Source organism: Curtobacterium sp. L3-7, assembly GCF_048756585.1.
Classification (GTDB): Bacteria; Actinomycetota; Actinomycetes; order Actinomycetales; family Microbacteriaceae; genus Curtobacterium.
Genome location: NZ_CP151474.1, coordinates 3,855,907 through 3,902,894, shown reverse-complemented (window position 1 = coordinate 3,902,894; position 46,988 = coordinate 3,855,907). Strand labels below are relative to the sequence as shown.

The window sequence follows — 46,988 nt, the reverse complement described above, 5'->3', positions numbered from 1 at the left end:
CTCAACGTAAGAAGATGTGGCCATCGGCCCTCCATCGAGAACTCGCAGGGGAGACCCTCGTTCTCGTGGAGGCCGGTGGCCATTTCTGTTTGTGCCGTGCACACGACGGCTCGACGCAGGGCCCGGTTCGTGATGGACTGGGGTCGCTCGACGCCACGGACGGCGCACCAACACAACGACACAGCGGACGACAGCCGGCGCGAGAGCTCCGGCACGCAACGAGGAGCACAACGGTGGCGAACGACGACGAACGGCGGAACGACCGCGACGACGAGCGTGGCGGACGCCCGCCCCGAGACGGCGACCGATTCCCGCGTCGCGACGGCACTCCTCGCCGTCACGACCGTGGTGGCAGCCGCGGCGGATGGTCGTCCGGGCCCCGTGAGTTCGAGCGCCGTGAAGGCGACCGGCGTGATCGTCCGCAGCGCGATGGTGACCGCCCCTTCCGCGGTGATCGGGGACCGCGCGACAGCACGAGCGGCCGTGGCTTCCGCGAGGGTGGTCAGCGTTCCGATCGTTCGGCGTGGCGGGGTGACCGCGACTCCTCGGAGCGACCGCCGCGGACCGGTGGGCCCCGTGGGGATCGTCCGTTCAACTCCGACCGTCCGCGTCGCGACGGGGATCGTCCGTTCAACTCCGACCGTCCGCGTCGTGACGGCGATCGTCCGTACAACTCGGATCGTCCGCGTCGCGATGGGGATCGTCCGTTCAACTCCGACCGTCCCCGCCGTGACGGTGACCGTCCGTTCCGTGGTGGCAGCGATCGTCCGCGGCGTGACGGGGATCGTCCCTACAACTCGGATCGTCCCCGCCGTGACGGGGATCGTCCCTACAACTCCGATCGTCCTCGTCGTGACGGCGATCGTCCGTACAACTCCGACCGTCCTCGTCGTGATGGAGATCGTCCGTTCAACTCCGACCGTCCCCGCCGTGACGGTGACCGTCCGTTCCGTGGTGGCAGCGATCGTCCGCGGCGTGACGGGGATCGTCCCTACAACTCCGACCGTCCCCGCCGTGACGGCGATCGGCCGTTCCGCGGCGGCAGCGATCGTCCGCGTCGCGACGGAGACCGTCCGTTCAACTCGGATCGTCCGCGGCGTGACGGGGATCGTCCCGAGCGCGGACAGTTCGGCGCCCGCGGGGGCGACGAGCGTCGGCGCTTCGGCGACGGCACCCGTGGTCCGGGCGCCCGTTTCGGCGAGGCAGCGCGCGACGACTTCGAGGATCGCGACCCGTACGGCACGAAGTCGATCCGCCCGCGTCACGAGGACCCGGAGATCCCCGAGGACGTGCAGGCGCGTGATCTCCACCCGCAGGCCCGCGCGGAGCTGAAGACGCTCAGCAAGGACAACGCCGACTGGGTTGCGCGGCACCTCGTGACGGCGGCGCTGCTCGTGGACGAGGATCCAGAGCTCGCGAACCAGCACGCGCTGAGTGCTGCGCGCCGTGCCGGTCGCGTTGCGGTGGTCCGTGAGACCGCTGCGATCACGGCCTACCGACTCGGTGACTTCGGCACGGCGTTGCGCGAGCTGCGGACGTACCGTCGGATCTCCGGGCGCAACGACCAGTTGCCGATGATGGTCGACTGTGAGCGCGGCCTCGGCCGTCCAGAGCGTGCGCTGGAGCTGGGCCGTTCGACGGACCGCGCGTCGCTCGAGCCGGGCGTCCAGGTCGAGCTCGCGATCGCCATGTCCGGCGCGCGGATCGACCTCGGGAATCCCACAGCTGCCCTCGGCGAGCTGGAGATTCCACAGCTCGACCCGTCGACGGCGTACAGCTGGTCGCCCGCGCTCTACAGTGCTTACGCGGCCACGCTCGAGGAGCTCGGTCGCCAGGACGAGGCCGACGAGTGGTGGGCCCGTGTCGACCGCGCGGCGGAGGCCCTCGCGGAAGCCGCCGATGAAGACTCTTGGGAGACAGTTGATGTGGTCGAGGAAGCGTTCGAAGTCGAAGAACTCGGAGACGAGCCCGAGCGACTCGATGAACCCGTCGACGACGAACCCGTCGACGACGAACCCGTCGACGACGAACCCGGAGAGCCCGACCAGCTCGAGCCGCTCGACGAGCCCGCAGCGGACGAGCCCGACGACGACCTCGGGGAGATCGACGACGACAACCCCCGCGACGTCGACGGCTCCGCAGCCGACTGACACCCCGCGTCCACCGACGGACGGCGTCGACCTGGTCCTCACCGACCTCGACGGCGTCGTCTACCGCGGGCGGAACGCGATCCCGCACGCGGTCGAGTCGCTGACGCGGGCGTCGCTCACGGCTCGGGTCGGGTACATCACGAACAACGCTTCCCGTCGGCCGTCCGACGTCGCCGAGCACCTCGAGCGCTACGGGCTCGAAGTCACGCCCGACGACGTCGTCACGAGCTCACAGGCCGGTGTCCGGCTCCTGTCGACGCTCGTCCCCGAGGGCTCCACGGTCCTCGTGATCGGCGGCATCGGACTGACGAGCATCGTCGAGCAGGCCGGGTTCACCGTGACGTCGAGCGCCGAGGACTCCCCGGCGGCCGTCATCCAGGGCTTCTCGCCCGACCTCGGGTGGCAGCAGCTGGCAGAGGCCTCGTTCGCGCTCGCGGACCCGGAGATCCCATGGGTCGCGACGAACATGGACTGGTCGATCCCGGTCGAACGCGGCATCGCTCCCGGCAACGGCACACTCGTGGCAGCGGTCCACCAGGCCGTCGGACGGATGCCGGTCGTCGCCGGCAAGCCCGAGCGTCCGATCTTCGACGCAGCCCTCGCGCGGTTCGGTGGCGAGCGGCCACTGTTCATCGGGGATCGACTCGACACCGACATCAAGGGTGCGAACGACGCCGGCATCCCGAGCGTGCTCGTGCTCACCGGCATCGACCAGGCGAAGCAGGTGCTCGCGGCTGATCAGCGCTCGCGTCCGACGTTCGTCCTGCAGGACCTCCGTGGGCTCTCGGAGCCCTACCCGGTGACCCACCGGCACGAAGCCGAGGACGGCACCCGGTTCGTGAGCGTCGGTGACGCCACCGTCCGGATGCGCCAGCACGTAGTCCGGGTGGAGCGGGCAGGAGCGGACCCCATGGACCTGCTGCGCGCCGGGGCGACCGCGATCTGGGACTCCGGGTTGGCGATCTACGGGCTCGACGTCGACCCCCTGCTCTACGGCGGCGAGTAGCGTGGACGTCGTGTCGAACGACTCCGGGGAACCACAGTACGACGAGCAGGAGCAGCCGTCCGTGACCGACGTCGCGCGCCGTGCACGTGCGGCTGAGGACCTCCCGCTGCCGGATCGCGCCGATGCCTTCTCCGGCCTGCACGACGAGCTGCGCACGCGGCTCGAGAGCGGTGGCACCGCGAGTGCCTGACCCCGACGTGTCGACCCAGACCGTGTCCGTTCCCGCGCGCCTGGACGCGACCGTGGCCGCTCGTGGGCTCGCCAAGTCCCGGACCGCCGCCGCCAAGCTCATCCAGGGCGGCCGTGTCAGCGTGGACGGCACTGCGGTCGTCAAGCCGTCGACCCCGGTGCTCCCGGACGCGGCCATCGTGGTGGACGCCGGGGACGAGTGGGTCTCCCGCGCTGCACTGAAGCTCGTCGGAGCGCTCGACACGTTCGGCGTCGACCCGAGCGGTCGTGTGGCGCTCGACGTGGGTGCGAGCACGGGTGGGTTCACGCAGGTGCTCCTCGCCCGCGGTGCCCGCCGGGTGGTGGCGCTCGACGTCGGGCACGGGCAGCTGGACCCCGTCATCGCGATGGATGACCGCGTTGCCGTGGTCGAAGGGCTGAACGCGCGGAACCTCACCGCTGACGACTACCTGGCGCTCGACGCCTCAGCGTCGCAGACCAGCCTCGTGGTCGGGGACCTGTCGTTCATCAGCCTCCGGATCGTGCTCCCGGCGCTCGTCGCATCCGTGCCCGCCGACGAGTTCGTCCTGCTGGTGAAGCCGCAGTTCGAGGTCGGCCGTGGCGGTGTCCGTGAAGGCATCGTGCACGACGCCGACCTCCGGAACGACGCACTGATGAACGTCCTGTGGGCGGCGTGGGACCTCGGTCTCGGCACTGCGGGGCTCGCAGCGTCCCCGATCATCGGCACCCACGGCAACCACGAGTACCTCGCGCGTCTCCAGCGGGGCGCAGGGTCGAATCCGACAGAATGGATCGACCGGGCGACGGAACTGGCGGAAGGAACCCCATGAGCGACGAACGGCACATCCTGCTCGTGTCGCACACGGGTCGCCGCGACTCGATCGACGCCGCGGTCGAAGTCTGCGACCTCCTGCACGCGGCCGGTCTCGTCCCCGTGATGCCCTTCGACGAGTACGCCGACATCCGCCGCGCGGAAGCGTCCGTCGGCCAGGTCGACATCCTCGGTGTCGACGTGCAGGCCCAGGACCTCGAGATCGTCATCGTCCTCGGCGGCGACGGCACGATCCTCCGCGCGGCGGAGCTGGTGCGCGGGACCGGCACGCCCCTCGTCGGTGTGAACCTCGGCCACGTCGGGTTCCTCGCCGAGAGTGAGCGCGACGGCCTCTCCGAGACGGTCGAGCGTGCCCTGTCCGGTGAGTACCACGTCGAGGAACGCGTGGCCCTGCAGGTCGACGTCGTCGTCGGGCACGAGGTCGTCTACTCGTCGTGGGCCCTGAACGAGGCCACCATCGAGAAGGCCTCCCGCGAGCGCATGCTCGAGGTCGTCACCGAGGTGGACGGGCGTCCGCTGTCCTCGTTCGGGTGCGACGGCGTCGTCATCTCCACGCCGACCGGTTCGACGGCGTACTCCTTCTCCGGCGGCGGTCCGATCGTCTGGCCGGACGTCGACGCGCTCATCATGGTGCCGCTGAGCGCCCATGCGCTCTTCTCGAAGCCGATCGTCGTCGGACCCGACTGCGTGCTCGCCGTCGAGGTGCTCCGGCGGACGAGCGGCGTCGGCGTGCTCTGGTGCGACGGCCGACGTACCCACGACCTCCCCCCTGGAGCGCGCATCGAGGTCAGCCGGTCGCCGGAACCGGTCCGGGTCGCACGGCTCAAGGACGCCCCGTTCACGGACCGCCTGGTGGCGAAGTTCCAGTTGCCCGTCGCCGGGTGGCGCGGGCCGCAGCACGACGACGAGGACCGCCTGTGATCCAGGAGATCTCCATCAACGACCTCGGGGTCATCGGTGACGCGACCCTCGAGCTCGGCCCCGGGTTCACCGTCGTCACGGGTGAGACTGGTGCCGGCAAGACGATGATCGTCACGGCGCTCGGGCTGTTGCTCGGCGCGCGGGCTGACGCGGGCTCGGTCCGTCGGGGTGCGTCGAGCGCCGTCGTCGAGGGCCGCTGGGACATCCCGGACCACGCCACCGTCGCGGAGCGCGTCGAGGACGCCGGGGGAGCGGTCGAGGACGGCGAGCTGATCCTGACCCGCACGGTCTCGGCCGAGGGGCGCAGCCGCGCCACGGTCGGCGGACGCGGGGCACCGGTCGCGGTGCTCGGTGAACTCGCGGACCAACTCGTCACGGTGCACGGGCAGTCCGACCAGATCCGCCTGACCTCGTCGACCGCGCAGCGCGCCGCCCTGGACGGCTTCGGTGGCGCGGCGGTCGAGAAGGCCCTCGGCAGGTACGTCGCCGCGTACGACGCGTGGCAGCAGCACGCCGCCGACCTCGAGACGCTCACGCGCGACCAGGACGACCGGTTGGCCGAAGCCGCTCGCCTGCGCGAGGCCTCCGACGAGATCGAGGCGGCGGATCCGCAGCCCGGCGAGGACGCCGAGCTCCAGGAGCGTTCGGATCGCCTCGGGAACCTCGAGGAACTCCGCCTGTCCGCGGGCCTCGCACACGAAGCCATCTCGTCCGAGTCCCTCGACGGCACCGACGTCATCGGCCTGGTCGAGGCCGCTCGCCGTGCGGTCGAGCGGGTGGCCGGCGCGGACAGCACGCTGCAGCCGGTGCTCGAACAGCTCACGGAGCTGGGCATCCAGGCGAGCGAGGCATCCGCCAGCCTGTCGAGCTACCTCGGTTCGCTCGAACCCGACGCGGGGCACGACCTCGAGCTCATCAACGAGCGCCGAGCACTCCTCGCCGGGCTCACGCGCAAGTACGGCGAGACGATCGACGACGTCATCGCGTTCGGCCAGCGCGCGAGCGATCGGCTCCTCGAGCTCGACGGCGACGACGACCGGATCGTCGCCCTGCAGGAAGCAGTCGCGCAGGACGAGCAGGCGCTCGAACAGGCGGCGACGACCCTGACCCAGGCACGCACGAAGGCGGCAGCAGACCTCGCGAAGCGCGTGACGACGGAGCTGAAGACCCTCGCGATGGCCGGCGCGACGCTCGTGGTCGAGGTCACCGACGCCGGCGAGTACCGGCGGCACGGGCGCGATCAGGTCGCGATCCTGCTGCAGCCGCACTCGGGGACGGACCCGCGGCCGATCGGCAAGGGGGCGTCGGGCGGCGAGCTCTCCCGCGTCATGCTCGCGATCGAGGTCGTCATGGCCGGGTCGACGACGGTCCCCACGTTCGTGTTCGACGAGGTCGACGCCGGGGTCGGTGGCGCCGCGGCGATCGAGATCGGTCGGCGCCTGGCGAAGCTCGCCGAGCGCACGCAGGTCATCGTCGTCACGCACCTGGCCCAGGTCGCGGCGTTCGCGACGAACCACCTCAACGTCGTGAAGGACGCCAGCGGCGCGGTGACGTCGTCGAGCGTGCGCCGGCTCGAGGGCGACGAACGGCTGCAGGAGATGGCCCGTCTGCTCTCCGGGCTCGGCGACAGCGCGAGCGGCATGGAGCACGCGCGCGAGCTGCTCGACGTCGCCGCCCAGTCCGCCTGACGGACGCACGCCGCAGTGGCGGGCGCGAGCGGGGCCGTGGACCCGGCCACGCGTCCGGGCGACACGCGCCAGGCGAACGCGGGTCGCGCCTCCCGGCAGTTCTGACGTACGATGGAACCCCGTGGCGGACACTTTCAGCAGCGGTACCCAGGCAAGCTCCCCGACCCCGAAGGTGACGAAGCAGATCTTCGTGACCGGCGGGGTCGTCTCGTCTCTCGGCAAGGGCCTGACGGCGGCCAGCCTCGGCAACCTGCTCACGGCACGCGGCCTCAAGGTCGTCATGCAGAAGCTCGACCCGTACCTCAACGTGGACCCGGGCACGATGAACCCGTTCCAGCACGGCGAGGTCTTCGTGACCGACGACGGCGCCGAGACGGATCTCGACATCGGGCACTACGAGCGCTTCCTCGACATCAACCTGTCGCAGTCGGCCAACGTCACGACCGGGCAGGTCTACTCGACGGTCATCGCCAAGGAGCGTCGCGGCGAGTACCTCGGTGACACCGTGCAGGTGATCCCGCACATCACCGACGAGATCAAGCGACGGATGCGCGAGCAGGCGTCGAACGACCCGCAGCCCGACGTCATCATCACCGAGGTCGGCGGAACGGTCGGCGACATCGAGTCCCAGCCCTTCATCGAGTCGGCGCGTCAGGTGCGGCACGAGCTCGGCCGCAACAACGTGTTCTTCGTGCACGTCTCGCTCGTGCCGTTCATGAACGCGTCCGGTGAGCAGAAGACCAAGCCGACGCAGCACTCCGTCGCCGCGCTCCGCTCGATCGGCATCCAGCCCGATGCACTCGTGCTCCGCAGCGACCGGCCCGTCTCGGACTCGAACAAGCGCAAGATCGCGCTGATGTGCGACGTCGACGAGGACGCCGTGGTGAACGCGGTCGACGTCCCGTCGATCTACGACCTCCCGACGCTCCTCAACGCGCAGGGGCTCGACCGGGTCATCGTCGACGCACTGCACCTCGAGGCGAACGAGGTCGACTGGACCTCGTGGAACCCGGTGCTCCGCGCCGTGCACGAGCCGAAGAAGGACGTCACCATCGCCCTGGTCGGCAAGTACATCGACCTGCCGGACGCGTACCTGTCCGTCACCGAGGCGCTCCGTGCCGGTGGCTTCGCGCACAACGCGAAGGTCACGCTGAAGTGGGTCGTCTCGGACGACTGCACCACGCCAGAGGGTGCGGCGAAGCAGCTCGGCGACGTCGACGGCATCTGCGTCCCCGGCGGGTTCGGCGTGCGCGGCATCGAGGGCAAGCTCGGTGCGCTGAAGTTCGCGCGCGAGAACCACATCCCCACGCTCGGCCTGTGCCTCGGCCTGCAGTGCATGGTCATCGAGTACGCCCGCCACGAGGCCGGACTGCACGACGCGTCGAGCTCCGAGTTCGACCCGGAGACCCCGACCCCGGTCATCGCCACGATGGCGGAGCAGGTGGACATCATCGCCGGCGGCGACATGGGCGGCACGATGCGGCTGGGCCTCTACCCGGCGACGTTCACGTCCGGGTCGCTCGCGGAGTCGCTGTACGGCGCGTCGGAAGCGTCCGAGCGGCACCGTCACCGCTACGAGGTGAACAACAAGTACCGCCAGCAGATCGCGGACGCCGGGCTGGTGTTCTCGGGCACCTCGCCCGACGGCAACCTGGTCGAGTACGTCGAGCTGGACCGTGCACAGCACCCGTTCTACATCGGCACGCAGGCGCACCCGGAGCTGCGGTCGCGTCCGAACGACGCGCACCCGCTGTTCGCGGGGCTCGTCGAGGCGGCGATCGCGCGCAACGAGTCGACCCGGCTCTTCGACCCGGAGAGCGAGCAGGTCGCGTCGTAACGCACCCACGATCGGACGGGCGCGTCCCGCTCAGCAGTGACGCGCCAGCGGCACGCGGGGCGCGCCGACCGAGCCTGCGAGGGAGGGGTGCCAGCTGGCACCGTGCCTCCCGTCTGTGGCCGGGCGTCGAGCACGGAAGACGGTTTCGTCCGGCGGTCATGGCGGACGCTGGTTGGATGGACGGGTGACCGACGCACCCATCTCCGACGAGCCAGCATCCTTCGACGTGACCGACTCGACCCTCGTGTACGACGGCGCCGTCTGGGACGTCCGGCGTGACACCGTGGCGTACGGCGACGGCAGCATGGTGCGCGAGTACATCGACCACACCGGGGCCGTCGCGGTCTACGCCGAGGACGACGAGGGCCGCGTGCTCGTCATCCAGCAGTACCGTCACCCCGTGCACCTGCGCGACTGGGAGCTGCCGGCCGGGCTGCTCGACATCTCCGGTGAGGACGAGCTCGTCGCCGCGCAGCGGGAGCTCGCCGAGGAAGCCGACGTCGAGGCCGACGACTGGGAGCCCCTGGTGCGGTACAACACCTCTGCTGGCGGCAGCAACGAGTTCATCCAGATCTACCGGGCACGCGGTGTCAGAGCGACGGCATCGGCGTTCGACCGCTCCGACGAGGAAGCGGACATCGTGAAGCGCTGGGTGCCGCGGTCGGAGATCGTCGCGGGGATCCTGGAGGGGCGACTTCGGAACTCGGCGCTCATCGTGGCGGCGCTCGCCGTGGACGCGGCGTCGCGCCGGTAGCCTTCGGGGATGGTCTCGCTCGCTGCCGCCACCGAGACGTACCTGCGGCACGTCGCGATCGAGCGGGGTCTGTCGCAGCACACGCTGTCGGCGTACCGGCGGGACCTCGCGACGTTCGCCACGTGGGTCGGCACCCAGCCGGTGGTCGACTCCGAGGGAGCCGATCGGGCCGGGGGTGCGTCGGTCGTCGACGACGTCGCTCGACTGACGCGAGCGGATCTCGCGGGGTTCGTTTCGCATCTGGCCACGCGAGCAGCATCGCCGCTGGCGCCACGGTCCGTCGCCCGCATGCTCAGTTCTGTGCGGTCCTTCGCGACGTTCGCCGCTGGGGAGGGATGGCTGCCACTCGACCCCGGCGCGTCCGTCCGCCCACCGAAGGCCCCGATGCGGCTCCCGAAGGCGATCTCGGTCGACGACATGGACCGGCTGCTGCAGGCCGTCGACGGTGACGATCCCGTACAGCTGCGCGACCGGGCGCTCCTGGAACTCCTGTACGCCACCGGGGCGCGCATCTCCGAGGCCGTCGGGCTCTCGGTCGACGACGTGACGGACGACCCGGACGGGACCGGGGTCTCGGTCGTGAAGGTCACCGGCAAGGGGAACAAGCAGCGGATCGTGCCGCTCGGCAGCTACGCGCGGGCCGCGATCGAGGCGTACCTGGTCCGTGCGCGACCGGTCTTCGCCGCGCGGGGGCCGTCGACACCGGCGCTCTTCCTCGGGGCCCGCGGGGCACGGCTGTCACGGCAGAGCGCGTGGCTCGTGATCCAGGCCGCGGCCGACCGGGCAGACCTGTCCGCCCACGTGTCGCCGCACACGTTCCGGCACTCGTTCGCGACGCACCTGCTCGAGGGTGGTGCGGACGTCCGGGTCGTGCAGGAGCTCCTCGGGCACGCGAGTGTCGCGACGACGCAGATCTACACGATGGTCACGGCGGACATGCTCCGCGACGTGTACCAGACGGCGCACCCGCGGGCCCGGCGCTGACGGGGACGGGGCGGTCGCGCCGGCCGATCGAGTGCGCGGAAAAGGGGTTCCGCGGGTCAGATATCCCCCATCTTCTGCGCACTCGATCGCGGGGAAGCGAGGGAGCGAGGGAACACAGGAGAAGGGGGAGCGGGGGAGCGCGAGAGGGGTCGTGCGGGATCAGGTCATCGGGAAGTGGACGTCGGCGGCGATGATGCCCGTCGCGACGGCGAGGACCAGCGCTGACGCGGCCAGGCTCCGAGCGAGGACCCGCCACCGGCCCGTCGCAGCGGGGCGGACGATCCCGATCACGCCCGCGACCACAGCGAGGACGCTGAAGACGCCGTAGGGGTTCAGCAGCAGGGACGCGACGGCGAGCAGCACCGCGGAGATCGCGAACGCGCAGAGCTTCCGGGACGTGCTCGCGCCGTACGCCCACGCACGGTGTTCGACGGTGCCGGTCCGTACCGAGAAGGCCGGGCCCGTCGGCGCCACGACGATCGGCAGCACCGGCTCGACGTGGCGGGTCGGAACCGCGCGCGTCGCCTCACCCCAGGCGTGGCCGTCCCACCAACGGAGACGACCGGCATCCCGGGGGTCCGGGAACCAGCCAGCGGCCGGCAGCGTCACGAGGTGCTCCTGAGAACGGGGGATGGTGCGCTCCGACGCTACGTGCCGCCGTGCGCCCTCCCCAGTCCCAACCCGGGTGTCGGCAGGAAGGGGGACGTCTACGCGTGTGTCGGCGCGGCGTCCACCTCGGCGAAGACGTCCTTCACCGCCGCGAGGAGCCGGGCGTTGAAGTCCACGCCGAGCTGGTTCGGCACGGTGACGAGCACGGTGTCGGCAGCGCGGACCGCCTGGTCCGCCGCGAGCTCCTCGACGAGCGACTCCGGAGACCCGATGTAGGACCGCCCGAAGCGGGCGAGGCCACCGTCGAGGTACCCGACCTGGTCGGCTCCCTCGACCTGCGCGCGGACGCCGAAGTAGTGCCGGGACTCGTCGTCGATGATCGGGATGATGCTGCGCGACACGGAGACCCGGGGCTCACGGTCCCAGCCCGACTCGGCCCAGACCCGCCGGAAGCGCTCGATCTGCTCGGCCTGCAGCTCGTCGAAGGGCACGCCGGTGTCCTCGGTCAAGAGCGTCGACGACATCAGGTTCATGCCCTGCTCGGCGGTCCACTCGGCGGTGGCGCGGGTTCCGGCACCCCACCAGATGCGGTCGGGGAGCGTGTCGGACAGCGGGAAGACAGGCAACGACCCCGCGGCACCGGTCATCTGCGGGTTCGCGTTCGCCATCGGCTCGCCGGCGATCGCGCGGCGGAACACGCTCGTGTGCGCACGGGCGAGGTCGGCGCCGTTCGGGTCTGAGGCGTCGGGCACGTACCCGAACTGCTGGTAACCGGCCTGAGCGGTCTCGGGTGATCCCCGCGAGACGCCGAGTGCAGTCGCCCGCCGGAGATCAGGTCGGTCGCTGCCGCCTCCTCCGCCATGTAGAGCGGGTTCTCGTAGCGCATGTCGATCACGCCGGTGCCGATCTCGATGCGGCTCGTCTTCGCGGCGATGGCGGAGAGCAGCGGGAACGGTGCGGCCTGCTGCGGGGCGAAGTGGTGCACGCGGAAGTACGCGCCGTCGACGCCCGCTTCCTCGGCCGCCACCGCGAGGTCGATCGCCTGCACGAGGGCCTCGCGGCCGCTGCGCACCTTCGATCCGGGGACGTCACGCCAGTGTCCGAACGACAGGAACCCGATCTTGGTCATGTCCATGCGAACGCATTCGAGAGGTCGCGCATTCCGTCGGACTAGGTTCGGGGAGCATGGACGATCCACGTGCGGCACTGAGCGCGGAGCGAGCGCGGGCGACGAAGCTCATCGCTGACGTCGAGCGGAGCATGCGCGACGTCAGCGACGCCCGCGACGGTGCGAACACGGACGACGAGCACGACCCCGAGGGAGCGACGCTGGCCTGGGAGCGCGGATCGCTCGGCGCGGTCCGAGACGACGCACGGCGCCGCATCGAACAGGTCGACGCAGCGCTCGCGCGGCTGGACAAGGGGACCTACGGGACGTGCGTCGTCGGCGGCGAACCGATCCCGGAGGCACGACTGGCGGCAGTCCCGTGGGCCGCGACCTGCGTCGCGCACGCGTGACGAGCCTCCCGTCCGACTGCCGGGTATCCGTGCACCGCGCGCGCCGCGGATTCCCAGCCGCGCGCCCTACCGTTTCGGCATGGACGGCGACCCGAACCACCGACCCGCGGAAGCGGACTCCGGTGAGTCCGCGCTGCGGCACCGCTTCCGCTGGTTCCACCAGGCCCGGGAGTGGATCCACGCCCGCCCGCACCTGCACCTCTTCTACAAGGTCGTCGTGGGCATCGTCGGCGGGCTGGTCGTCATCGTCGGGCTGATCCTCGTGCCGTTGCCCGGGCCCGGGTGGCTCGTGGTGTTCATCGGCCTGACGATCCTGGCGAGCGAGTTCCACTTCTTCCACAAGATCATCACGTGGCTCAAGGCGCAGCTGCACCGGTTCTGGGACTGGGCGAAAGCGCACGGGCCGCAGTGGCTCCGGAACATCGCCGATCGCGGGAAGGCTGACGTCGACGCGGCGCACGACGACGCACACCGGAGCATCGCCCGGCGCCCTGCTCGCCCTGGGCACTGAGCTCCCGGCGCTTCTGACCCGGCGCTTCTGACCCCGCGCTCCTGACCCACAACGTGCGCGATGAGAAGCGGAATCGCGCGTAAGCGGTCGGAAATCCGGGCCACCTACGCGCGATTCGACCTCCTACGCGCGAATCGACCCGCCGCGGCCGGGCGGCTCAGTCCGCGGCGGGGGCCGGGCACGCCTGGACGCGGACCGAGCCCGTCGCGATGCGCTCGGATGCCTGCTCCTCGACCTCGGCGGCGTCGCGCGACACGAGCTGCAGCACGAGGGCGACCGCCGCGGCGAGCACGATGAACGCGCCGTACCCGGCGATGACCGGCACGAGGCCGACCGTCGGCTCGAGCAGGCCGCCGATGACCGCGGGGACACCGAAGGCCAGGTAGCTCACGACGTAGATCGTCGAGAGGAGTCCCGCGCGGTGCGTGGGTGCAGCGGTGGCGAGCAGCATCCGGAGCGGCGCCTGGAAGCCGGCGCCGAAGCCGACCCCGGCGATCGCGCTGCCGACGACGAGCCCCGGCAGGGAGTGTGCGACGACGAACGCGACGGTGACGACCGGCCCGAGGATCAGCGCGACGAGTCCGATGAGCACGCCGATGCGGGCGTCGAGCCGCTGGATCGCCAACCCGGTGAGCGCTCCGACGCCGGTGACGACGGCGATGAGTGCTCCGGCCGCGAAGTGGTTCGTGATCCCGAACACCGCCCCGAGCGCCGACGGTACGAGCGACAGGAACATCCCGCCGAGCGCCCAGCTGGCGATGAGCGAGCCGGCGACGCCGCGGAACAGCCGGCGCGAGGACCGGGGCACGGAGATCGTCGGCCGGAGGGAACGGAGGGCTCCCGGACGGCGGGTGACCCGCTCGGGGACGACCACGAGCGCGATCACCATGAGGACGAGCAGCACCCCGAAGAGCACGTACACGAGCTGTTCCGGCGCCGGACCCCACTCGACGAGGGCACCGCTCGACAGGGCTCCGGTGGCGAGGGCGATCGGCGGGATCACACCGTTCAGGACGCCGGCGAGGGACGGGTGTGCCTCGAGCGAGTTGTCGATCAGCGCAGCGCCGAGGGCACCGATGAGCAGCCCGACGGAGACGCCCTGCACGATGCGGTCGACGATCAGCGCGCCCAGGCCGTCCGCGATCGAGAACAGCCCGAGCGAGAGTGCGACGCCGAGCCCACCGACGACGAGCACCGGCTTCCGCCCGACGTGGTCGGACAGTCGTCCGGCGACGAGCAGGCTGCTGAGGAGCCCCGCGACGTAGATCGCGAACACCCCGGTGAGCATGAGCGGCGTCAGGTGCCACTCCGCCGCGTACACGGGGTAGATCGGCGACGGCACGGCGGACGACGCGACCGAGACGAGCAGCATGGCCGCGAGGATCCAGAACCCGGCGACCGAGCGAGCTGACTGCATGGGTGCCCCTTCGATGACGAACAGTACGAGGAAAGTCGTACCGTACTCCGCTGTACGACGCAAGTCGTACTGGGAGGTGAACGGTGGTAGCGTCCCGTCCATGCCCGAGCGCACCGTTGCCCCCGAACGGCTCCCGCAGCCGACGGTGGCCGAGATGGACCTCCCCGTCGTGATGGACGCCCTGTCGGACCCGATCCGCCTGGCGATCCTGCACCGGTACCTCGTCGACGCCGCCGGCGGGATCCGCAGCTGCGGCTGGGTCGGCATCGACCGGCCGAAGTCGACGCTGACGCACCACTTCCGTGTCCTGCGCGAGGCCGGCCTGCTCGAGCAGCACCAGGAAGGACTCACCCGCAGCAGCCGTGCTCGCGTCGAGGACGTCCAGCAGCGGTTCCCCGGCCTCCTCGACCTCGTGCTCGACTGGACGGTGCCCGCCAGCCTGATGCGCGACGAGGTCCCCGCGTGACCGCTGGCACCCACACGCTGCCCACCGTCGTCGCCGACCCGGCCGTCACCACGGCGCTCGCCGCGGACCTCGACGCCGCCGGGTTCTCCGTCGAGGGCGTCGACGCGCTCTGGGGGGTCGACGCCGCGGCCGCGCTGCACCGTGGGAACCGCGTTGCCGCCGTCCGTGCGCTCGACGCCCGTCCGACGACGCCGCTGACGACGCTCGCGATGCTCTTCGTCCTCGGGCTCACCGTGCCCCGCACCGACGCCGAGCAGGCGTTCTCGACGGCCGGGCTCGACGCGGTCGTGGCCGCCGGCTTGCTCCGCGTCGACGACGACCGCGCGCTCCCGACGGTGGACCTCCGCCCGTACGCGTTCGTCGACGACGCCGGCGCCGGCAGCTGGTGGATCGTCTCCGACCTCGGGGAACTCGCCCTCGGCAGCGCGCTCGACGAGGAACACGTGCTCGGCATCGGCGGGGCCACCACCACGCTGAGCGGCCTGCAGGTGCCCGTGCCCGTCCACCGGGTGCTCGACCTCGGGACCGGCTGCGGCATCCAGGCCATGCACGCCAGGCGCTTCGCCGACGAGGTCGTCGCCACCGACATCTCCCGCCGCGCCCTGGACATCGCACGGTTCAACGCGCAGCTGAACGGCATCGACGGCATCGACTTCCGCTTCGGGTCGCTGTTCGAGCCCGTCGTCGGGGAGCGCTTCGACCGCATCGTGTCGAATCCGCCATTCGTGATCACCCCACGCACCGAAGGCGTCCCGTCCTACGAGTACCGCGACGGCGGGATGGTCGGCGACGCCCTCGTCGAGACGGTCCTCCGTGGCCTGGCCGAGCACCTCGAACCCGGCGGGACCGCGCAGCTCCTCGGCAACTGGGAGTACCACTGGGGCGTCGACGGGCTCGACCGCGTCCGCGCCTGGTTCGAGGGGACCGACCTCGACGCATGGGTGGTCGAGCGCGAGCGGCAGGACCCGAACGCCTACGCCGAGACCTGGATCCGCGACGGCGGGACCAAGCCGGGCACGGCCGCGTTCGACCAGCTGGTCGGCGCGTGGCTCGACGACTTCCGGGAGCGCAAGGTCGTCGGCGTCGGCTTCGGCTACGTCGTGGTCCGCAGGGCACAGACGGGAGGCTCGGTGCAGCTCCGGCGCTTCGAGCGCGTCCCCGAGACGCTCGGCTCCAACCCCGCGGGGCTCGGCGCCACGGTGGCCCGCGTCCTCGACGCGGCCGCCTGGCTGGCAGCGCACGACGACGTCGCACTCGCGGCCGCGCACCTGACGGTCGCCGGCGACGTCACCGAGGAGCGGTACTACTGGCCGGGCAACGACGACCCCACGGTCATGACGCTCGTGCAGGGCGGCGGGTTCGGCCGGCGGGTCGACGCGGACACCGCGCTCGCCGCGTTCGTGGGCGCGTGCGACGGCGAACTCTCCGTCGCGGCGATCATCGGTGCGCTCGCGCAGATCACGGGCGTCGACGAGCAGGTGCTCGCCGCCGACCTGCTGCCGACCGCCCGTGACCTGGTGCTCGACGGGCTGCTCACCCCGGCCTGACGCGGCCCGATGTGATGCAGCCCGCCGTGCCGGTGCTGCTCAGGACCGGTGGTCGCGCCAGCTGTGCTGCGGGTCGTAGCCGAGGAGCTCGCGGGCCTTCTCCGACGACAGCAGCGAGCTGACGCCGTCGATGTCCGCACGACGCTCGATGTCCGGCACGTACCGTTCGACGAGCTCGATGGTCGGAGTGTCCATCACGGTGTCGGGGCTCGCGATGACGAACGCCTCGAAGCCGGTCAGGTCCGCCTCGAGCGCCTTGCGCACGGCCTGGGCACCGTCGCGGGAGTCGATGTAGGACCACAGGTTGAACGTCTTCGCCTCGGGGGTGGCGTCCCACGGGTACGACGGGTAGTCGGTCTCGTCCATGACGTTCGAGAACCGCAGGCCGATCATCTTCAGCGTCGGGTCCCAGCGGGTGAAGTGCCGCGCCATCTCCTCTTCCACGGCCTTGCCGAGCGAGTACGAGGACTGCGGGCGCACCGGGAACTCCTCGTCCACGGGCAGGTAGGGCGGGTGGTGCTCGCCCATCGGGATGCCGAGCAGGGTCTCGCTCGACGCCCACACCACGTTCGTGATCTTCGCGGCGCGTGCGGCGTGGAAGACGTTGATGGACGCGGTCACGTTGTTCGTGATGAGCGCGACGTCGGGGACCTGCCCGGGGGCCGGCACCGCCGCGAGGTGCACGACGGCGTCGACGTGGTCGTACCGGTCGTCGATGCCGAGCAGGGCGTTCACCACCTGCCCGTAGTCGGTGAGGTCGATCCGCACGAACTGCACGCGCTCGGGCTTGTCGGGAGACGGGACGCGGTCGAGGAGGACCACGTCGTACCCGTGTTCGTCGAGGTCACGCACCACCGCTCGTCCGAGCTTGCCGCTGCCGCCGGTCACCACTACGCGCGTCATCGCGCCTCCGCTCATCGTCGAGTCGTGCTGTCGGTGTCCATCCTGCACTGCCGGGACCGCCGCAACCAGGCACCAGCGGTACCTGTCCGCGGAGCGCGTGTCAGACGGAGGGGACCGCCTGGGCCACCGCCAGGCGCACGACGAGCTCGACGTGTGCGGCCATGTCGCGCGCGGGGTCGAACAGCCACTGGATCTGCATGCCGTCGGACACCGCGAGCAGCACGCTCGTCAGCTCCTCCGCGTCGACGTCGGCGCGGAGCCGGCCGTCCTGCTGCATCGCCCGGAAGTCCGCGGCCATCGTGCGTCGGGAGTTCTCGTAGCGCTGCCGGAAGTACTCGTGCGCGGGGTGGTCCGGGTCGGTCGCGGCCGCGGCGGAGAGGTTCACGAACATCTGGACGAGCCCCGGGACCTCGGCGTTGTGCCGGACGATCGCGGCGAGGAGCTCACCGGGGTCGTTCGCGTGCCAGTCTGCTGCGTTGTCGATCTCGTCGCGGCGCCGGAGGATCTCGACCCAGAGCTCGTCCTTCGAGTCGAAGTAGTGCAGCAGTCCGGCCTGCGTCAGCCCGACCGCGTCGGCGATGTCCTTGATGCTCGTGCGCCGGAACCCCTGTTGGGCGACGAGGTCCAGGGCGACGGTGAGGATCTCCTCGCGCTTCGCGATGCCCTTCGCGTACGAACCCCGTCGTGTCATGGCGAGACTGTACCGCTCCTGGGCGATCCCAGAAAACCTAGCGTCAATAGGTTTTGGTGGTACGGTGGCACGAGCCGCCGACGAAGGCGTGCGAGTCGCCGACGCCGGCGGCGCACCCGATGGAGGTTGCAGTGGCGAACGATGCCCTGACCGTTTCCGACACCCCGACCGCAGTCGCACCCACGCGCGGTCGAGGCAGCTCGCTCATGTACACGCTCGGCATGCCGATCGCGATGCTCGGCCTGTACATCGCCCTCCTCCCACCCGTGCTGGTGGCGATGGCGCTGAAGGTCGCGGAGATCGCGCCGGACGACCAGGCGGGCGTGCTCGGCCTGGCGCTCGGCGTCGGCGCATTCGCGGCGATGGTCGCCAATCCCTTGGCCGGTCGCTTCAGCGACCGCACGGCCGGGAGGCTCGGCATGCGTCGTCCGTGGATCATCGGTGGCACCGTGGTCGGGTTCGCCGGCCTCGTGGTCGTCGCGACGACGTCCTCCACAGTGGTCCTGGTGCTCGCCTGGGGCGTCACGCAGATCGCGTACAACGCCACGATCGCGGCGCTGACCGCCGTCATGCCGGACCACGTCACGCGGTCCCAGCGCGGACGGGTCGCGGCGCTGCTCGGGCTCGCGCAGAACCTCGCGCTGGTCGGCGGCACGTTCCTCGTGCAGCTCTTCTCGACGTCGGCGACGCAGATGCTCGTCCCCGGCGCGATCGGGTCGGCCGTGGTCGTCCTCTACGCGCTGCTCTTCCGCGACCGCGTGCTCACCGAACGGCCGTCGACGCGCCTCGGCATCGGGCAGCTCTTCGGGTCGTTCGTGTTCAACCCCGTGAAGCACCCCGACCTCGGCTGGGCCTGGCTCACCCGGTTCATGATGGTCGCCGCGCAGTACACCGCCGTGAGCTACCTCACCTACTTCCTCCGCGACGACATCGGGGTCGAGCCCGCCCACGTGGCGAACGCCGTCTTCCAGGGCACGCTCTGGAACGTCGTCGGCATCGTCCTCACCTCGCTCATCGCCGGGTGGTTGTCCGACAGGCTCGGGCGCCGCAAGCTCTTCGTGGCGGTCGCCGGGATCGTCGGCGTCGTCGGCCTCGTGCTCATCGCCACCGCGCCGTCGCTCGGCACGGTGCTGGTCGGCGAGTTCGTGATGGGTGCCGGCATGGGTGTCTTCTACGCCGTCGACCTCGCGCTGATCACGGACGTGCTGCCGTCCGACGAGGACAATGCGAAGGACCTCGGCGTCGTGAACATCGCGCAGGCCCTGCCCCAGTCGATCGTGCCAGCGGCGGCCCCCGGCGTGATCGCCCTCACCGGCGGCTACAGCGGCTTCTTCATCACCGGCGCAGTCGTCGGACTGCTCGGGATCGCCTCGGTCTCGCGCATCCGCGGCGTCCGCTGACCGACTCCTCCTGGCTCTGAACGAAAGGAACGACCATCGTGACCACCGTGAACGACGCGCGCACAGCCTCCGGTGCGGCCCCGCTGGACGAGCGCATCGGCGCGCTCGTCGACCAGCTGACCACCGAAGAGAAGGTGCAGCTGCTCACCGGACGAGACTTCTGGACGACCTGGCCGATCGAGAAGATCGGGTTGCGGCGCATCCTGATGTCGGACGGCCCCTCCGGGGTCCGTGGCGAGGTCTGGGACGAGCGCGACCCGTCGCTCAACCTGCCGTCCGCGACCGCCCTGAGCGCGTCGTGGGACCGTGCGATCGCGAAGCGCTACGGCGCCGCCGCTGCCGTCGAGGCCCGCCGCAAGGGCGTCGACGTCGTCCTCGGCCCGACCATCAACCTGCACCGCTCGCCCCTCGGCGGTCGGCACTTCGAGGCGTTCAGCGAGGACCCGGTGCTCACCGGCGACCTCGCGGCGTCGTACGTCGAGGGCGTGCAGGAGAACGGCGTCGCCGCGACCCCGAAGCACTACATCGCGAACGACTACGAGACCGACCGCTTCACCGCGTCGACCGAGGTGTCCGACCGTGCGCTCCGCGAGCTCTACCTGCTCGCGTTCGAGAAGGCCGTCACCGAGGCGCACGCCTGGGCGATCATGTCGTCGTACAACTCGATCAACGGCGTCACCGCATCCGAGAACGAGCTGCTCGAGACGCCGCTGAACTCCGAGTGGGGCTTCGACGGCATCGTCGTGTCCGACTGGACCGGCGTCCGCTCGGTCGACTCGGCGAAGGCGTCGCAGGACGTCGCGATGCCCGGACCGAACCAGTGGTGGAGCGAGGGGCCGCTGCTGGCCGCCGTCGAGTCCGGCGAGGTCCCGATCGAGGCGATCGACCGCAAGGTCCGTCGCATCCTGACCCTCGCCGCCCGCGTCGGAGCGCTGTCCGGGTTCGATGCCGTCGCGGCGGAGCCCGTGCACGTCGAGGACGGCATCGCGTTCGTCCGTGAGGCCGAGGCCGAGGGGACCGTCCTCGTCCGGAACACCGGGATCCTGCCGCTCGACGCGCCCGCGCTCGCCCGGATCGCCGTCATCGGCCACAACGCCGACCAGGCCCGTACGCAGGGTGGCGGCTCGGCCACCGTCGTGCCCTCGCAGGTCGTCTCGCCGCTCGACGGCATCCGCGCGGCGTTCCCGTCCGCGACCGTCGACTACGCGATCGGCGCCGTCGTGCAGGAGGGCATCGCGGAGTTCCCGCTGTCCACCATCACGAACCCGGCCACCGGGCAGCCAGGCGCCCGCGTCGCGTTCGTCAAGGACGGTGAGGAGCTGTACGTGGAGGACCGCCGCGCGACGGCCCTCTTCTGGTTCGGCGGCGACGCCCCCACGCGTGAGGCCGACCGGCTCGACATCACCACGACCTACACGGCACCGACGACCGGCACCGTCCGGATCGGCATCGGCGCTGCTGGTCGATCGCGGATGTGGATCGACGGGTCGCTCGTCCTGGACGAGGACGTGCCGTTCGAGGGCGACCAGCTCGGCGCGGCGTTCCTCAACCCGCCGGCGCGCTCCGTGCCCGTCTCGGTGACGTCCGGCCAGCAGGTCGCGATCCGCATCGAGTACGACGTCATCCAGGACGAGACGCTGGGCGGGGTGCTCGCGTACCAGTTCGGCACCGAGCCCTCCGACGAGGACCCGTCGGTGCTCATCGCCTCCGCCGTCGATGCCGCTCGTGGCGCCGACGTCGCCGTGGTCGTGGTCGGGACGAACTCCAAGGTCGAGTCCGAGGGCTACGACCGCTCGTCCCTGGCGCTCCCCGGGCACCAGGACGAGCTCGTCGCGGCCGTCGCCGCCGTGAACCCGAACACGATCGTGCTCGTCAACGCCGGCTCCCCGGTCGAGATGCCGTGGCGGAACGACGTCGCCGCGGTCCTCCTCTCGTGGTTCGGCGGGCAGGAGTACGGCAACGCGGTCGCCGACGTGCTCACCGGCGCGTCGGAGCCGGGCGGACGCCTCCCCACGACGTGGCCGGTCGCCATGTCGGACGTCCCCGTGCTCGACGTCACACCGGTCGACGGTGTCGTCCGCTACGACGAGGGCGTGCACATCGGCTACCGGGCCTGGCTCCGCGCCGGGGTACAGCCCGCGTACCCGTTCGGCCACGGCCTGGGGTACACGACCTGGACGATCGACGGCATCGCGGGATCGCCCGTCGTCCGCGCGGGTGACACGGCCATCGTCACGGCGACCGTCACGAACACCGGATCGCGCGCAGGCAAGCACGTCGTGCAGGTCTACGCCTCGCGGGAGACGTCCGCGATCGACCGTCCGGTCCGCTGGCTCGTGGGGTTCGCCCCGGTGCGCCTGGGAGCGGGGGAGTCGACCGAGGTCTCGATCGAGGTGCCGGCGAGGGCGTTCGCGCACTGGGACGGCGCGTGGGCGTACGAACCGGGCACCTTCACCCTGCACGTCGGCGCGTCGGTCGCAGATGCGGCAGGAACGGTGGCCCTCGAACTGGAGTGAGCCCGGTCGCATCCGGTTTCCGCGCATCGGTCAGGTGTGTTCAGTAGCATGGGAGAAGCGTTAGGCGGCTGGTTACCGTCGACGCGCGCACCGACATGGGATCGCCGCGTGAGCGACGCGGCCTCCTGATCCGGCCGATGGAGCCCCGGCGGTCCCGGTGCGTCATGGTGCGCCCCCGCTTCTGCGGGGGCGCATCTCTTCCTCCACGCGGAGGTTTTTCCGTATGCGGAATATGTCGTGACGAATCATCACGATTCGCTGAATCGGGGCGTCCGAGTTGTGACAAACAACGCGGATGGTGGAACGATGAGTGCACCATCCCGTACGGATCAGGGACGAGATGGTCATCCGGCGGGAGCCCCGAGACTCACCAACTCGTGCTGGGCTCCGCCGGATGCCTCAGATCCATTTCGTCGTCCGTCGGCTCGTGGGTTCAGCCCAGGTGCGGGGCGATCTGTTCGGCGATGACCGTCAGGATCCGCTCGTGCGACGCGGCGTCGCCGTTCGCCGGCAGGGTGATCACGAGTTCGTCGGTCGCGGCCACGGCGGGGTCGGCGCGCAGGGCCTCGACGATCGCCGCCGGATCGCCGGACAGCACCTTGCTGAACCGGAACGGCGGGTTGCCGGACAGCGGCCGTCCCTCGTCGTCCATCCCCGACGCGTAGCCGGTGAGGAACTCCTCGTGCACGGCACGGTCGTGGTCGTCGAGGAGCGGGACGACGATGCGGCCGACGGCGACCTTCGGCGTGCGATCGGGGTGCAGCTCGGCGAAGCGCTCCCGGTACGCTGCGATCTGCGCGGCCTGCGCGACGGCGAAGGGCTCGCCGGTGTCCTCGGTGTTCAGGGTCGAGCAGTGCAGCAGGAGCCCCTTCTCGGCCGTCCGGACCGCGGTGCCCATGCTGCCGCCACCCCACCACACACGGCTCCGCAGTTCCGGGCTGAGCGGTTGCAGCGTCAGGTCCGTGTCGGCAGGGATGCTCTCGTACCCCTTGCCCGAGGTGCCGAGGGGCTCTCCATCCAGGACCTCGAGCAGCCGAGCCGCGCGGGCTTCGGCCTCGTCGCGGAAGCCCCGCTCGGTCGCGCCGAACACCGGGTCCAGGATCGGGCCGTACCCGGCGATCCCCGTGCTGATCCCGAGCTGCACGCGGCCGCCGCTGAGCAGGTCGACGGTGCTGGCGTCCTCGGCGAGACGCACCGGGTCCTCGTAGCGCATCCCGAGCACCGCCGTGCCGAAGCCGATCGTGCTGGTCCGCTGCGCGGCCGCGGCGAAGAAGGTCATCGGGCTCGTCAGGAACGGCTCGAAGTGCCGTCCGCGTACCCACCCCGTGCCGTACCCCAGGCGTTCGGCGGTCTCGAAGAGCCGCAGGCCGTCCTCGAGGGCGGCGGCAGCACCGGCCGGACCATCGTGGTTCGGGACGAAGGAGAGGAAGCCGAGTTCGCGCACGACGTGAGTCTATGCGCGCGTATCGAGCCGAGCCTCCCGGACCGTCGCCACGCCACCATGCTGGGAGGATGGGGGCATGACCGACGTCACCGTCCACGCCCCGCTCGTCGCCGCGATCCCTGCGGCCGTCGGCGGCGCCGTCGACCCCGACGCCGTCTACGAGGCCTTCGCGGACTGGGCCGCCAGCGGCGGCCGCCCGCTGTACCCGGCGCAGGACGAGGCCGTCATCGAACTCGTGTCCGGCGCGAACGTGATCCTCAGCACCCCGACCGGCACCGGGAAGTCCCTCGTGGCCGCCGGCGCACACTTCGCGGCGCTCGCCGAGGGCAAGCGGAGCTACTACACGGCACCGATCAAGGCCCTGGTGTCCGAGAAGTTCTTCCAGCTCGTGGACCTGTTCGGCGCCCAGAACGTCGGCATGGTCACCGGTGACTCCAGCGTCAACGCCGACGCCCCGATCGTGTGCTGCACGGCCGAGATCCTCGCGAACCTCGCCCTGCGACAGGGGCCGGACGCCGACGTCGACGTCGTGGTGATGGACGAGTTCCACTTCTACGGCGACGCCGACCGCGGCTGGGCCTGGCAGGTGCCGCTCCTGGTGCTCGAGCGGGCGCAGTTCCTGCTGATGTCGGCGACCCTCGGCGACGTGACGACCATCGCGGACGACCTCTCGCGGCGCACCGGGCGGCCGACCGCTCGCGTCACCGGGGTGTCCCGTCCGGTCCCGCTGTCCTACGAGTACGTGGTGACGCCGGTGCAGGAGACCGTCGAACGCCTGCTCGAGGAGGGCAAGGCGCCGGTCTACATCGTGCACTTCGCGCAGGCAGCGGCGCTCGAGCGGGCGCAGGCGCTGATGTCGGTGCGCGTTGCCGATCGTGCGCGGCGGGACGCCATCGCGGAGGCGATCGCCGGGTTCCGCTTCAGCGCCGGGTTCGGGCAGACGCTCTCCCGGCTGATCCGCGCCGGGATCGGGGTGCACCACGCGGGCATGCTGCCGAAGTACCGCCGGCTCGTGGAGCAGCTCGCCCAGCGCGGGCTCCTGCCGGTGATCTGCGGCACCGACACCCTCGGCGTCGGCATCAACGTCCCGATCCGCACGGTGCTGCTGACCGGGCTCACGAAGTTCGACGGCACGAAGATGCGGCAGCTGTCCGCGCGGGAGTTCCACCAGATCGCCGGACGGGCCGGACGGGCCGGGTACGACACCGAGGGCGACGTCGTCGCGGAGGCGCCCGAGCACGACATCGAGAACGCCCGCGCGGTCGCCAAGGCCGGGGACGACCCGAAGAAGAAGAACAAGGTCAAGAAGAAGAAGGCCCCGGACGGGTTCGTCTCGTGGGGGCAGGCGTCCTTCGAGCGGCTCATCCAGGCCGAGCCCGAGCCGATGGTGTCCAGGATGCGGATCACCCACGCCATGGTGCTGTCCGTCGTCGCCCGCGGTGGCTCGGCCTTCGACGAGGTCCGGTCGCTGGTGTTCGACAACCACGAGCCCCGTGCCAGGCAGCTCGCGATGGCCAGGCGTGCGCTGACGATCGCCAGGACGTTGATCAACGCCGGCGTGATCGAGAAGGTCGAGGACACCTACCGGCTGACGGTGGACCTGCAGGCGAACTTCGCCCTCAACCAGCCCCTGTCGCCGTTCGCGCTGGCCGCCTTCGAGTTGCTCGACCCGGAGTCGCCCACGTACGCCCTCGACATGGTGTCCATCGTCGAGGCCACCCTCGACGACCCGCGCGCGATCCTGTCGCAGCAGCAGTTCAAGGAGCGCGGCGAGGCGGTCGCGCGGATGAAGCAGGAGGGCATCGAGTACGAGGAACGCATGGAGCTCCTCGAGGAGGTCACCTGGCCGCGTCCGCTGTCCGAGCTGCTGGAAGCGGCGTACGAGGCCTACGCGGCCGAGCAACCGTGGGTGCTCGACTTCACGCTGTCGCCGAAGGCCGTCGTCCGCGACATGTACGAACGGGCGATGACCTTCGGGGACTTCGTGCGGTTCTACCAGCTCACCCGCTCCGAGGGGCTCGTGCTGCGGTACCTCTCCGACGCCTACCGGACGATGCGGCAGACGATCTCCGACGAGCAGCGGACCGACGAGCTCGACGACCTGATCGAGTGGCTCGGCGAGCTCGTCCGACAGGTGGACTCATCGCTCGTCGACGAATGGGAGGCGCTGGTCAACGGGGATCTGTCGCTCGCGGCGGCGGAGCACGAGGAGATCGCCCCGCCGCAGCCCGCCCGGCTCACCGGCAACGTGCGGGCCTTCCGGGTCCTGGTGCGCAACGCCCTGTTCCAGCGGGTACTCCTCGCCGCGCGGGACGACGTCGAGGGGCTCGGGGCGCTCGACGGCGCCGCCGGGTTCGACGCCGACGCGTGGGACGCCGTGCTCGAGGAGTACTACGAGGCGCACGACGACGTCGGGACGGACGCTGACGCGCGGTCGATGCAGTACCTGGTGCTGTCCGAACAGGGCCGGACGTGGCGCGCTCGACAGATCTTCGCCGACCCCTCCGGTGACAAGGACTTCGGGTTCTCGGCGACGATCGACCTCGACGCGTCCGACGAGGCGGGCGAGGCCGTCGTGCGGGTCACCGAGATCGGGCGGTTCGACGGGTGGGCCGAGGTCGACGTCGACTGAGGCTCTGATGATCCCCGGTGCGCAGCAGCGGCCGGGCGGTGTCGCTTCCGGGTAGCGTCTCGTGGACCACCATCGAGAGGAACGCGCCATGCGCATCGGATCCAGCATCGCCCTGATCGTCATCGGCGCGATCGTCGCCTTCGCGCTGAACATCCAGCTGGCCGGGGTGGACCTCCGGCTCATCGGCTACATCCTGATGGCCGCAGGGGTCGTCCTGCTGATCATCAGCCTCGCGGTGGCGTTCGGGGGGCGTCGGACGACGACCACCACGCGCTCCGGGGTCGACCCGGCGTCCGGCGAGCAGATCACGCGTCAGGACCGGCGCGACGGGACCTACTGACCGGTGGCTTGCGTCGCGGCGGTCGCGGCTCCGGTGCGCTGCGCGAGGCTGCGTCCTGCGTCCGCGATGGCCTCGTGCGCGTCCCGCGGCGTCCAGCCCAGCACCGTGCGTGCCCGCTCGTTCGACGTCCGCTTGGCGTAGCCGAGATCGGGGACCATCGCGCGGAACTGCGGCTGGGTCTCCGCCAGCGCGCGCACGGCGTCGTCGGGGAGGACCTCCGTCGGGACCTTCGCCGCGTCGTCGCCGAGGTGTTCGCGGAGCGTGGTCGCGATCTCGTGCAGCTCGAGTGCCGGTCCGTTCGACAGCAGGAACCGCTTGCCGGCGGCGTCCTGGGCGTCGACGGCGCTGACGTGTGCGGCGGCGACGTCACGCACGTCGACGATCGGGATGAACAGGCGCGGCGTCGCCGGCATCGAACCGTTCAGCATCGACTGCAGGATGTGGTTCGCCCCGGACACGGTGCCACCCATCGCCGGACCCATCACCGCGACGGGCAGCATCGTGACGAGTTCCACGTCGGTTCCCTCGACGAGATCCCACGCGGCGCGCTCGGCCAGGGTCTTGCTCCTGCCGTAGGCGTCGACTCCGGGGCCGTCGAGCACGGTCCAGTCGGACTCGGTGAACACGTGGTCGGTGTGCGGGTGACCCCAGCTGACCGCGTGGAACGCCGACGTCAGCACCACGCGGCGGACCCCGGCGGTCCGCGCGGCGCTGAGCACGCGGGTCGTCCCCTCGACAGCGGGGCGGATCACCGCGTCCTCGTCCTCCACGTGCCCGGGCATCACCGGGGACGCCACGTGCAGGACGGTGTCGACGTCGCTGGTCGCGGCGGCCCAACCGTCGTCGGCGGTGAGGTCGGCTGCGACGAACTCGAGTCGGTCGCCCGCCGTCATGCCGGCGTCGGTCAGGAGCGCGCGAACCGCAGCTTCCTTGTCGAGTGAGCGGATCGTCGTGCGGACGTCGTACCCGGCGTCGAGGAGCTGCAGGATGCAGTGGCCGGCGATGAAGCCGGATCCGCCGGTGACGAGGACGCGTGTGCTGGTGCTGGGAGTCGTGGACATGGGTCCCACCCTCGCGCGGCACCGTCGGGTGTTCCAGACCGCTCCGCTCCTGGTAGCGGGACGACCAGGCAGTGACGACGGCATCCGGCCTAGCGTGGGAGCCATGACCGACGCGACCAACCCCCTCGGCGAGTTCCTGCGCGCCAGGCGCGAGCTCGTGACCCCGGAGCAGGCCGGCATCCCGGTCGTCGGAGTTCGCCGGGTCGCCGGGCTCCGTCGCGAGGAGGTCGCGATGCTGTCGGGGATCAGCAGCGAGTACTACCTGCGGCTCGAGCAGGGGCGCTACCGGAACCCGTCCGTGCAGGTGCTCGAGGCGATCGCGCGGGTGCTGCAGCTCGACGAGGAGACCACCGCGTACCTGATGGGGCTCGTCGTGGCGCAGCCGCACGTCGCACGCCGGCGCCGTCCCGCTCGGGAGACCGTTCCCGGGAGCCTCCGGGCGTTCGTCGACGGCCTCGGCACGCCCGCGTTCATCGAGGGGCGCTACCTCGACGTACTCGCCGCGAACCCGCTCGCCGCGGCATTGTCACCGCGCCTGGTCGTCGGGGCGAACCGGCTCCGCGACGTGTTCCTCGACGCGGAGGAGCGGGCGCTGTTCGTGGACTGGGAGGCCGCGACCGAGGGGCTCGTCGCGTCGTTCCGGCAGTCCGTCGGCACCTCCATCGACGACCCCCGGTGCGTCGAGCTCGTCGGGCAGCTGTCCATCGCGAGTCCACGGTTCCAGCGGCTCTGGGGACGACACGACATCGGCGGGCGCCGCGGTGCGCTGATGCGGTTCGACCACCCGGTCGTCGGCGAGATCAGCCTGCACCGGGAGAAGCTCGTGCCCGCCGAGGCGCAGAACCTCACCGTGGCGATCTACCACGCCGACGCGGGCGGCCCTGATGCCGACAAGCTGGCGCTCCTCGCTGCTTCCGTCAAGGCGGTCGTCGGGTCCTGATCAGGCCTGCTCGGCGAGGTACTCGTGCCGGAACTCGTCCACGCTCGCTGCGATGTGCTCGTAGTCACGATCAGCGCTCAGGACAGTCGCCCCGTTGCGGACCGCGTACGCCGCGATGTGCACGTCGACCGGGCCAGCGCCCCGCACGAAGCCGTTGCTCCACAGTGCGCTCTGGATGGCGGTCACATCGTCGACGTCGGGGTGGATCGACGCTTCGAGGAAGGCTTCCATGTCGGCGCAGTGGTCGCCGTGATCCGCGCTCGATCGCGCCGAGTGGCAGTACTCCAAGACCTGCGGCGGGCAGGTCACGATCAGGTCCTGCGTCGCGATCGCGCGGAGACGCTCAGCGATGACCGGCGAGCGCCCTGCTTTCCACCAGACGGAGTTGTCGACGATGTAGGTCGCCATCAGGGGTGGAGTTCGTCCGCCGCGGTGGGGTCTTCCGCGAAGTCCCGGGCGATGATGCGCTCGACTGCTGCAGGCTGACGACGGACCGCGATGAGCGTCTCGAGTGCACGTTGGACGACTTCTCGGTTGGAGCGAGCGCCTGTCAGCTGCTTGGCGTCGTCGAGCAGGGGTTGGTCCAGATCGATCGTGGTGACTGCCATGATGAGCTCCTCGCCGTTTGTATAAGCGAGTATATAGACGGGGCCGTGATCAGAACAGGGTCGCCGGCGGGGTCGCCTCGGGCAGCGGAGCCGGCTCGGTGACCTCGACGCCGGGCCACCCCGGCCCGTGCGGGACCTCGGTGCGGTTCTGGTAGGCGGTCGCTGCGCCACGAGCACGGACGTCGGCGGCCTCGTTCATCTCGTGACCGACGTGGCCGCGCACCCACTCGAACGTGACCTTGCGGCCCTGGAGTTCCTCGTCGAGCTCCTTGATGATCTCCACGTTCATCACGGGCTTGCCGTCGGCCTTCCGCCAGCCCTTCCGCTTCCACCCGGCGAGCCACTCAGTGCAGGCCTTGATCGCGTACTGACTGTCGCAGAGGATGTGCAGCGGTTCGTCGGTGCCCTTCGTGGCGCGGAGCAGCTGGAGCACGGCGGTGAGCTCACCGATGTTGTTCGTGGCCTTCGGCCAGCCTCCGGCGGCCCACCGATCGTCATCGACGTACCAGGCCCAGCCGGCTGGGCCGGGGTTGCCGAGGGCTGAGCCGTCAGCGGCAGCGACGATCGTCAAGGGGGTACCTCCTGTGGTGGGGCGAGTTCGAGGTCAACCGTAACGGAGCGCTGCGACACGGCCAGCATCGCTGAGTACGGTGCTCTGCATGCCGATCCCATGGATGGAACGCACTGGTCGGACTCCCGGAGGAGTCATCGGAGCATGGTTCAACGTCGTCGTGTGCGCCGGTCTGGTGGTGGCGCTCCCCGTGATCACCGTGACGCAAGGTCACGACCTCGCACACATCGCGTTCGCGGTGTTCCTCACGGCGATTGCGGTCACCCTCGAGGTCGTGTTCATCCGGAACCTGCGGCAGCAGCTCGCCAGGAGGCGCGCTCGATGACCCCGGCGACCTGGTTCGGCATCGGGGCGGTCGTGGTCGCACTCTGGGGCATCACGATCGCGGTGTTCAACCGTTGGGCGCAGTCCATCGGCGGCGACGAGTTCATGAACGGCCGACCGATCACGCCGCGGTTCGTGCGGGTCATCGGCATCTTCCTCGCCGTCCTCGGGACGGTCATCGCGGTCCTGGCGTTCTCCGGCGTGCTGCCCGAGCGCTGATCCCTGCCGAGCAGCCCGCCAGGTACCGCGGGCTACCGTCACGGACATGAGCAACGACGACACCGCGTACAGCCCGTCGAGCGAGCGCGAGACCGAGGCGTCGCAGCACCTGCAGCGCGACGACGACGACCTGCGCGCGGACGGTATCGACCCCTCGAAGGTCACCGCGGCTCCGGGCACCGGCGGTGCGGACGACGCCGGCGACGTCGAGCCGGCACCAGAGGACCTGCACCTGCCGTGGCAGTCCGAGGACGACCGCCGCGGCTAGGACACCGAGTCGGGGTGCGACCCCGTCCGCTCGCCCGACTCCAGCCCGGCGATCGCCGCGAGGTCGTCGTCCGTCAGTGCGAAGCCGTCCACGTCGATGTTCGACGCGATGCGCGACGGCGTGACCGACTTCGGCAGCACCACGACGGACTGCTGCACGTTCCACCGCACGAGCACCTGCGCCACGCTCACCCCGTGCGTCGCCGCGATCCGCGCGAGCACCGGTTCGTCCATGAGTCGCCCACGACCGAGCGGCGACCACGCTTCCGTCACGATGCCGTGCTGCTCGTGGAAGGCGATGAGCTCCCGCTGCGGCAGCCACGGGTGTCGTTCGACCTGGTTCACCGCCGGGACCTCACCGGTCTCCGCGATGATCCGCTCCAGATGGGGCACCTGGAAGTTCGAGACCCCGACGCTGCGCGCCCGCCCGGACTCCCGTAGCTCGACCAGTGTCCGCCAGGTCTCGACGTAGCGGTCGTTCGCCGCGGCCGGCCAGTGGATCAGGTACAGGTCCACCGCGTCGAGCCCGAGCCGGTCGAGGCTGGCGTCGAACGCGCGCAAGGTCGCGTCGCGCCCGTGGTTGCTGTTCCACACCTTGGTGGTCACGAAGACGTCGTCACGGTCCAGCCGGGAGGCCCGGATCGCCTTCCCGACGCCCGTCTCGTTGCCGTACATCTCGGCGGTGTCGACGTGGCGGTATCCGCTGTCCAATGCGGTTCCGACCGCGGTCTCGGCTTCGGCGTTGTCGACCTTGTACACGCCGAACCCGATGGCGGGAACGGAACGACCGTCGCGGAGGGGGATGGAGGTGACCATGCGTCCATCCTGCCGGTCGAGGCGGGGCCGAGCCGAGCCTCCAGTCCGTTCCGTGGAGAACCGGACCGGCGCGCATCGCTGTGGAGGACGCTCGTTCCGACCCACGACGCTCGCAATAGGAGGTCGAATCGTGCGTAGGAGGTCGGAAGTTCCGACCGACTACGCGCGATTCCGCTTCCTACGCGCGAAACGGCCATCGCCCTACGTCGGGATGTTCACCGGCTCGGTGTCGGGGATGGGGCTCGCGTCACGACCACGCAGGTCGGGGAGCCACCGCTTCGCGAACAGCGGCAGCAGCACGCCCACGAACGCCGCAGCAGCCCCGACGAGCATGCCGCCCGTCGCACCGTGCAGGTCGATGAGGAACCCGGCCACCGCGGAACCGAGCGCAGCGCCGATGAGCTGCCCCGTCCCCATCCAGCCGTAGGCCTCTGCCGTGTCGGAGAACTTCACCGTCGCCGACACCGAGCCGAACATCACCGCGAGTGCGGGCGCGATCCCACCACCCGCGATGAGGAGCGCGAACGACAGCCACCAGAACCCGGTGCCGAACGTGGCGAGCCCCAGGCCGATGAAGACGATGAGCATGCGGGTCCACAGCGTGTTCGGCGAGATCGGACGGTGGCCGAACGCCAGACCGCCGACCAGGGAGCCGATCGCGAAGATCGCCAGGACGATGCCGGCGTTCGGGCTGCCCTCGCCGAACGCGCTGGTGACACCGGCCTCGACCGCGGCGCACGCACCGATGAGGAGCATGCCGGTCAGGGTGGCGACCACGACGGACGGGCGCTTGAGGACCACGCCGAACGCGCGCTTCGAGCGGGGGATGCGGACGCGGCCGAGCTCGGGGGAGGCGATGAACCACACGCCGCCGACGACGAGGAACACCATCGCGAGGACGATCGCCTCGACCGTGCCGATCTGCGTCGCGACGAACGTGGTGATGACCGGGCCGGCGACCCAGATGAGTTCCTGTGCGCTCGCGTCGAGGGAGAAGAGGGGTGTCAGTTGCGTCGACGTGACCATCTTCGGGTAGATGGTGCGGACGGCCGGCTGCACGGGTGGGACGGCCAGGCCGCCGATGAACCCGATCACGACGTAGGCCCACAGCGGCATCAGCACGAATGCGATGACGCCCATGCTGGCGAGTGCGACGAGGCTCGTGAGGATGAGCACGGGGCGCATGCCCCAGCTGCCCATCCACCGGCTGGTGAGCGGGCCGGCGATGGCCTGCCCGACGCTCGTCGTCGCGAGCACGAGACCAGCGGATCCGTACGAGTGGAACACGTGCTCGACGTGCAGCAGGTAGGCGAGCGAGAGCATCCCGAACGGGAACCTCGCCGTGAGCTGCGCAGCGATCACTCGGCCGACACCGGGGGTCTTCAGCAGGTTGCCGTACGCGCTCACGGGTCGAGTGTACGGACCGGACGGGAGGTCCGTGGGTCGGGTGTCACCCGTCCGGGGGAGGCGTCGGCCGCGACCCCGATCCGGCACGACGGCGACACGCCGATGTGCTCATTCCACACATGTGGATCGAGGCTGTCCACGGGTGTGGGGAAATGTCGGTGGTCGGCCGCAGACTGGCGGAATCACGGGGCTCGCGGGAATCCACAGACTGTGGAGGGCGTTGTGGAGAACTACACGGCTGTAACACTTCCTCTTGTGGTCGGTGCCGTGGTCGGCCACTAGATGTAGTGTGGAGTCCATCGCAGCGGCCCCTTCCCGGACACGTCTGCGCACAGGCATCAGCACCACCTCCACAGCACGAAACAACCAGCAAGAACCAGGGGAGATCATGGCCGTCACCGTCTACACCAAGCCGTCCTGCGTCCAGTGCACCGCGACGTACCGAGCCCTCGACAACAAGGGCATCCAGTACGAAGTGCACGACGTCTCGACGGACGAAGCAGCGCTCGAGCACGTCAAGAGCCTCGGCTACCTGCAGGCCCCCGTCGTCGTCACGGACGACGACCACTGGTCGGGCTTCCGTCCCGACAAGATCGCGACCCTCAGCGCCGAACTGGCGTAGTCCGCCGGGTGGTCGATCCGAGCCCGCTCAGGAGGCTCGGATCACCACCCGCAGACACCCTCCGGTCCGTCAGCCACGCACCTTGTCGTAAGGAGCGAACCATGAGCCGACTCGTCTACTTCTCGAGCGTGTCCGGGTACACCGCACGCTTCATCGAGAAGCTCGGTCGCGATGCTGACCGGATCCCGCTCTACCCGAGCGAACCGTTCCTCCACGTGGACGAACCGTACGTCCTCGTGCTGCCCACCTACGGCGGCGGCAACGGCGACGGGGCGGTCCCCAAGCAGGTCATCAAGTTCCTCAACGACGAACGCAACCGGTCACTGATCCGGGGAGTCATCGTCGGCGGCAACACGAACTTCGGCGAGGCGTACGGCCTCGCAGGGGACGTCATCGCACAGAAGTGCCACGTCCCCGTGCTCTATCGATTCGAACTCTTCGGAACGCCTGACGACGTGCAGGCGGTCAACTCAGGATTGGATGCATTTTGGACGCAGCAGTTGCAGACGTCGATCTGACGTCGCCGACGACGGGGATGGACTACCACTCCCTCAACGCGATGCTCAACCTCTACGACGCGGACGGCAACATCCAGTTCGACAAGGACCGGGAAGCCGCCAAGCAGTTCTTCCTGCAGCACGTCAACCAGAACACCGTCTTCTTCCACAACCTGAAGGAGCGGCTGGACTACCTGGTCGAGAACGAGTACTACGAGCAGGCGACGATCGACCAGTACTCGCTGGACTTCATCCAGAAGCTGAACGACCTGGCCTACTCGAAGAAGTTCCGGTTCCAGACCTTCCTCGGTGCGTTCAAGTACTACACGAGCTACACGCTGAAGACCTTCGACGGCAAGCGCTACCTGGAGCGCTTCGAGGACCGCGTCGTGATGACCGCCCTCGGCCTCGCACAGGGCAACGAGCAGCTCGCGATCGACCTCGTCGAGGAGATCATCGCCGGCCGCTTCCAGCCAGCGACCCCGACGTTCCTCAACACCGCGAAGGCGCAGCGCGGCGAGCTCGTGTCCTGCTTCCTCCTCCGCATCGAGGACAACATGGAGTCGATCTCGCGCGGCATCAACTCCTCGCTGCAGCTCTCGAAGCGCGGCGGCGGCGTGGCCCTGCTGCTCTCCAACATCCGCGAGGCCGGTGCCCCGATCAAGCAGATCGAGAACCAGTCCTCGGGCATCATCCCCGTGATGAAGCTGCTGGAAGACTCCTTCTCGTACGCCAACCAGCTCGGTGCCCGCCAGGGTGCCGGTGCCGTGTACCTGTCGGCGCACCACCCGGACATCATGCGGTTCCTCGACACCAAGCGCGAGAACGCCGACGAGAAGATCCGCATCAAGACCCTGTCCCTCGGCGTCGTCGTGCCGGACATCACGTTCGAGCTCGCGAAGAACAACGAGGACATGTACCTCTTCTCGCCGTACGACGTCGAGAAGGTCTACGGCGTGCCCTTCGGTGACGTCCCGATCTCCGAGAAGTACCGCGAGATGGTCGACGACTCGCGCATCAAGAAGACGAAGATCAAGGCGCGCGACTTCTTCCAGACCATCGCGGAGATCCAGTTCGAGTCGGGCTACCCGTACATCGTGTTCGAGGACACGGTGAACAAGGCCAACCCGATCAAGGGCCGGATCAACATGTCCAACCTGTGCTCCGAGATCCTGCAGGTCAACACCCCGACGACCTTCAACGAGGACCTCTCCTACAAGGAGATCGGCAAGGACATCTCCTGCAACCTCGGCTCGCTGAACATCGCGCTGACGATGGACTCGCCGGACTTCGGCAAGACCATCGAGACCGCCATCCGCGGCCTGACCTCGGTCTCGCAGATGTCGCACATCAACTCGGTGCGCAGCGTCGAGGACGGCAACGACAAGTCGCACGCCATCGGCCTCGGCCAGATGAACCTGCACGGGTACCTCGCTCGTGAGCGCGTGTACTACGGCTCCGAAGAGGGCATCGACTTCACGAACATCTACTTCTACACGGTGCTGTTCCACGCCCTGCGCGCCTCGAACAACATCGCGATCGAGACCGGGGAGACCTTCGACGGTTTCCGCGACTCGAAGTACGCGTCGGGTGAGTTCTTCGACAAGTACACCGACGCCGTCTGGGCACCCGCGACCTCGCGCGTCGAGTCGCTGTTCGCTGGCGCCGGCATCGCGATCCCCACGCAGGACGACTGGAAGGCGCTGAAGGCGTCCATCCAGGAGCACGGCATCTACAACCAGAACCTGCAGGCCGTCCCGCCGACCGGTTCGATCTCGTACATCAACCACTCGACGTCCTCGATCCACCCGATCGCGTCGAAGATCGAGATCCGCAAGGAGGGCAAGCTCGGTCGCGTCTACTACCCGGCGCCGTTCATGACGAACGACAACCTGGACTACTACCAGGACGCGTACGAGATCGGTGCCGAGAAGATCATCGACACGTACGCCGCGGCGACGCAGCACGTGGACCAGGGCCTGTCCCTGACGCTGTTCTTCAAGGACACCGCCACCACGCGTGACATCAACAAGGCGCAGATCTACGCATGGCGCAAGGGCATCAAGACGATCTACTACATCCGTCTCCGCCAGCTCGCGCTCGAGGGCACCGAGGTCGAGGGCTGCGTTTCCTGCATGCTCTGATCGCTGACGCGATCATCTTCCGGACTGGAGGCTCGTGGCGAGCCCGCCACGAGCCTCCAGTCCGCTCCGTTGTTCCACACCACATCCCGGGAAGCACGCAATGACAGTCACCGATCCGGTCCACGCAACCGGCAAGGCCGTTCCCCTGATCCGCGCGGTCAGCGCGATCAACTGGAACCGAATCCAGGACGACAAGGACGTCGAGGTCTGGAACCGCCTCGTCAACAACTTCTGGCTGCCCGAGAAGGTGCCGCTGTCGAACGACGTGCAGTCGTGGAACACGCTCACGCCGGAAGAGCAGCAGCTCACCATGCGGGTGTTCACCGGCCTGACGCTCCTCGACACGATCCAGGGCACCGTCGGCGCGATCAGCCTGATCCCCGACGCGATCACCCCGCACGAAGAAGCGGTCTACACGAACATCGCGTTCATGGAGTCCGTGCACGCGAAGAGTTACTCGTCGATCTTCTCGACCCTGGCGTCGACGCCCGAGATCGACGACGCGTTCCGCTGGTCCGTCGAGAACCCGAACCTGCAGAAGAAGGCGCAGATCGTCCTCGACTACTACACCGGTGACGACCCCCTGAAGCGCAAGGTCGCCTCGACGCTGCTCGAGTCGTTCCTGTTCTACTCGGGCTTCTACCTGCCGATGTACTGGTCCTCGCGCGCCAAGCTCACCAACACTGCTGACCTCATCCGCCTGATCATCCGTGACGAAGCCGTCCACGGGTACTACATCGGGTACAAGTTCCAGAAGGGCCTCGAGGGCCTTTCCGAGGAGCGCAAGCAGGAGATCAAGGACTACACGTTCAACCTGCTGTTCGAGCTCTACGAGAACGAGGTGCAGTACACGCAGGACCTTTACGACCAGGTCGGGCTGACCGAGGACGTCAAGAAGTTCCTGCACTACAACGCGAACAAGGCCCTGATGAACCTCGGGTACGAGCCGATGTTCCCGAAGGAGGCCACGGACGTGAACCCGGCGATCCTGTCGGCGCTGTCGCCCAACGCGGACGAGAACCACGACTTCTTCTCGGGGTCGGGGTCGTCGTACGTGATCGGCAAGGCGGAGAGCACGGAGGACGAGGACTGGGACTTCTGAGTCTGGTCTGACCCGCGAGAGCGCCCCGCTGGCTTCGGCCGGTGGGGCGCTTTCCGTGTCCGTGTGTGTGTCAGATCGCAGCCTTGGCTGGGCTTCGTCAACCGGAATTGCTCGTCCGGCTGATCTCGGTACCCAAGGTTGTGCGCGTCATCCGACCTTGGGCGCCGACTCGCTCTCGCACCCTGCTCATGCGGAGACAGCGGCGTGGACACCTTGTTTGGCAGTACGGACGGGCCACGTTGACTAGGGGTTGGCTCAGCGTTCGTGCGCCGCGAGGGATTCGTATGGCGTGCGTGAACTGAGATAGTTTGCGGACCACCTATGTGCGACGGCCTCGCGCCGGAGTAGGGACGTAGGAGTCTGGGGCCGTCCGCGCGGACGGGGTTTCATTGGAGGACCGGCCATCGGGCAGGAGCGGAGGGCTCCCGAAGGGGCATCCGCCTGATCTTCTACCGGCGGTCGGGCTTCTGACCGGTCATGGATGCCCGGGTAGCCTACGCGCATGACGTCCTGGTGGGATCGCACCGATCCAACTGACCGCCCAGAACTCACGAACCATGCTCCCGCGGGGCTCCTCGCATCATGGTGGAATGTCATCGCCGGGGCCGCGTTGCTCGTCGGCTTGCCGGTGATCGTGCTCAGCGGCGGCTTGAGCCCAGCGCACATCGCTTTCGCCCTGTTCGGCCTGGCGGTGATGGTGGCGATCGAGCTCGTCTTCTTACGGAAACTTCTACAGCGGATCGCGGGGAGGCGAGCCCTTCGAGCGGAGCGCGCCGACGAGGAGTGAGCGCGATGCCCGATGGCCGATCGACGACCGGACGATGATCGGGGTGGATAGCGTCATGTCGTGATCACGATCGAGACCGTCGCTCCGACCGCCGCCCTAGCAGCTGACATCGTTCGGGAGTACATGGCCGACGTCGCGGCACGGTGGTACCAGCGGACGGCGACAGACGACGAGCTGAGCCAGGCACTCGAAGACGAGCCCTACGGCGATCTGCAAGGGCCCACCGGCGTGCTGCTCGTCGCCGTCGAAAGCGGGCAACCCGTCGGCTGCGCCGGTGTTCGCTTCCTCGGCAGCGTGGCCGAACTCACCAAGGTCTTCACGGTGCCGTCGCATCGAGGGCAAGGAATCGGCTCGCAGCTGCTGAGCGCGGCCGAGCAGGTCTGTCAACAGCGATCAATGGGTACGGTCCGGCTCGACACCCGCGGGGCCCTCGCGGAGGCGTGCGCAATGTACGAACGGAACGGCTACGAGCGGGTCGCGCCCTTCAATGACGAGCCGTACTCCGACCGTTGGTACAGCAAGACCGTTTCTGCGGGTGTCCTATAGCCGATCGGCTATCGAGACTCAGCAGCACCCGCGAAGACATGTGCTCCGCGGGTGCGATCGGTTGAGGGTTAGAGGGTGACGGTCTCGAACTCGAGGAGTTCCGCACCGGTGGCAACGGGGTTGCTGCCGCCGTGGTGCGCGCCGGCCTGGCCGCCACGCCACGCCTGGTAGGAGTCCTCGTCGGCCCAGGTGGAGACGACGAAGTAGCGGGCGCCGCCTGCGGTGGGGCGGAGGAGCTGGAAGCTCTCGAAGCCGGGCTGCCGCTCGACGTCATGGTTCCGGCCGACGAAGTGCGCTTCGAGGTCGGCGCCCTTGCCCTCCGGGACGGTGATGGCGTTGATCTTCACGACGGACATTGCGTTCCTCTCGATGGTGGTCAGTGCTGATGTGCGTGTCCGGCGGGGGTGACGGTGAACTCATCGACGTTGCCCATCGCTTCGTGCACGTGCTCGGCGGCGTGCTCGGCGATGTGCTCGGCGTCATGCAAGGACGCTGCGGTGACCTCGACCGTGGCGGACCCGGTGAGGCGGTGGCCGACCCAACGGAGGCGGAGGTCCCGGACCGTCTCGACGCCGGCGGTGTGTTCGAGGGCGTGCTCGGCCTTGCCCAGGAGGGCGGGGTCGATGGCGTCCATGAGGCGCGCGCCGATGGACTTCACCGTCCCCCAGAGCAGGACCATGATCGAGACCGAGATGAGCAGTCCGATGATCGGGTCCGCGATCAGGAACCCGAGCAAGACGCCGATCGCGCCGAGGACGACCGACAGCGACGTGAACCCGTCGAGGCGGGCGTGCACACCGTCCGCCACGAGCGCGGCCGAGCCAATCTTCTGGCCAACGCGGATCCGGTAGATCGCCACCGCCTCGTTGCCGGCGAAACCGATCAGGCCCGCCAGCACCAGCAGCCACGGATTCTCGATCGGCCGCGGGTTGATGAACCGGTCGATGGCCTGCCACCCGGCGACAACGGCGGAGAGGGCGACGACGAACACGATGAACATGCCCGCGAGGTCCTCGGCACGGCCGTACCCGTAGGTGTACCGGCGGTTCGCAACCCTGCGGCCGAGGACGAACGCGATCCACAGCGGCACCGCGGTCAGGGCGTCTGCGAAGTTGTGGATCGTATCCGCGAGTAGCGCGATCGACCCGGTGAAAGCGACGATCACCGCCTGCAACACCGTCGTGGCCAAGAGAATGAACAGGCTGATCTTCAACGCGCGGACACCGGCGGTGCTGGCCTCCATCGCGTCGTCGATCGAGTCCGCCGAGTCGTGCGTGTGCGGCACGAACAGGTCGTACAAGAAGCCCTTCACCCCGCCGTGCGGATGCGAATGCTCGTGCTCACCGTGGTCGTGGTCGTGGTCGTGACCGTGACCGTGACCGTGACCGTGACCGTGACCGTGACCGTGGGGATGGTCGTGGTCAGCGGGGACCGGCGCGTGCTCGTGGCCGGTCATGCGCTCTCCCGCTCCCCGCGGTGGTGCGGTGCCGCGCCGACGACGTGCTCGGCCTGCTTCACGGCATCGATCACTAGTTCGGACGCGTGCTCGTCAGTCAGCCGGTAGTAGACGGTGGTCCCCTCCCGGCGAGTCGACACCATCCGTGCGAGACGGAGCTTGGCCAGGTGCTGCGAGACGCCCGCAGCGCTCTTGTCAACGACCTCGGCCAGCCGGTTCACGGACAGCTCCTCAGCGCTACGCAGCGCGAGGATGATCTTCACACGGGTGGCATCCGCAAGCATCGCGAATACCTCCACCGCGAGCTCGACGTACTCGGATTCCGGACTCAATCCGCAGGGCTGCTTGTCTACGTGCACACGCAGATAGTACACAAGCATTGGACCGACCGCAGGGTCTCGATAGCCGATCCTCATAAGAGGCGTGCTGGTTACTCTTGAGCAGGTCAGCTCAGCTGTGAAGCGTTAGCGTGACTCCTGTCGTGAGGAGATCGGGTGGACGACGAGGCGAGAGAGCTGTTTCGTCTTGCGACGGCTGACCTGCGCGAAGTGGGTGCGGCCCTCGTACTAGGCCTCTGCAGTAGCAGCGACGTCATCGCGCTAGCGGCGGATTTCGTCGCGGAAGGACAGAACAGCCCGTCGCTGCTCGCCCTCGCCTCCCTCTATGCAAGCGCGACTTCTGCGGATGTCGTCGACCTCAGTTCAAGGGTCCTCACCGAAGCCGGCGTCCCACCGCTTGACCGAGATGGTGAGGAGATCCCGCTTCTCGCCCTGCGGGTCGCGTGCCGGCGCTTCCTGGACGGCGAGCTCGGCCTACGCGAGTTCTCCTCCTGGGCTCACAACAGCATCGGACACGATGGTCCCGAAGCGGCGCAGGCCCTCGTCGAAGTCGACGACGTGCTCGACGATTTGTACGCGACGCAGGGAATCACGGGCAGCTCCCAGCACCGCGCAGTCGAACGCCGCTACCGCGAGGAGGTCGCCCAGCTCGCTGCCACCTACCTTGCATCGACAGCCCCACGGCCGAAGCATGACCGGTGGCTGCGCTCTCCGTTCAACGATCCTCGGCTGAGACGAAGCCCGAGTCGCCCGCAGCGGCTTGAGCGGCGCGCTCCGTAGGGTTTTCGGATGCGCCGAGCTTGTCCAGCGTCGCACCCCGCGCAGGCGGGGCCAATCTGCAGGTGGAGCCCGGGCTGAGCTTGTCTGCGTCGACGAATCCGAGTGCGGTGGTTCATCGACCGTGTCGCTCGCGTCTCGAACGCTCCTCGCAAGTCGGTCGAGCTCCGCGATGTCGAGTGTGCCTCCAACGGGAAAGGAGGCGACGGCTTGGCGGATCCCGGACCGCGATCGGTTGATGCCGGTCGGCCGTGGTCTGTGCGGCTGTCGGGCGGGAGGACCCCGAGGTGAGGGCTCGATGCGCTGCGCGGTGAGGCTTTGTTCGTACGCGGAGGCACGGGCGTGCCCGACGAGCAGAGCGTTCCTGGCGCGAAGACCCGCCCACGGTGCGTCCGACGGGTCAGACCTCCCCGAGCACCTTCCGCCAGGCCGCCGTGAGCGTGGCGAACTCATCGTCGGAGACGAGATCACGCACCCCGGTCGCGAGCACCGCGGACCGCACGGCTTCCTCGGCGCCAGCGCGGTCGCGCAGGTGCGCGTCCGAGTGCCGCACCGCGCGTCCGGCCTCTTGCGCGGCGTCGATCTCCTCGACGCGTCCCGCAGCGCCAGCGGCTTCGAGCGCGTGCTGCCACGCGGCGACGAGGTCGGCGTTCGTGACCATCCGTCCGTCCGCCCCTCCCTGGATCGCGAGCGATGCGCTCGGTTCCGGCAGCAAGATCCCCTCGTCGGCCTTCCAAGTGACGTCGAGCGCCTCTGCCTCTTCGGCGGTGATCTGCCCGGCGCGGGCGATCATCGCCTGCAGTCCGGCGTTGCTGGTGGTGTCCGTCACGGTGCCCTCTCTGACCGACGCGTCCGCGTGGTCCCGTTCATCTTCCTGGACGCCTCGCTTCCGGCGTTCAGCGATCACACATCGCGGCGTGGGGGCTGAGGCGTGTCGACCGCGTCGCCCGATGCTCGGCGCACGGCCCTGTGTGCCGCTGGGATGGACAGGAGGGCTCCGCCCACGAGCAGGACCGAGGCGACGATCACCGACGACGGCGTACGAAGCGGGGTGATGAGGATGCTCAGCACGCACCAGGCGACGGTGATCATCCCGGAGATCAGCGTCGGACGCAGCGCGGCACGGTGCCCTGTCCGCCAGGCCCGGTCGCTGGACATCGTGATCCCGGTCCGGACCCCGGCGAACCCGTTCCGACCCAGCGATCCGACTGCCGCTCGCCACGTGACCCAGGCGACGAGTACTGCTGCGCCGATCTCGGCCATCAATGCGAACACCATTGCTCCCGACACGGCGCCGACGCTAGCGTGCTGGAGTGTGAACGGCAAAGTACCGGGCGGCCTGTGGCGAGGGAGTCTTCGTACAACTGGTGGCTGGCGAACCGTCAGAGCGCCCCGAGGGCCCTACGCTGACGCATCGTTGCTCGAGTGGGGCAGCATCACGAAAGGGCTCGTCGGGACGACAGCTTCGATCACCCTCGAGGTCGAGCGACCGGTCGCGGACTACCTCCCCGCTGTGCCCGATGCCGCGATGACCGTCGCCGACCTCGTCCACCACACCTCCGGGCTGCCACGGGTGCCGGCAACGATCCGGGACAGTCTCTTCCGCGACCCGTACCGCTCGGCCGTGGGTGTTCCGCTGGACCTGGCAGCCGCGCTCCCGGTCTCGCCTCGAGGGCAGTACGTGTACTCGAATCTCGGGTACGCGCTCCTGGGTGCCGTCCTCGACGAGGTGCACGGGGACTGGTTCGCCGCAGTGCGGGAACACGTCCTGCGGCCGGCCGGCATCACGTCGGCCGCGCTCGAGCCCGATCCGTCGGATCGCGTCATGCCGAGACTCCTCGGTCGCGCGATACGGCCGTGGGTGCTCAGTGCGGGGTCGTTCGCAGCGGCAGGTGGGGTGTGGTCGACGTTCGACGACCTCTGCCGCTACGCCGACTGGGCGCTCGAACCAGGCGCTCCGCGTTCTCGCACGGTGAGTTGGCAGCGCGCAGGCGCGTCCGTCTGGATCAACGGTGAGGTTCGAGCCGCGGGGGCGGTGATCGCCAGTGCGGGTGGTGTCACCGCCGTGGTCCACGCGCTCGCGAAGGCTCCTGGCGCGGCTGATCGGATCGCCGCGACGCTCGTGGAGCAGGAGGTGCGGCGGACGCCTGAGGGATGACCAGGAGACCAACGCGGCCCACCTGGCGGAGTCGAGTCGAGCCTCCAGGTCGGATCTGGAGCCCGGCCGAGGTGGGGAGCTTCGTCACGCCGGCGGCGTCGTTCCCGCGCCCTCGGTGTCGTCCGCGCCCGCCGGACCGGTACCGGCCTGGTCGAGGTTCTCGTGCGGATCGCCCATGTCGCCTGTTGCCTTGCCTGCGGGGGACAGCCCGAAGTGCTTGCGGACGGCGTTTTCCTCGGCGAGGGACAGGGTGTTCCCGGCTCCGGGGGAGGGCGCGCCCTTGACCGCGCTCTTCGCGTACCCGACGTGCAGGTCGGTGCCGTCGAACGTGGCGTCCTCGACCGGGACGAGCGTGGTGTGACCCCCGAAGATCCCGGTCGCGACGCTCACGAACGCAGCGCTGCCGTCCGAGTCGGAAGGGAACACCTGCGCGACCTTGCCGACCGATGCGCCGTCGCGGTCCCGGACGGTCGCGTTCTCGATCTCGTGGATCGTGCTCTTGGTGATCATGGGCGTAGTCAACGCCCTGTGCCCGCGGTAGCCGGTCAGATTGCGATGTGCGTCACGGGGCTGTCGGGGTCATCGTCGTCGTGCCGCGACGGCGAAGACCGCGGCTGCGATGCCGAGCACGACCAGGACCGACAGCCACGCGAGGCCGGGCAGGTCGAACAGGAGGATCGCCAGCGCGATGGCGATCAGCACGACGGGTGTTGCGAACCACAGCGCGGTCCGGGTGTTGGCGTTCATCTGGTCTCCCTGTGTCGCACGGACGCAGACGATGACCGACCTGGCGTCCGAGTTGGCTTCGGAGCGGATCGTTCGAACTCTAGCCGCATCCGCCCGGACGGCGGTCTCGGCTCGTCGGTAGGCGAGCCCCGTACCAACGCGATGCGGAGGCCGAACGCCCTGCGCCTGGCGCTTCGCGCATGTGCACCAGCGACGCGACGCGATCGACGACTGCTGCGACAGCGGAACGTTGCTCGTGCGCTCAGACCGAAGCGGCAGCGAGCAGCGCATCGGCCTCCCGTCGCGCGTCGTCGACGGCGTCGGCCACGAGCCCGCACGCACGCAGGCACGCGCCCGTGATCGCCTCACGCGCCTGCTCGTCGACCTCCGCGGTGCGGCGCAACTGGATGACGGTCTCCGCGAGCTGGATGAGGATGCCGCCCATGAGCTCGGGCGGTACCGCTCCACGGATGTCGTCCGTCGCGGCCAGGGCACCGAGCCGTCCGTACGCGTCCCGGAGCTCCTGGCGGTCGGCACGGAAGCCCTCGTACCGGTCGCCCTGCACCTCCGGCAGCAGGTAGAGCGTCCCGATGTTGTGGGGCGTACGGGCGAGTGTGTCGATGTCGATGAGGACGAGTGCGGCGAGGGCACCCGCGGCGGAGACGGAGCCGGGGACACGCTCTTCGAGGCCGCGCACCACGTCGAGGCTCGGGCGGACCGAGGTCGCGAGCAGCTCGACGAGCACCTCGTCCTTACCGGCGAAGTGGTGGTACAGCGACGCCTGTCGGATCCCGACGCGCTCGGCGATCGCCCGGGTCGAGGTGGCGCTGAAGCCGTTCTCGACGAAGAGGGCCGCGGCGGCGTCGAGGATCTGGTCGCGAGGGCTCAGTCCGGACGCCGTGTCCGGGACGACACGGGGTCTGCCGATACGGGCGGGCCGGTCGTCGGAGGACATGCCACCATCCTCACATCCGAGCGTCAAACGTGCTCCCGAGCAGCGTGCCGGTAGGCACGCCAGCCGCCGTGGTGCGTGATGTCCTCGGCGCCCTCGACGGCGTGCGCCTCGACGGTGAACCCGGTGACCGTGGTCCCGTCGTCGAGCGTCACCGAACCGATCGCCATCGGCGCGGGGAGCGCCGCGACGAAGGTCCCGAATCCGGCGGCAGGGAGCCGCCACACCTCACCGACGATCGGGCCGGGATCGGAGGCCGACGCCGCCGACGCGACCGGACCCGACCGGACCAGCCCCGGCTTGGGCGGCACCGTGTCGAGTGCGTACAGCCGGTAGTCGGAGGCGGTGCGTGCCTCCCGGACGAACGTGCCGCCCGCGGCGACGAGCTGCCCGTTCAGCGGCTGGTCCCGCAGGTGTGCGCCGACGACGAGCAGGTCGATCGTCGGCGCGGCGAAGGCCGCGGCCAGCGCGGCGAGGCGGCGGTCGCTGAACGCGGGCCCGGTGAGCATGACGCCGAACGGCAGCCCGTCGACGAAGCCGGCCGGTACCGCGAGCGACGCCATGTCGAGCAGGTTCGCGAAGTTCGTGTACCGCCCCATCCGGCTGTTCGCGCCGATCGGGTCGGCAGTGACCTCGTCCAGGGTCGGGTGCCACGTCGTGGTGGGGGTGAGGAGCGCGGTGGTGCCGTCGAGGGCCGCGCGACCGGCAGCGCCGAACGCGTCGAGCCGCTCCTGGTCGGCGAAGAGCTCCGCGGCGGTGGGGGCCGCTCCGCCGAGGACGATCGCGGCGACCGTCGGGTCGAGGTCGTCGCCGATCTCGTCGCGGTGCGCCTCGATGTGGGCGCCGACCGCCGCGTACCGCTCGGCGACGAACGCGCCGTCGTAGAGGAGCGTCGCGGCGTCGAGCAGCGGCGCGATGTCGACCTCGACGATCTCGTGGCCGAGGGCGCGGAACCGGTTCACCGCGCGCTCGAAGGCCTCGCTCCAGCCTGCCGCGAGCCCGTCGAGCTGCGACGGCAGCGGGACCGCGATGCGCGGCACGGCGGGAAGGACGACGAGGGAGCCGTCGGTCAGGGCGGCGTCCGTCCGGGCGAGCGGGTCGACGCCGTCGGGCCCGGCCATCAGCTCGGTGGCCGTCCGGGCGAGGTCGAGGGACCGGGCGAAGACCGTCACGCAGTCCTGCGACCGGCAGGCCGGGACCACACCGGTGTTCGGCACGAGCCCCTTGCTGGGCTTCACGCCGATGAGGTGGTTCAGCGCCGCCGGGACGCGTCCGGACCCGGCGGTGTCGGTGCCGAGTGCGAAGTCGACGATGCCCAGGGCGACGGCCGTCGCGCTGCCGCTCGAGGAACCTCCGGAGATGCGGGAGGCGTCCCAGGCGTTCCGGACGGCGCCGAAGGGGGAGCGGGTGCCGACCAGACCGGTGGCGAACTGGTCGAGGTTCGTCTTCCCGACGACGACCGCGCCCGCGGCACGGAGCCGGGCGACCGCGGTCGCGTCGGCCGTCGGCGTGTACGTGTACGACCGGGCGGCCGCGGTGGTGGGCAGCCCGGCGACGTCGATGTTGTCCTTCACCGCGAAGAGGAGCCCGGCGAGGGGCAGCGACCGGTCGACGGACTCGGCCTCCGCCAGGACGGCGGCGCGGTCGCGCAGCGTGATCCAGACCTCGGGTCGGTCCACGGCGTCGATCCGGTCGAAGGCGGCGTGGACGCGCTCCGCGGCCGTGCCGGGTTCGCCGACGACCCCGTTCACGCGGCACTCCCGATCGCTGCCAGGACCTGTCCTGGTGCGACCTGGTCGCCTGGCTTGATGTAGATCTCCAACACGTGTCCTTCCACGGGTGCGTGCACCATCGATTCCATCTTCATCGCCTCCACTGCCAGCAGCCGCTGTCCTTCGTCCACGCGGTCGCCCGGTCGGACGTCCACCTGCCACACGGTCGAGGTGAACGGCGCGGTCACCGCGGTCGCGCCGGCGGGCAGGACCACCTCGTCGGGTACGACCACGGCCGGTTCGTCGCGGACGTCGAACTCGCCCGAGGCCCGCCACCGGTCCTTCTCCTCGTCGAACGCCCGGGTCTGCTGCGCCCGGAAGTCCGCGATCGAGGCGGCGTTGTCGCTGAGGAACCGGTTGTACGACGCGATCGAGAACTCGCCGTCGACGGTCTCGAAGGCCCCCCGGCCGGCGTCGGTCTCGGCGCGCAGTTCGAGCAGCTCCTCCGCGCCGACCGGGTACCACTCGATGCGGTCGAAGAACCGCAGCGCCCACGGGTCCTCCTGGAACAGGCCGCCGCGGCGGAACCGGTTCCAGATCTGC

50 protein-coding genes and 1 pseudogene (1 of these 51 running past the window's edge) are annotated in these 46,988 nt (G+C 69.7%); 29 read left to right on the top strand and 22 right to left on the bottom strand.

Translation table 11 applies throughout. From position 1 onward, the window contains the following. Positions 1 to 1,289 precede the first annotated feature (1,289 nt). The 9 genes from AAEP80_RS18675 (at position 1,290) to AAEP80_RS18635 (ending at position 10,361) form a co-directional block, all read left to right on the top strand. Positions 1,290 to 2,150 (top strand): hypothetical protein, encoded by an 861-nt coding sequence (locus tag AAEP80_RS18675; protein WP_420365494.1) that lies wholly within the window; start codon positions 1,290 to 1,292, stop codon positions 2,148 to 2,150. Positions 2,151 to 2,181: 31 nt separating this feature from the next. Next, the gene (locus AAEP80_RS18670; protein WP_420366895.1) at positions 2,182 to 3,156 is read left to right on the top strand and encodes an HAD-IIA family hydrolase; all 975 of its coding nucleotides are present in this window, start codon (positions 2,182 to 2,184) and stop codon (positions 3,154 to 3,156) included. A 10-nt stretch (positions 3,157 to 3,166) separates the two neighbouring features. Further along, the gene (locus tag AAEP80_RS18665) at positions 3,167 to 3,346 is read left to right on the top strand and encodes a hypothetical protein (protein ID WP_420365493.1); all 180 of its coding nucleotides are present in this window, start codon (positions 3,167 to 3,169) and stop codon (positions 3,344 to 3,346) included. Further along, entirely contained in the window at positions 3,339 to 4,175 is an 837-nt protein-coding gene (locus AAEP80_RS18660) for a TlyA family RNA methyltransferase (protein WP_420365492.1), read from the top strand. The genes AAEP80_RS18665 and AAEP80_RS18660 overlap by 8 nt, the downstream gene beginning before the upstream one ends. After that, positions 4,172 to 5,098, top strand: a complete 927-nt coding sequence (locus AAEP80_RS18655) for an NAD kinase (RefSeq protein WP_281265739.1) — start codon at positions 4,172 to 4,174, stop codon at positions 5,096 to 5,098. Before AAEP80_RS18660 ends, AAEP80_RS18655 begins: the two co-directional genes overlap by 4 nt. Beyond that, positions 5,095 to 6,786 carry a DNA repair protein RecN gene (gene recN / locus AAEP80_RS18650; RefSeq protein ID WP_420365491.1) on the top strand — a complete coding sequence of 564 codons (1,692 nt, stop codon included), beginning with the start codon at positions 5,095 to 5,097 and terminating at the stop codon, positions 6,784 to 6,786. Before AAEP80_RS18655 ends, recN begins: the two co-directional genes overlap by 4 nt. Positions 6,787 to 6,907: 121 nt before the next feature. After that, the gene (locus AAEP80_RS18645) at positions 6,908 to 8,623 is read left to right on the top strand and encodes a CTP synthase (RefSeq protein ID WP_420365490.1); all 1,716 of its coding nucleotides are present in this window, start codon (positions 6,908 to 6,910) and stop codon (positions 8,621 to 8,623) included. Positions 8,624 to 8,807: 184 nt separating this feature from the next. Further along, positions 8,808 to 9,377 carry an NUDIX domain-containing protein gene (locus AAEP80_RS18640; RefSeq protein ID WP_413600996.1) on the top strand — a complete coding sequence of 190 codons (570 nt, stop codon included), beginning with the start codon at positions 8,808 to 8,810 and terminating at the stop codon, positions 9,375 to 9,377. 9 nt (positions 9,378 to 9,386) lie between these two features. Then, positions 9,387 to 10,361 carry a site-specific tyrosine recombinase XerD gene (locus AAEP80_RS18635; protein ID WP_420365489.1) on the top strand — a complete coding sequence of 325 codons (975 nt, stop codon included), beginning with the start codon at positions 9,387 to 9,389 and terminating at the stop codon, positions 10,359 to 10,361. 159 nt (positions 10,362 to 10,520) lie between these two features. Here the strand turns inward: AAEP80_RS18635 and AAEP80_RS18630 are convergent, their stop codons facing one another. Both AAEP80_RS18630 and AAEP80_RS18625 read right to left on the bottom strand, forming a co-directional pair. Then, positions 10,521 to 10,970, bottom strand: coding sequence for a DUF2510 domain-containing protein (locus AAEP80_RS18630; protein ID WP_420365488.1), 450 nt, complete (start codon positions 10,968 to 10,970; stop codon positions 10,521 to 10,523). 98 nt (positions 10,971 to 11,068) lie between these two features. Then, a pseudogene (locus AAEP80_RS18625) lies at positions 11,069 to 12,105 on the bottom strand (LLM class flavin-dependent oxidoreductase). A 50-nt stretch (positions 12,106 to 12,155) separates the two neighbouring features. On the opposite strand from AAEP80_RS18625, the gene AAEP80_RS18620 reads away from it, so the two are divergent. Beyond that, on the top strand, positions 12,156 to 12,488 hold the full coding sequence (locus AAEP80_RS18620) for a TraR/DksA family transcriptional regulator (protein ID WP_402729951.1): 333 nt from the start codon (positions 12,156 to 12,158) through the stop codon (positions 12,486 to 12,488). A 79-nt stretch (positions 12,489 to 12,567) separates the two neighbouring features. After that, positions 12,568 to 12,999 carry a TIGR02611 family protein gene (locus tag AAEP80_RS18615; RefSeq protein WP_420365487.1) on the top strand — a complete coding sequence of 144 codons (432 nt, stop codon included), beginning with the start codon at positions 12,568 to 12,570 and terminating at the stop codon, positions 12,997 to 12,999. Between the two features lie 157 nt (positions 13,000 to 13,156). Here AAEP80_RS18615 and AAEP80_RS18610 read toward each other — a convergent pair whose 3' ends face one another. Next, positions 13,157 to 14,416, bottom strand: coding sequence for an MFS transporter (locus AAEP80_RS18610; protein WP_420365486.1), 1,260 nt, complete (start codon positions 14,414 to 14,416; stop codon positions 13,157 to 13,159). 100 nt (positions 14,417 to 14,516) lie between these two features. On the opposite strand from AAEP80_RS18610, the gene AAEP80_RS18605 reads away from it, so the two are divergent. Both AAEP80_RS18605 and AAEP80_RS18600 read left to right on the top strand, forming a co-directional pair. After that, positions 14,517 to 14,882, top strand: coding sequence for an ArsR/SmtB family transcription factor (locus AAEP80_RS18605; RefSeq protein WP_281265729.1), 366 nt, complete (start codon positions 14,517 to 14,519; stop codon positions 14,880 to 14,882). Further along, positions 14,879 to 16,429, top strand: a complete 1,551-nt coding sequence (locus tag AAEP80_RS18600; RefSeq protein WP_420365485.1) for a DUF7059 domain-containing protein — start codon at positions 14,879 to 14,881, stop codon at positions 16,427 to 16,429. Before AAEP80_RS18605 ends, AAEP80_RS18600 begins: the two co-directional genes overlap by 4 nt. Positions 16,430 to 16,468: 39 nt before the next feature. Here the strand turns inward: AAEP80_RS18600 and AAEP80_RS18595 are convergent, their stop codons facing one another. Both AAEP80_RS18595 and AAEP80_RS18590 read right to left on the bottom strand, forming a co-directional pair. After that, positions 16,469 to 17,332, bottom strand: coding sequence for an NAD-dependent epimerase/dehydratase family protein (locus tag AAEP80_RS18595; RefSeq protein ID WP_281265727.1), 864 nt, complete (start codon positions 17,330 to 17,332; stop codon positions 16,469 to 16,471). 100 nt (positions 17,333 to 17,432) lie between these two features. Next, on the bottom strand, positions 17,433 to 18,023 hold the full coding sequence (locus AAEP80_RS18590; RefSeq protein ID WP_420365484.1) for a TetR/AcrR family transcriptional regulator: 591 nt from the start codon (positions 18,021 to 18,023) through the stop codon (positions 17,433 to 17,435). Positions 18,024 to 18,154: 131 nt separating this feature from the next. Between AAEP80_RS18590 and AAEP80_RS18585 the strand changes: the two genes are divergently transcribed. Together AAEP80_RS18585 and AAEP80_RS18580 are read left to right on the top strand one after the other, a co-directional pair. After that, the gene (locus tag AAEP80_RS18585) at positions 18,155 to 19,423 is read left to right on the top strand and encodes an MFS transporter (protein WP_420365483.1); all 1,269 of its coding nucleotides are present in this window, start codon (positions 18,155 to 18,157) and stop codon (positions 19,421 to 19,423) included. 35 nt (positions 19,424 to 19,458) lie between these two features. After that, positions 19,459 to 21,939, top strand: a complete 2,481-nt coding sequence (locus AAEP80_RS18580) for a beta-glucosidase (protein ID WP_420366894.1) — start codon at positions 19,459 to 19,461, stop codon at positions 21,937 to 21,939. Between the two features lie 433 nt (positions 21,940 to 22,372). Here AAEP80_RS18580 and AAEP80_RS18575 read toward each other — a convergent pair whose 3' ends face one another. Then, entirely contained in the window at positions 22,373 to 23,383 is a 1,011-nt protein-coding gene (locus AAEP80_RS18575) for an LLM class flavin-dependent oxidoreductase (protein ID WP_420365482.1), read from the bottom strand. 76 nt (positions 23,384 to 23,459) lie between these two features. On the opposite strand from AAEP80_RS18575, the gene AAEP80_RS18570 reads away from it, so the two are divergent. Together AAEP80_RS18570 and AAEP80_RS18565 are read left to right on the top strand one after the other, a co-directional pair. Then, the gene (locus AAEP80_RS18570; protein ID WP_420365481.1) at positions 23,460 to 26,015 is read left to right on the top strand and encodes a DEAD/DEAH box helicase; all 2,556 of its coding nucleotides are present in this window, start codon (positions 23,460 to 23,462) and stop codon (positions 26,013 to 26,015) included. An 88-nt stretch (positions 26,016 to 26,103) separates the two neighbouring features. Beyond that, positions 26,104 to 26,355, top strand: a complete 252-nt coding sequence (locus AAEP80_RS18565) for a DUF6458 family protein (RefSeq protein ID WP_071291234.1) — start codon at positions 26,104 to 26,106, stop codon at positions 26,353 to 26,355. Here AAEP80_RS18565 and AAEP80_RS18560 read toward each other — a convergent pair. Continuing rightward, the gene (locus tag AAEP80_RS18560; RefSeq protein ID WP_420365480.1) at positions 26,349 to 27,416 is read right to left on the bottom strand and encodes an SDR family oxidoreductase; all 1,068 of its coding nucleotides are present in this window, start codon (positions 27,414 to 27,416) and stop codon (positions 26,349 to 26,351) included. The genes AAEP80_RS18565 and AAEP80_RS18560 overlap by 7 nt on opposite strands. A gap of 103 nt (positions 27,417 to 27,519) precedes the next feature. Between AAEP80_RS18560 and AAEP80_RS18555 the strand changes: the two genes are divergently transcribed. Beyond that, entirely contained in the window at positions 27,520 to 28,356 is an 837-nt protein-coding gene (locus AAEP80_RS18555) for a helix-turn-helix domain-containing protein (protein ID WP_420365479.1), read from the top strand. Here AAEP80_RS18555 and AAEP80_RS18550 read toward each other — a convergent pair whose 3' ends face one another. Genes AAEP80_RS18550 through AAEP80_RS18540 form a run of 3 tightly spaced genes read right to left on the bottom strand, consistent with a single transcriptional unit; the run spans position 28,357 to position 29,535 of the window. Next, positions 28,357 to 28,764 (bottom strand): PIN domain-containing protein, encoded by a 408-nt coding sequence (locus AAEP80_RS18550; protein ID WP_402729939.1) that lies wholly within the window; start codon positions 28,762 to 28,764, stop codon positions 28,357 to 28,359. Continuing rightward, positions 28,764 to 28,964, bottom strand: a complete 201-nt coding sequence (locus tag AAEP80_RS18545) for a type II toxin-antitoxin system VapB family antitoxin (protein WP_402729938.1) — start codon at positions 28,962 to 28,964, stop codon at positions 28,764 to 28,766. The genes AAEP80_RS18550 and AAEP80_RS18545 overlap by 1 nt, the downstream gene beginning before the upstream one ends. Positions 28,965 to 29,013: 49 nt before the next feature. Continuing rightward, positions 29,014 to 29,535 (bottom strand): ribonuclease H family protein, encoded by a 522-nt coding sequence (locus AAEP80_RS18540; RefSeq protein ID WP_281265718.1) that lies wholly within the window; start codon positions 29,533 to 29,535, stop codon positions 29,014 to 29,016. Positions 29,536 to 29,623: 88 nt separating this feature from the next. Between AAEP80_RS18540 and AAEP80_RS18535 the strand changes: the two genes are divergently transcribed. From AAEP80_RS18535 to AAEP80_RS18525, 3 genes are read left to right on the top strand one after another with little or no spacing between them, the layout of a single operon-like run. Then, on the top strand, positions 29,624 to 29,860 hold the full coding sequence (locus AAEP80_RS18535) for a hypothetical protein (RefSeq protein WP_420365478.1): 237 nt from the start codon (positions 29,624 to 29,626) through the stop codon (positions 29,858 to 29,860). Further along, entirely contained in the window at positions 29,857 to 30,078 is a 222-nt protein-coding gene (locus AAEP80_RS18530) for a hypothetical protein (protein WP_420365477.1), read from the top strand. Before AAEP80_RS18535 ends, AAEP80_RS18530 begins: the two co-directional genes overlap by 4 nt. 46 nt (positions 30,079 to 30,124) lie before the next feature. Beyond that, the gene (locus AAEP80_RS18525) at positions 30,125 to 30,346 is read left to right on the top strand and encodes a hypothetical protein (protein WP_281265715.1); all 222 of its coding nucleotides are present in this window, start codon (positions 30,125 to 30,127) and stop codon (positions 30,344 to 30,346) included. Here the strand turns inward: AAEP80_RS18525 and AAEP80_RS18520 are convergent. Both AAEP80_RS18520 and AAEP80_RS18515 read right to left on the bottom strand, forming a co-directional pair. Beyond that, positions 30,343 to 31,161 (bottom strand): aldo/keto reductase, encoded by an 819-nt coding sequence (locus AAEP80_RS18520; RefSeq protein ID WP_420365476.1) that lies wholly within the window; start codon positions 31,159 to 31,161, stop codon positions 30,343 to 30,345. The two genes, AAEP80_RS18525 and AAEP80_RS18520, sit on opposite strands and share 4 nt — an antisense overlap. Before the next feature lie 201 nt (positions 31,162 to 31,362). Continuing rightward, positions 31,363 to 32,568 (bottom strand): MFS transporter, encoded by a 1,206-nt coding sequence (locus AAEP80_RS18515; RefSeq protein WP_281265713.1) that lies wholly within the window; start codon positions 32,566 to 32,568, stop codon positions 31,363 to 31,365. Between the two features lie 388 nt (positions 32,569 to 32,956). Here AAEP80_RS18515 and nrdH point away from each other — a divergent pair, with 388 nt between their 5' ends. From nrdH to AAEP80_RS18485, 6 genes are all read left to right on the top strand, one after another. Further along, positions 32,957 to 33,190 carry a glutaredoxin-like protein NrdH gene (gene nrdH / locus AAEP80_RS18510; RefSeq protein WP_022904483.1) on the top strand — a complete coding sequence of 78 codons (234 nt, stop codon included), beginning with the start codon at positions 32,957 to 32,959 and terminating at the stop codon, positions 33,188 to 33,190. Positions 33,191 to 33,291: 101 nt separating this feature from the next. Continuing rightward, positions 33,292 to 33,708: a class Ib ribonucleoside-diphosphate reductase assembly flavoprotein NrdI gene (gene nrdI / locus AAEP80_RS18505; protein WP_281265712.1), complete on the top strand. Its 417-nt coding sequence runs from the start codon at positions 33,292 to 33,294 to the stop codon at positions 33,706 to 33,708. A gap of 17 nt (positions 33,709 to 33,725) precedes the next feature. Continuing rightward, a complete protein-coding gene (nrdE, locus tag AAEP80_RS18500; protein WP_420365475.1) occupies positions 33,726 to 35,831 on the top strand; it encodes a class 1b ribonucleoside-diphosphate reductase subunit alpha in 2,106 nt (701 codons plus the stop codon). A 100-nt stretch (positions 35,832 to 35,931) separates the two neighbouring features. After that, entirely contained in the window at positions 35,932 to 36,933 is a 1,002-nt protein-coding gene (nrdF, locus tag AAEP80_RS18495; protein ID WP_281265710.1) for a class 1b ribonucleoside-diphosphate reductase subunit beta, read from the top strand. A gap of 502 nt (positions 36,934 to 37,435) precedes the next feature. Continuing rightward, entirely contained in the window at positions 37,436 to 37,720 is a 285-nt protein-coding gene (locus tag AAEP80_RS18490) for a hypothetical protein (RefSeq protein WP_413601018.1), read from the top strand. Positions 37,721 to 37,780: 60 nt separating this feature from the next. Next, entirely contained in the window at positions 37,781 to 38,266 is a 486-nt protein-coding gene (locus AAEP80_RS18485; protein WP_420365474.1) for a GNAT family N-acetyltransferase, read from the top strand. A 68-nt stretch (positions 38,267 to 38,334) separates the two neighbouring features. Here the strand turns inward: AAEP80_RS18485 and AAEP80_RS18480 are convergent, their stop codons facing one another. The 3 genes from AAEP80_RS18480 to AAEP80_RS18470 form a co-directional block, all read right to left on the bottom strand. Further along, on the bottom strand, positions 38,335 to 38,622 hold the full coding sequence (locus tag AAEP80_RS18480; protein WP_420365473.1) for an antibiotic biosynthesis monooxygenase family protein: 288 nt from the start codon (positions 38,620 to 38,622) through the stop codon (positions 38,335 to 38,337). Positions 38,623 to 38,642: 20 nt separating this feature from the next. Next, the gene (locus tag AAEP80_RS18475; protein ID WP_420366893.1) at positions 38,643 to 39,509 is read right to left on the bottom strand and encodes a cation diffusion facilitator family transporter; all 867 of its coding nucleotides are present in this window, start codon (positions 39,507 to 39,509) and stop codon (positions 38,643 to 38,645) included. Positions 39,510 to 39,718: 209 nt separating this feature from the next. Then, positions 39,719 to 40,081 (bottom strand): ArsR/SmtB family transcription factor, encoded by a 363-nt coding sequence (locus tag AAEP80_RS18470; RefSeq protein ID WP_111058245.1) that lies wholly within the window; start codon positions 40,079 to 40,081, stop codon positions 39,719 to 39,721. 135 nt (positions 40,082 to 40,216) lie between these two features. On the opposite strand from AAEP80_RS18470, the gene AAEP80_RS18465 reads away from it, so the two are divergent. Beyond that, positions 40,217 to 40,840, top strand: coding sequence for a hypothetical protein (locus AAEP80_RS18465; protein ID WP_420365472.1), 624 nt, complete (start codon positions 40,217 to 40,219; stop codon positions 40,838 to 40,840). Positions 40,841 to 41,237: 397 nt separating this feature from the next. On the opposite strand, the gene AAEP80_RS18460 is transcribed toward AAEP80_RS18465, so the two are convergent. Both AAEP80_RS18460 and AAEP80_RS18455 read right to left on the bottom strand, forming a co-directional pair. Continuing rightward, a complete protein-coding gene (locus AAEP80_RS18460; RefSeq protein WP_420365471.1) occupies positions 41,238 to 41,666 on the bottom strand; it encodes a hypothetical protein in 429 nt (142 codons plus the stop codon). Between the two features lie 74 nt (positions 41,667 to 41,740). Beyond that, positions 41,741 to 42,127 (bottom strand): SdpI family protein, encoded by a 387-nt coding sequence (locus AAEP80_RS18455; protein ID WP_420365470.1) that lies wholly within the window; start codon positions 42,125 to 42,127, stop codon positions 41,741 to 41,743. Here AAEP80_RS18455 and AAEP80_RS18450 point away from each other — a divergent pair. After that, the gene (locus AAEP80_RS18450) at positions 42,060 to 42,995 is read left to right on the top strand and encodes a serine hydrolase domain-containing protein (RefSeq protein ID WP_420365469.1); all 936 of its coding nucleotides are present in this window, start codon (positions 42,060 to 42,062) and stop codon (positions 42,993 to 42,995) included. The genes AAEP80_RS18455 and AAEP80_RS18450 overlap by 68 nt on opposite strands. An 84-nt stretch (positions 42,996 to 43,079) precedes the next feature. On the opposite strand, the gene AAEP80_RS18445 is transcribed toward AAEP80_RS18450, so the two are convergent. The 5 genes from AAEP80_RS18445 to uca all read right to left on the bottom strand — a co-directional run. Continuing rightward, positions 43,080 to 43,505 carry a PRC-barrel domain-containing protein gene (locus tag AAEP80_RS18445; protein ID WP_420365468.1) on the bottom strand — a complete coding sequence of 142 codons (426 nt, stop codon included), beginning with the start codon at positions 43,503 to 43,505 and terminating at the stop codon, positions 43,080 to 43,082. Positions 43,506 to 43,574: 69 nt separating this feature from the next. Then, complete coding sequence (locus AAEP80_RS18440; RefSeq protein WP_420365467.1) at positions 43,575 to 43,742, bottom strand: hypothetical protein; 168 nt, start codon at positions 43,740 to 43,742, stop codon at positions 43,575 to 43,577. 241 nt (positions 43,743 to 43,983) lie between these two features. Continuing rightward, a complete protein-coding gene (locus AAEP80_RS18435) occupies positions 43,984 to 44,676 on the bottom strand; it encodes a helix-turn-helix domain-containing protein (protein ID WP_420365466.1) in 693 nt (230 codons plus the stop codon). Positions 44,677 to 44,699: 23 nt separating this feature from the next. Next, positions 44,700 to 46,424 (bottom strand): allophanate hydrolase, encoded by a 1,725-nt coding sequence (gene atzF, locus AAEP80_RS18430; protein ID WP_420365465.1) that lies wholly within the window; start codon positions 46,422 to 46,424, stop codon positions 44,700 to 44,702. After that, positions 46,421 to 46,988: the final stretch of an urea carboxylase gene (gene uca / locus AAEP80_RS18425; protein ID WP_420365464.1), read on the bottom strand. The gene runs 3,101 nt beyond the window's last position; the window shows 568 of its 3,669 coding nt (coding positions 3,102-3,669); its start codon lies beyond the right edge, outside the window — the gene reads right to left on this strand; the stop codon is at positions 46,421 to 46,423. Before uca ends, atzF begins: the two co-directional genes overlap by 4 nt.

Bases quoted from the DNA above. Each gene is read 5' to 3' on its own strand.
- AAEP80_RS18620 (WP_402729951.1), top strand. From the start codon at position 12,156: ATGGACGATCCACGTGCGGCACTGAGCGCGGAGCGAGCGCGGGCGACG.
- AAEP80_RS18520 (WP_420365476.1), bottom strand. From the start codon at position 31,161: ATGGTCACCTCCATCCCCCTCCGCGACGGTCGTTCCGTTCCCGCCATC.
- AAEP80_RS18435 (WP_420365466.1), bottom strand. From the start codon at position 44,676: ATGTCCTCCGACGACCGGCCCGCCCGTATCGGCAGACCCCGTGTCGTC.
- nrdI (WP_281265712.1), top strand. From the start codon at position 33,292: ATGAGCCGACTCGTCTACTTCTCGAGCGTGTCCGGGTACACCGCACGC.
- AAEP80_RS18605 (WP_281265729.1), top strand. From the start codon at position 14,517: ATGCCCGAGCGCACCGTTGCCCCCGAACGGCTCCCGCAGCCGACGGTG.
- AAEP80_RS18445 (WP_420365468.1), bottom strand. From the start codon at position 43,505: ATGATCACCAAGAGCACGATCCACGAGATCGAGAACGCGACCGTCCGG.
- AAEP80_RS18610 (WP_420365486.1), bottom strand. From the start codon at position 14,416: ATGCAGTCAGCTCGCTCGGTCGCCGGGTTCTGGATCCTCGCGGCCATG.
- nrdF (WP_281265710.1), top strand. From the start codon at position 35,932: ATGACAGTCACCGATCCGGTCCACGCAACCGGCAAGGCCGTTCCCCTG.
- AAEP80_RS18440 (WP_420365467.1), bottom strand. From the start codon at position 43,742: ATGAACGCCAACACCCGGACCGCGCTGTGGTTCGCAACACCCGTCGTG.
- nrdH (WP_022904483.1), top strand. From the start codon at position 32,957: ATGGCCGTCACCGTCTACACCAAGCCGTCCTGCGTCCAGTGCACCGCG.
- AAEP80_RS18560 (WP_420365480.1), bottom strand. From the start codon at position 27,416: ATGTCCACGACTCCCAGCACCAGCACACGCGTCCTCGTCACCGGCGGA.
- AAEP80_RS18570 (WP_420365481.1), top strand. From the start codon at position 23,460: ATGACCGACGTCACCGTCCACGCCCCGCTCGTCGCCGCGATCCCTGCG.
- AAEP80_RS18590 (WP_420365484.1), bottom strand. From the start codon at position 18,023: ATGACACGACGGGGTTCGTACGCGAAGGGCATCGCGAAGCGCGAGGAG.
- nrdE (WP_420365475.1), top strand. From the start codon at position 33,726: ATGGACTACCACTCCCTCAACGCGATGCTCAACCTCTACGACGCGGAC.
- AAEP80_RS18490 (WP_413601018.1), top strand. From the start codon at position 37,436: ATGACGTCCTGGTGGGATCGCACCGATCCAACTGACCGCCCAGAACTC.
- AAEP80_RS18635 (WP_420365489.1), top strand. From the start codon at position 9,387: ATGGTCTCGCTCGCTGCCGCCACCGAGACGTACCTGCGGCACGTCGCG.
- AAEP80_RS18615 (WP_420365487.1), top strand. From the start codon at position 12,568: ATGGACGGCGACCCGAACCACCGACCCGCGGAAGCGGACTCCGGTGAG.
- AAEP80_RS18550 (WP_402729939.1), bottom strand. From the start codon at position 28,764: ATGGCGACCTACATCGTCGACAACTCCGTCTGGTGGAAAGCAGGGCGC.
- AAEP80_RS18530 (WP_420365477.1), top strand. From the start codon at position 29,857: ATGACCCCGGCGACCTGGTTCGGCATCGGGGCGGTCGTGGTCGCACTC.
- AAEP80_RS18535 (WP_420365478.1), top strand. From the start codon at position 29,624: ATGCCGATCCCATGGATGGAACGCACTGGTCGGACTCCCGGAGGAGTC.
- AAEP80_RS18555 (WP_420365479.1), top strand. From the start codon at position 27,520: ATGACCGACGCGACCAACCCCCTCGGCGAGTTCCTGCGCGCCAGGCGC.
- AAEP80_RS18655 (WP_281265739.1), top strand. From the start codon at position 4,172: ATGAGCGACGAACGGCACATCCTGCTCGTGTCGCACACGGGTCGCCGC.
- AAEP80_RS18595 (WP_281265727.1), bottom strand. From the start codon at position 17,332: ATGACGCGCGTAGTGGTGACCGGCGGCAGCGGCAAGCTCGGACGAGCG.
- AAEP80_RS18475 (WP_420366893.1), bottom strand. From the start codon at position 39,509: ATGGAGGCCAGCACCGCCGGTGTCCGCGCGTTGAAGATCAGCCTGTTC.
- AAEP80_RS18545 (WP_402729938.1), bottom strand. From the start codon at position 28,964: ATGGCAGTCACCACGATCGATCTGGACCAACCCCTGCTCGACGACGCC.
- AAEP80_RS18480 (WP_420365473.1), bottom strand. From the start codon at position 38,622: ATGTCCGTCGTGAAGATCAACGCCATCACCGTCCCGGAGGGCAAGGGC.
- AAEP80_RS18525 (WP_281265715.1), top strand. From the start codon at position 30,125: ATGAGCAACGACGACACCGCGTACAGCCCGTCGAGCGAGCGCGAGACC.
- AAEP80_RS18565 (WP_071291234.1), top strand. From the start codon at position 26,104: ATGCGCATCGGATCCAGCATCGCCCTGATCGTCATCGGCGCGATCGTC.